The organism is Acinetobacter sp. UBA6720 (assembly GCF_002454215.1).
Taxonomy (GTDB): domain Bacteria; phylum Pseudomonadota; class Gammaproteobacteria; order Pseudomonadales; family Moraxellaceae; genus Acinetobacter.
In genome coordinates, this window is the sequence record NZ_DKIK01000177.1 from 1 (window position 1) to 53,985 (window position 53,985).

The following is a 53,985-nucleotide window of genomic DNA, read 5'->3' on the forward strand; positions in this document are numbered from 1 at the left end:
TGATACCGACACTTTTTCCAAGTTCTTGGAAGAGTTGGAAAGCATTCCTGAAGTGACCAATGCCTTTTTAGTGACAGGGCAGTCAGCAGATTTTATTGTTGAAGTTGTGGCAAGAGATATGGAAAATTACAGTGATATTTTACTCAAACGCATTGGTAAAATTGAGCATGTGGTGGCACTTCATTCAAGCTTTGTGATTAAAGAATATAATGTATTTAACTGTAGCGGTTTGTTGAGTAAGGTTTAGCGTATGCTGAGGTTCTATGCAGCTACTGAGTATCAAGCATCTTGCCATCAAAAATTTGTATACTATCAGCGACAACTTTTAGCTCTCATACCCAAAGCACAGATTGAACATATTGGTTCATCTGCCATTCCTTATGCAGTTTCTAAAGGTGATTTGGATATTTATGTGGCTGTTGATGCTGTAGATTTTGACTCAGCCATCGTTAGTATTTCCAGTTTAGGTTTTGTTGAAAAGCTTGATACTTTAAGAACGCATGAACTATGTATGTTAGAGTCGCTACAGCAGGATGATGTTGCTATTCAATTGGTTGTGAAAAACTCTCAGTGGCAAAGTTTTTTGATCTTTCGTGATCGCTTGTTGAAAAATCAGAATTTAGTCATGGCTTATAATCAATTAAAACACGACAGCCAGCATTTAAGCATGGATAAATATCGTTGCAAAAAAGCAAAATTTATTGAAAGTGTATTAAATCAGACATAAAAAATGCGCTCCCAAAGTTATGTTTGAGCGCGCATTTTGATCAAGCAAAGATTAGGCGTCTAATTCTGCCAACACCGCATCAGAGAACTCAACGTTGGTATAAACGTTTTGTACATCATCTAAATCTTCCAGCATATCAATCATTTTCATGATCTTTTTCGCTTGGTCGATATCAGAAATTTCAGCTTTTGTTGAAGGACTCATGACCACTTCAGCATTATCAGATTTTAAGCCAGCAGCAGTTAAAGCATCTTGCACATCACCAAAAGATTCAGGTGTAGTAATGACCAAGATTTCATCTTCATCCACTTCGATATCTTCAGCACCTGCTTCAAGGGCTACGTCCATGATTTGATCTTCTAAAGACACATCTTCAAAAGTGATCTCACCACGCTTTGTGAATAAGAAAGCAACTGAACCATTTGTACCTAAGTTACCATCTGTTTTTGAGAAACAGTGACGCACATCCGGTACCGTACGGTTTAAGTTGTCAGTCATGGTTTCTACAATAACTGCAACACCACCAACGCCATAACCTTCGTAAGTAATTTCTTTTAAATCGTCGTTATCTTCACCACCAACACCACGTTGGATTGCACGGTTAATGACGTCACGTGTCATATTCACAGAAAGTGCTTTTTCTACAACCGCACGGAGACGTGGGTTGCTTGCAGCATCACCACCGCCAAGCTTTGCAGCAGTTGTTAATTCACGAATAAATTTGGTAAAAAGTTTACCACGGCTAGCATCTTGTTTTGCTTTACGATGCTTAATATTGGCCCACTTGGAATGACCCGCCATGCGAAATATGCTCCTTGTAGATTGGCTTTGTGCCTATCAAATTGTGCAAATTCTACCATAAGCACTTTTTTATGCGAAAGTAGGTGTTTTTCTGAAATGAGTCAGATTAAACAAAAAATAAATAAAATTGTTTGAAATAAAGCCAGTTATTTCAAATTTAGATTGTGAAGCAATTCATTTCAAAAATGAGCCCTTAGAAAGAATTAATTTAGACCTAAAAGAGAGGGGCTATTCACATTCTTTTAGGTCATTTAGATGAGCTTATTTGGGATCATTTCTAGGTTCGGGAATTTCAATATCTAAACCAACATGTTCTTTATAAAGTGCTTTAATGAGGGCCAAATCATGATCTAACTCTGTGGGATAGATTTTTCCAAAAATACCCCCTTGTTTGGTTTGCGAATTCGCATACATGAGTACAATAGGGACATTTGCGGCTTTTGCAATATGCCAGAAGCCTGTCCGAATCGGTTTACGTGCTTCGCCTGTTTTTGCACGGGTTGCTTCTGGTGCAATCACCAAGTTGAATTTTTCATGTTGAGAAAAGTGTTCAACCATTTGCGACACGATGTCTTTATTTGACTTACGGTCAACTGCAATACCACCAATCGCCTCGAGTAGTGGCTTGATTGGCCCCTTGAATAATTCTTTTTTAATCAGGGTATGGATTTTCATATCGTAGATTTGAAAAATGGCCAGTGATAAAACAGCATCGAGCATAGAGGTATGCTCAAATCCAATGATGACTTGCTTATCTTCTAAAACATTTGGTTCCACATGGTATTTCCAGCCTGCGAGCTTAAATGCAGACTCGCCAATCAGTTTCTTTAACATGAGCATAAATATACAAGTGTTTTTTAAAGTGGCTAATGTCTGCTTGTTTGGCGTTTGAGTCAAGCCCTAACTTAATTCTGATCAGACATTAGAGGTCAGATTTTTCCATTAGTAGGCTAAATAATTATGATTAAAAGGTATGCAATAAGTCTTTATAGATATTTATTAATAGAAAATAAGTATAATTTTTTTAAAAATACTACTATTCATAATCGAAATGAAAGATTAGACTTTGGTCTAAGAAAAGAGTGTGAACTTTCATACTTTAACTTTGGTGTAACAAAGTTCAGGATTGTTAAAATGACTTATCTTTCGACTTTTTTATGGGCATTTGTCCTTTTCGGTTTGGTTGTTCTGTGGTCGGTTGTTGAATTTTTCATTGAGTCTCGTAAGAAAAAGGAAATCAGTATTTAGTGGTAATAATGTATAAATGCACTGATTTTTGATGCTAGCTATAACTAGCTTGATTGACTTAAAAATTTAATTTTCAATCATCTATAATCGTTAATAGCTCTTATTCTAAATGAGATACTTTGTTAGAGCATCATGTTTGGATGCTTAAAATTTATACTTACTAGTCATATATAGCGTGTTGGTTGTTATGTTCACAGTTATTCAATGCTTAACTTAGCCATATTTTTGTGAGTAGTGAGGCTAAGTGATTACAGTATAGGTTTCTGTAGGAGGGTATAGAAACAATGGGGCACGATCAGTCATGATGGCTTGACTCATATCATTTGAATCTATAGCTGCAAGTTTAGGCAAAGAATTTGTTACAGTTATCATAAAAAATGCCTGAAAATAAGATTTGACAGGAAAATCTAAAGCAAAGATAAATTAGGTCGTGATTCTGAGAATGATGAAGATTAGAAAGGATTGCTTAAATGAAAATTTCGAATCTTTTTTTAAATAAGCAGAAACGACTAATACTTGAATTCAAAATGTTTATATAAAAATAGCCAATAAAAAACCACCTAGGATTAATGCACCTAAGTGGTTGTTTTATATGGTGGGCCCAGACAGACTTGAACTGTCGACCAACGGATTATGAGTCCGCTGCTCTAACCAACTGAGCTATAGGCCCTATATGTGTCGAAGTAATTATTTATCAATTACTTGCGATGTGTCCAATACTATCCAATATTTTGACTTGAAGCAAGCATTTTTACCAAGTAGACGCATAGTAGACTGTAAAAATTATTGTGCTATATTGTTTGATATTGCGACAGATAGCGATTCTATATATGTCATCCAAAAGAGTAAAGCTAACAAAGTCATTTATTGATCAATTAGAGCTGACACCAGCCATCTATAGAGATTCTGAATTGATTGGCTTTGCTGTGCGCGTAAACAATAGCTATAAGACGTATATTGTTGAAAAAAAAGTACTGGGTAAATCAGTTCGGTCTACTTTGGGTCTACACGGAAACATTACACTTGTTCAAGCAAGAGAGTTGGCACGCGCCAAACTGCTTGAAATGTCACAGGGCATAAATCCAAATAATGAAAAGCGAAAGAAAATAGCAGAGGAGGATGTTAAGAATAGCATCTCAAAGTCCAAACCAACTGTAAAAATCGCTTTTGAAAATTATATCGGACTCAAAGAATTAAAACCGCGCACATTAAAAGACTATTACACAGTTCTTAATAAACACTTATCTGATTGGCATGACTCTAAATTAGACGAAGTTTCCCGAAAGATGATTCAGGATAAACATGCTGCATTGAGCAAAAGTAGTAAAGCACAAGCCAATTTGGCAATGCGTGTCTTTTCTGCAGTATACAACTTCTCAGTTGAACATTATCTCGGTGAAGATGATCAGCCAATTTTAATACCGTATAACCCCACCAAAACTTTAAGTGCAAAAAAAGTTTGGAATAAAATTAAACGTCGAAAAACATACATCAATGATGACCAGTTACCCAACTGGATTAATGCGATTGTGAATTTCAATGAAAGAGGGCAGCAGACGGATACAAACCGTGATTTTATGCTGACTTTAATTCTAACTGGCTTCCGTCGGGAAGAATGTGAATCACTACCATGGTCTAGCATAGATTTAAAGTACGGAACTATTACATCAACAGATCCTAAAAATGGCGAAGTTCACACACTACCAATGGGTGATTTCCTATTTGAGTTAATGAAACGACGTAAGCGGATGATAAAAAGCGAATGGGTTTTTCCGTCTGCCAAATCTAAGTCTGGCCATATAGTAAATTTGTCAAAAGTTCGCGACCGGGTAAATAAAATTTGTGCTGTTAAATTCACATTCCACGATCTTCGACGCACCTTTGGTTCAATCGCGGAAGGCTTAGACTATGGACATTACACAATTAAACGGCTCTTAAATCACAAAAAATCTGATGACGATGGGGATGTGACTTCTGGCTACATTCAAGTAAGTGATAAAAGATTGCGTGAAGCAATGAATGAAATTGAAGATACAGTATTGAAAGAGCATAAAGCAGTTTTAATTACAAAAATGCAAGAAGAAATAAAGCCCACATAAGTGGGCTTTTCTTAAGCTGTATGAAGCATGCGATGATTATCTACATAATCCATAACATCCTTTTTCTTATACAAAACGGTTTTTGAAGTAGGTTTTGAGAAAGGAATACCACCACCTTCACAGCGTTTTTTTTGCAACCACGGGATGGAAAAACCACAAGACAATGCCACGGCTTCAGGAGTAAATAAGCCATCGTCAGGTGAATTTCGAAAGTCTTCAACTAAAGCTTTTTTTTCATCAGCTGACAACTTATCCAATTTTGTTAAACGCGCCATCAAGTCACCTCCTTCTTTATATCAATTAACTCAAACGGCAATTTTGTGTCTAAGCCTGTGTGCTCGTCTTTAAATCCAAAATCCACAAGGATGTGATAAAGGGCAGAGGCTTGCTCCGCCGTGAATGTTTTGGTTGTGCCTGACTGGCCTATGACGAGTGGTGCAAATTCTTCAGCAAGTTCCTGGGCGATGTGTTGGAGGTTAGTCATAAGCTAGCTCCATTTTCATAAAACCAATCCAGTGTGTATTCGCACGTTTGCCACTTGGATGACCGAACCAAGGTTTTTGGTCGGTCAATGCAAGAACTTCGCGGACCTTAATTTGAGTTTCATTCCACTTAAAAATTAACATGCCGTTTGGTTTGAGTACCCGAAAGCATTCAGCAAAACCTAAGGCTAGATCACTTCGCCAATCTTGGCCAAGCTTTCCATATTTCAAAGCAAGCCAACTTTTATCGCCAGCATGAACCAAGTGAGGTGGGTCGAAAACTACAGCATGGAAGGTTTCATCTTCAAATGGCATTGCACGAAAATCCATTTCTATATCAGGTGACACCTCAAGAGAGCGACCATCACATAAAATGTGCTTTTCAGTTCGAATATCTCCGAATACGACATTTGGATTTGTACGATCGAAATGCATCATGCGTGAGCCACAACATGGATCAAGTATTTTTGCTGTCATGCTACCACCTCATTTAATTTCTTAAATTCGACAACCCACACCCATGGGTTTTTATTCCAGGCATTTTCACCGTAAATTTGTTCCCATGTATGACGAAAGTTGGTTTTAGCACCAATGGCATAGCCCATTTCAATTGCTGAAGGATGGGTTGAATAATCAAAACCTTCAGCTTTTGCATCTTCATCAGAAATGCTTTGTAATCGCTCAACACGAATACCAGTGATTTCAAGCAAGATACGAGATGCCCAACGTGGCATGTGAATTGATGGAGTCCACTTTTCACCATCACGACAATCATGAGAAGCTTTAAATAAAGGCGTGCCATTTCTTGGGCATCCACATGGAAAATCAGCATGAGGACATTCATCTGAATCATATAAGCGGAAAGTTTCACGCACCCAAAGGCAGTCACCTACATTAAATTCACTAAACGGGGTTTTGTAAGTTGCACTAGCTAACCAACCGCTAGCGCACTTTTTAAATCCTTTTGGATTGTTGTAGCACCGAAGAATTGCATTTTGTGCATCTGTATCCGTGGTTATTACTCCACTTCGAAAATACTCAACTGCATCTGGCTGTCTACGCATAACTCGACGAGTCTGAGTCTTATAACCTTCCAAAATTGCAGTGACCATTGGAGCACTAAATAGAATAGGACGCTCTTTCATGGCACCTCTCCCAAACTTTGCTGGACAGAATGCGGTAAACGCTCCTTAGCCCACCATAAAACAGCATAGTCCGAATGCTCAGTATCAAAAGCTGCCATTAAAAAATGTTCTGCTGATGGTGGAGTAGGTGCGAAGCCTTTCCATTCACCATCTGCATTAGGATCAATTTCCCCAAGATCAACAGACGTGTCGATTAAAATATCAATATTGCCGTTTGCTTGAAGCTGCTCCCATTCTTCAGGCGTGTAGCCGCGTTCTTCGTCACAGGTTGCCATTGGATCAATGGAATTAAAATCAGGATGAAACCACCAACAAAGGTCTTCAGGTAGATCGGCGCGCTTTAATTGTTTAATCATGGCTTGGCTCCTGTGCTTCGATCATTACCTTAAAAAGTTGATCATTCGGCTTGTCAAAGTATCGTTTACCTAAAACCCCAATTAGAATCTTTTCATTTCGAGTTCGCACCTCTTGGCGCACATCACTTAGCATTATTTCTTCTTCTGGATAGTCTTCACTCTCATCATCATATTGTTTGTAATCTTGATGAAGCTCATCAAATGCCATAGCAGTACAACATTCTTGGCAATAGCGATTTGTTAGCAATTGACCATCTACAGCACTTGAAATAACTCTCGAATATTTATTTGGCTCACAAATAGATAAGCAATCAGAACACAATTGTTTTGTTTGTCGTGTCTTAACGATTTTATCTGTTAAGTTATTACCATCACCAATGTCACCCTCAAATGGGTCACTTGATAAAACCCATTCCTTCCAGTTTTCATCGCCAACTACAATATTTTCACCATCATAGATAAATTCATTTATTTGAATTTCTATCAAGCCAGTTTCAAGTTTACTCATGACTTTGCTCCTGTGCTTCATCACCAAGAATGATTGAACCCTCCTCTGGTAGGTCGTAGTACCAGCAGTAATAGCCAGATCCACTGTGTCCATCTTTTATAAACTCAATGGACATTTCAGTTTCTAATTGGAATTCAAGATCTCCATCTTGACCTTTAGTTTCTGAAAACAAATCAGGCGCTCCAAACTCAAGAGCCTCTTTGAGTTGCTTACAGGAAAGGATTGTGCCTTTCGTAGATTTCGCTTCAGCCAACTCAGAAAACATATGTTCAACGATTTCAGTGAAAGAGCGTCCTTCCATGTTGTGGTCTGCACCAAATTTACAAAGCTTATGAATAGTGCTTAAGCCATGAATTTCGATTGTTTCTGGATTACTCATTATTATCCTCCTGAGCAAACATCTGCGCAAAATCCTGATTTATGGTTGAAATTGCGCAAATTATTGCTCGAAATCTTTATTAAGCTACTTCTTTAGTAGCGCTTTTAAATTGCTGTTTTTGCACTGGAAGCAAGGTTATTTGACCTTGAGTTAAATCCTCCACAAGCTTTGTGAAATAACCAATTGCATTGCCAAGAGTTGTTTCGTCAGCTTGAGCAGGTCGACGAATTAGAGTGTCAATAGCTTCAAGTAGAATTCGTTTCTCATGCACTTCCATCACACCACCTCATTAAATGGATCATGTTTTTTAAATTCTTCAAATAATTTGGCAGCTGGCCTGTTTAATCGACCGTTCTCCAAAATCATAACGCCACGTGGAAAGTTTCGATTGTTGACCTCGTGGTAAAAGGAGATAACACCAGCGCGAGCCACACCCTTATATCCAAGCTTAGCCAACCAAATTAGAAAGGCTTCGCTCATGAGTGGATGAACTAGAGTTGCTTTTTTCATAGATCCACCAGTGCTTTACGCAGGTAGGGGTCTAAATCATCTTGACGCAGCAACCAAGTCACATAACTTTGATCAAGATCTTTAATCGCCGTACCTTTATGTTTCCCAAAAGTTATGTACTTCGGTATACGGGCACTTTCCGACATGATGAAAAGTGAATTCATGTCTTTAATGCCTAGCTGCTCTACTAATGTTTTTAGAATTACACCTGTGAAATAGATGTCTGCTTTAGCGTTGTGGGCGTGTCGAAGGTGTTTTCGTGCCAGCTCCAAATCATCCATAACGTGGTAGTACATAGCGCCTAATGTGTGGGGCAGGTCGGGCCATACCATGCGACATAAAGCCAATGTGCAAATTCCTTTGACCGTGAAGTCAGGCTGGCATTTCTGAATAGCTTTAATGTCATAATCAATATTGTGGCCAATCAGGTATTGAACACCTTGAGGCATCTTGAATGTGTCAAAGCTTGGCTTTTCAGCAATATCAGTTTCAAGAATGTGGTGCGTTGCTAAAGCACCTAGAGCGATAGGCTCAGGGCATGAAAAGTACTCATCAAATACTTCCCCTTGGTTGATTACCAACACCCCTTGCTCAAAAGAGCAAGGTGCGTAAGCAATCTCAATTGGGTAGCCATTTAAGTCATGAGTTTCTGTGTCTAGGATTAATGCGCTCATTGACTGATTCCTGATTTTGCCAACAGTTCAAGTTCTTTCATTACTTTTTGGATTTGGGTTGAATCAATTTCCATAAGAGAATCTATACCCAAGTGCTCACAAGCTGTTTTTACATCCAATCCACACTGGTCTATAAATTCCTGCAATTCATCCCGTTGAGCTTCTGATATCCCATTAAATTCAGGAGGTTCTATCCATGTATCGCGCGGTATATCGAATGTGCAGCCAAGTACTTTCGCTCGAGCAAGCATCGCTTGACGCATGTTTTGGTAATAAGTGTGTTCTTTGTCCAACTTTAGGGTTTCGGTCAGGTGATTTAAGTCACTTACATAAACAGCTTCTTCGCAACTTTGTTTCCAGTTATCTAAATCCTCAAGTGCTTTATTTAATGCGATTTGAGCAGGGGTAAGCGTGTTGATATGAGCCTTCGCATCTGCAATTAAGTCTGCAAGAAAAGTAGGGTGTGATTTGAGATCAGGTACCCAAACTTCACCAGTTTCACCTCCTAGAGCTCCTGAGTTTTTCGCATGGTGTGTTGGGGATGGCTTAAAGTTAATAACTCTCGCATTTTTACCTTCACCAGTAGTTACAGTGGTCAAATAACCCATGATGTCTGCAATACGGTAAAGTTCATTACGGTTCTTACCACCAAGCTCAGGACGGTAGATGATCTGATCACCGCTTTGGTCTTCTGAGGCATGGGCAATAAAGACAACATCTTTACCAAAACTCAAAAGCGTATTGATGTACTGCTTAAACTTCATGTTTGCTAAGCCTTGGGCTTTTAACTTGAGTGCACCATCTTGCTGACGGTTATTCGCTGTTTTAAGCAAGTGTGTCTTGATGGATTCAAGCATTGCGCCCACGGTATCAATAACAACCGTATTGAAAGGTGCTAAGTCTTGTTCAGTAATGTTTTCAATATCTGACCACTGCTGAACTGGAACAACAGCTCCGCGACGAAGTTCACCAGTACGGTGTGCACCGCGGTCAAAGTCAAACGAAATTGCTTTATCTGCGGTAAAACCTAGAGATGTTTTACCAAGCCCCGGATCTGCATAGATGTAAGTAATAATCGCGCTTACGTTTAATGCTTGGTCTGCTGGAATAATAGGTATAGCCATGATGAATACTCCTTATGCCCAGAACAGTGAGCCTTTAGCTCGTTTATAAGATTTTGGATAAGAACGTGTAAGTGACTTCTGAAGACGAATAGCCATGGTTCTATCACGCTGGAAAGTGCGTTCACGTTCAAAGTTTTCGCGGATCCAAGGTTTAGCTGCATGAACCTCAAGCGTGATTAACTGCTCGGTACCATTCTTATTGACCACATAGATATGGCGACCTTTTTCAAAGTAGGTTGAATGGCCCAAACGCATACGAATGTTGCCTTCGTCATCTTGGCTTATGAACTCAGAAAACTTTTGAGTAGAAGTAGTCATTAGCCTGCCTCCACTAAACGATGTTTTTCGATATAACCTTTGATGAGGGCATTGAAGTTCTGATGGTCGATGTGGTTTGTGAAGTCGTTGTATGGATTGCCTAAGGCATCTGAAACGGTCACTTCATCAAGGCTGGTTACGTCTACAGCGGTGAATTCACTACCTGGTACGCCGTAGCTGTCAGGATATGCTTCAACTTCAAAACGTGCAGTCACTCGGAAACCATCTAAACGAATAATCGCTTCGCCGTGGTTTTCACCAGTCATACGTAATGCAAGGAGTTGATATTCAGATGGAGCTACGTTAGCAACTACAGGTTGTGCAGCCTGTGGTGCAGTTTTAAACCCACAGCTAAGCACGCTTATTGTTACAGCAGCTACACCAAGTGATATCTTGATGCTATTGAAAGGGGTTAAGGTTTTGTTCATAATTGATCTCGCAAAGTTTGCAAAAGCCCTGATCCCGTCGAAAGTGTCAGGGCTTTTTGTTGTTTACGAGATTTAGTTTAAACAATTAAACTTTCATGTCAACAATAAAGTTTGACTAATTAAACAAAATGTTCTTTTTATTGTTTGATGTATAAAACTGGCAATAAAAAAACCCGCCAAAGCGGGTCAGAATAAATATGAAATTAAGACAGACTAAATTTTCTTGCTGGCTTGAACGAGCCAACATACTTTCCAACCAAAATACAGTCTTCATTTAAGGGTATTACTTGTTCTGCCCAGCTAGGATTAAGGGGTTTTAAATAATAACCATCTGGCTCTGATATGAGTGCTTTAAAAGTTGCGGTGTTATTACATTTAACAACCACCATTTCCCCAGTTTGTATGTCTTCCAGTTGATAATCGGGATCAATACAAATTTTCTCACCTTCCTCAAAGTAAGGCGCATTACTCAAACCACGCACCTCCAGATAAAAGCTTTTCTTTCCTGCGCCAGGTACTAGAGGTAATTTTTCACATTCTGCTAAGTTATTTATTGAATCCATGTCGGTAAAGCTCCCAGCTTGTACCCACGATATTACAGGTGCGTAAGTCACTGTTACAACTTGGTTTAATTCAACATTATTATCAAAGCGACTATTAATGTCGCCCTGACCTGTCAGGATCCAAGCTGCATCAACTTTTAATTCATTGGATAACTTTACAAGACGATCACCACTAGGGATTGATCCGCCTGACAACCACAGGGAAATGGTTCCCTTACTTGCTACTTTCTTATTTATTAGATCTACCTGCTTAATTTTAAGCTCTTTCATGCGCTTATCTATTCGATCCGCTACAGATTCGATCATGACTTTTGTCCCTGTTGTTGATGTTTAGAATATTAAACATTTCGTTTGACAGAGTCTTAAACTTTATTGTTTAATACATTAAACATTAATGAGATAAGGTTTAATATTATGGGTGTTTATCAATTCACAGTTGATGACCTACGAACCCGATATGGATGCAAATCTGATACTGAGTTGGCAGGGTTGCTGGGCTGCACAAAAGGAACAGTTTCTTTATGGCGTAGCAATGGGGTGCCAGATGGTTATCAGCGTTTTTTAAATGTCGAGACCCAAACACCCATGAGTCGTAAAAAACCACCAACTACCCATTAAGGACCACTTATGAGCAAAGTATCGTCTGAACTATCTGCAAGAGCTAGAAATACCAGAGCCTTAGTAATGCAAGGCCTTGCATCAAAAAATAACGGTGAGATTGCTGAAAATCTAGGGATTGATGCAAGCACATTATCAAGAATGAAAAATGACAAGAAAAGCAATGGGTTGAGTGAGATTGAAAATGCTTGCGCTCTATTGGATGTTCTTGGATTGAAAGTAATCCCAGAAAACTATGAGTGTTATGACCGTCAATTTGTTGAATCCATTTTCTTTCTAGCACGCCTATCAATGGCTCGAGCTTCTGACATTAATGATTATCAACACAGTGATTTATCGCAACGATTATCAGAACTCGGATATTAAAAAACCACTTTCAGCAGCAACTGAAAGTGGTCGTGATTCATTAATTTGGAAACCAATGAATATGAGAACAAATTTACCACAACAAGCAATCCAAGACAATTCAAATAACGATTTCTTACAAGGGGATACGGTGGTGCTAATCGCTCCAGTGACTCTAGTGAATCGTACTTTTGATACGGATGATTTGCTTTCCGTTGAATACATAACTTCGCTGGATGGAGTTGGTATTACAGCGAATGGTGTGATCGTTATCGTTGTAGATCCAACGGAAATCCGTCACGCATCAACCTTAGAACTAAAACTAAAACGCCGTCTTACTAAAGCTGAACAAGCCTTAGCGGAGGTTCCATGATTACCAACAAGGCTATTCAAAAGAAGCCTGAGCATAAACAAGTTCAGTGGACACAATCATGGTACGAGCCAGCATTGCGCTCGTTGGGTCGATTGCTAGATGTGCGTAAAGCAAACCTACGCAAGATCAATCGTGACGAAAAGAATGCAGCGGTTCTTCGAGATGAGCTCATTGAAACTCTGGTGAATGAGCACCGAATTTCGGTGTATCAAGCTGGTGAAATTGTAGCGAGCTTGCGCAGAGCTAATAAGATTTTAATGCACGGCAGTTTTATTTATGAAATGCCAGAGGGGGACACTGCATGAGTTTATTCAGCACTGGCCATGATGTCGTGGATCAGGTTGGTAGCGTTCACCTTGAAGGCAATATCTTGCCGACCAGTTGGTTTAGCACGTTTGTTTTAGAGAGTGGAAAACCTGATTTAAACGCGATCGTTGTGCTTTCAGAAATCGTTTATTGGCATCGACCAACAGTGGTGCGAGATGAATATTCTGGCCAAGTTGTGCGCGTAAAAAAGAAGTTTAAGTCTGATCTTTTGCAGCGTTCTTACCAAAGTTTTTCTGATCAATATGGCTTCTCAAAGCAGCAAGTCAAAGAGGCTTTTGATCGTCTTGAGAAGTGTGGAGTGCTCAAACGTCATTTTCGCACAATCGAGGCTAACAATCAGAAATATAACAATGTTTTGTTTATTGAGCTGATTACCCCTGTGCTTTTTGAAATGACCACCCTCCCACTTTCAAAAGGGGGAGGCTCCCCATTTGAAAAGGTAGACCCTCCCCATTTCAAAAAGGGGACAAATACAGAGACTACTACAGAGATTACTACAGATATAAACACACAACAGGAATCGCCTAAAAATTCAGCTCAGGATGATTCATGGAAACCTGATCAAAATTTCCTAAGCACAATTTTACTTCAAACCAAATTCAGTCATCGGGTAAACGAAATTTTAACCATGCCTGATTTCCAGTTTCACTTGGGTAGTTTTAATGCGCACTGGGAAAACAAAATCCATCTCACTGAAAACCAAAAAACGAGAAAGTTCGCAGCTTGGTTGGTGCAGGAATTTGAGAAACAAGTGACCAAGGCTGAGCGTGAGGCAAAAAAACAAACACGTAAGAAATCTTCTGAAAAACCAAACAACCGCAATGTGAACGATCCTTGGGGTGAGGTTCAGAACTATGAGCCAGCAACAGGTGATGTGGATACGAGGGGGCTCCTATGAACGCAATCGCACCGCTTAATTTTGATATTCAGCAATCGACAGAGTTCTGCCAGTTGCACCAGGAACAAATGGTTTCTTACCGTGGTAAATCGTTCTGCAAGCAATGCTCAACGGAAGCGCTTAACAAAGCTCAAGCGGAACACCACAACGCCGTGAATGCGATGGTTCGTGAAAAACATTTCCAAGGCGCAAAACTTCCAACCCGCCATGCAAACAACGGGTTCAAAGAATACTTGGTGGCTAACAGTGGTCAGCAAAATGCAAAAACTCAATGCGTCACGTTTGTGAAAGATTTTATCAAGGGGATCAAGCGCAACCTAATCATGATTGGTCGCACTGGTACAGGGAAAACACACTTAGCTTGCGCCGTGGCTCGAAACATTCTTGAGACCCAAAAATATGCCCGCTATGTGACTTCTGAAGACATGGCTAATGAAATAGCGAATGCATGGACCAAGGCTGATGACAGTGAGGTAAACGCTGTTTATCGCTTCACTGAATACGATCTATTGATTCTTGATGAATATGGATTGCATGACCGCCATGAAAACCGTCTCCAGCTGGTGCACAAAGTTTTGTACTCACGTTATGACGAGGGTAAATCAACAATGCTCATTTCAAACATGACGCTTGCTGAATTACAGAAGGATTTAGGTGATCGTCTCTGGTCTCGTTTTCAACACGATGGCCTGACATTGATTGAGTGCAATTGGGCTGATCAACGCATGCAAGGCGTAGGGGGTGGGGTGTGAACTCAATGGCGAAATTGGGGTTGTTTGGAAATGCTGAAGGTCGTACCGATGTTTGGGCTACACCTCAAGATTTATTTAATAAATTAAATACAGTTTTTAAGTTTGATTTGGATGTATGTGCGCTTCCTGAGAATGCGAAATGTCACCGCTACTTCACACCTGAAATTGATGGGTTGGCGCAAGATTGGAATGGCACATGTTGGATGAACCCTCCTTATGGACGTGAAATCTCAATGTGGATTGAGAAAGCTGTGAGTACAGCTAATGCAGGACATACAGTAGTTGCACTACTTCCTGCTAGAACGGATGTGGGCTGGTGGCAAGAACATTGTATTCACCGTGAAATTCATTACATCAAAGGCAGATTGAAATTTGGTGGCTGTAAACATAATGCGCCATTTGGATGTGCTGTTGTAGTTTTTCGCCCAAGTCTTGGTGATGTGAAGTGGGAAAGCGCAGGGGGTGGGGTGTGAAAGAAGCAATCAAATGGGGTCACGATCAGCTTGCAGAGGATCTAGCAAAACATCTAGGTCAAAATTCAGATCGAATTATTTGGACAGATATGCAGCTTGGACCATCAGGATCGCCTAGACCAGATGTGTACTCTATCCCTAAGTCTTATACAAATTTCAAGCCATTGGCTTATGAGTGCAAAGTTTCGGTTTCTGACTTTAGATCAGACATCACAAAGGGTAAGTGGCAAAGTTATTTGCGTTTTGCATCGGGTGTCATTTTTGCTGTGCCAAAGGGATTGATTAGCAAAGACGATGTGCCAAAAGGTTGTGGGTTGATTGTGCGTAGCGAAAATGGATGGCGCATGGTGAAGGGTCCAACTTTACAACCTATAGCGAATGACTTACCGAAAGACTTCTGGATAAAGCTTGTAATTGATGGTGTGGACAGATCGAAAGGACACACGCGCATAAACTCGATTAATGAGTACAAGATCCGACAAAAAATTGCAAAAAAATATGGGGAAGATCTCGCTATGGCTTTGGCGCGAAAAGATCAAGCTCAACAAGCCTTAGATTATCGAACAGAAGAGCTTCGTAAAGCTATAGGTGATTTGGATGTTGTAAAGCATGCAGCTCGTCAACGAGAGTTGATTTCAGTCGAGAAGCTTGAAGTTGAAACAATGTTCAACGATTTGTGTGAGTTTTTAAACCTCCCTACAAGTTCAACCTCATGGGAGGTAAGAAGTGAACTAAAAAGACTAAAACAAAGCCTCTCCAAAGATGGTCAGATTAGCCAGACACAAAGTGCAGTGGCTAATGCAATCAGATCATTAGAAAGCCAATTGAAAGAATTAAAAACTCTTTCTCAAAGGGTTGGTAGTGAGGTAGTCGCATGAGCAGCTCACAACAAAAATTTAATTCAAAAAAATTCGCCACAGCATTTGATTGCTACGTACAGATCATAAGTTTTGCTGTGAAAAACAATCGACGTATTTGGTCTAAGGAAATTGCAAGTTTAGCTGGGGTTCATATTCGCTCAGCGCAGCGGTATCTACACCAATTAGAGGATCAAGGATACCTAGAGGGTGATGGCGAATATCCAATTGGATACTTACCAACCGATAAGGCTAAGAACATATTTGGGGTGAAATCATGAATTTAACAATCGAAAGAATGCGTGAAATTGTGGCGGGTATTCCAGAGGGTGCTTTGTACTGGTGGCCTCATCGGAATTGCTATGCGAAAGATACGAAAAGTTATGGCTTTTCTGATTCATTTATTGGTTATGAGGAAAGAACAACCACTCCAATTTTTATCAATGAAAAATGGGAGGTGTATAGAAGTACGGGTTTTCCAAATCTTGTAAGCCTTGATACTTATCGCAAAGCCATCGCTGACCATGACCGCACGGACGATGTATCCGACATTAGAAATCATATTGCACCAACAACAATAGTTACTGACCTTCATGTAAATGAAGCTCTGAAATTAAATGGATTGGGGTGATGGGATGAACGAATTCAGAGATTTAGCAGAAAAAACGGTTATTGAGCTTTTCAATATAGTGAAAGAGAAGGTTGCTGAGATCCATTCACTTAAAGCCCAACTCAACAACATGGAGCAGTGTTATATCCAGCTCAAGCAAGAACATAATGAGTTGATTGAGCATGACACTCGAGTTGATCGCAAGCAGAAAGCTGCGGAAAAAGTTGCTAAAAAATATAAGAGAAAAGTTTCATTGATTGCTGATCTTTTACGTGATTCCACTGATCAAGATATGACATTGAAAGCCATTAAAACAGTAATCGATAGGGTGGGTGAAGAATGAAAGCAGGCGACCGCGTAAAAGTAGATTTTATTGGTGAATCCGCAACGATTTATTCAGGCAAGCGCTTCACTGGATACGGTGTATTAGATCGAGTTGAAGATGGTCGGGTATTTGGGCGTTTAGATGATGGAACGCCGTTCATGTGTTTATGTACTGATGTGGAGGTGGTTGAGGGATGAGTAATAAAGACTTTCTACTTTGTCTGCTGCTTAGTGCATTTGTGTTTTTCGCAATCAAGTTTTTCTGGAAGTGGGTAAACGGCGGTTTTAATAATGGCGCTGTTTGGGAGTGGATGAATCGAGGCTTTAGTTTTGGACTGGGATTTTGCTCTGCATTGGTTGTAGTGATTTTAGTGATCAAGTTGATTTCGGGTGACTGATGACTAGCAGCTACTCCATTGCTGAATACAAAAAGATGATCGGTACGAATAAACCTAAAAGAGGATCTAAGCGCCCAAAGGTAAAAAGTGAAAAAGTACAGAGTGAGGGTGAGGTGATATTGGCCACAGCACTGAGAGCTTTAAAGATTGAGTTTGAGCAGGAGTTTAAGTTTCACCCTACACGTAAATGGCGAGCTGATTTTCATTTGAAGGGCAAAAAGATCTTGGTCGAAGTGGAAGGTGGGATCTGGAGTAATGGCAGGCATACAAGGGGAAAGGGTTATTTAGGAGATTTAGAGAAATACAACGCAGCAACAATGATGGGTTACCAGGTAATACGGTTTAGCACCGAGCAAGTGAAAAGCGGCAAAGCGATTGAGCAAATAGAGAAGATGGTAGGGGATTTGGGATGAATGCAGTTATGGCAGATAAATTTGAACAATTTGAATGGTTGACTCATGGCATTACTGCAAAGTCACCAAACTTTGAGCCACAAGCACATGGCACTGGGGAGAAACCTTTGAATTACGAAGATCGTTTAGGTGCCATTGCTACAATGGATACCCAGCTGGCGAAGTCAGTTACTTCATTAATTGTCTTTGATGGTAAGTGTGAAAGCGATTATGAATACGTACGTATGCACCTGGTAAATATCATGCTTCAAAACGCCGTGGCAGATAAGAAGCGAGAGCCTGAACAAATTACCATGAATCACTTGGCTTACTTGATTGCGCGTATGGTAATTGATTTCTCTTTAGATCCCCAGCTTGAGGCCAATTTTACCCCGCAAGGTCGATTGTATTATGCGGGTATAAGTTCAATTCAGATGCTAGCCGAGAATTACCGCAAAACATGGAAATCATATGAGGGCTTAATGTCATTGGCTATGGAGTCGGCAATTGATGAGGCATCAAAGGCGGTTGAAAAGTACAAGAAAAATACTTACAAAGAATTAAAGGCATAGTGATTCCATTATTTCGGAATCTAAGATATAGTTTCACTATACTGGTCGTATTACGGTTTACCCGAGACCAATACTTTAAAAGCTCATCACATGATGGGCTTTTTGTTGCCTTGAGAAATGTTCCGTGAAAGCAATATCAAGGCACCCAATGGCGGCTTAACTTTATTCGTAGTGGTTTAAATTTTAATGCCGCCACCCAGATATTTACTTACATCAAAGCTCGATCAAGTGGTCGGGCTTTTTTGTTGCCTTAAATATGGCAATCATATCCTGCGAGTGTGCCAGCTTGCAGAACATGCCTTGAGTAAACGCCTAGATGGTTTAGGCAATACCAGCTAGGGCTTGGCAACCCGACCTTAAAGAGAATGAAAGCAAGTGAAGTTGACCGTGCATGTAAGGTTGATGTGATTGTGAGTAGCGGTAGATCAGTTGCCGAGCTGATTAATATCGAACTATAGGCAAGGGTGTGGCAGATTACCACATCCTTTTTTTATTGCCCTGAGAAATATTAGTGTAATCACACCAAGTTAAAATGCTTGATTAGCCAGGAGTAAAATCATGCTTAGATTACTGATGTGCTTATTCGGCCTGCATGGTGCGACTGAGATCGATTACACGATTGATGACGAAGAAATCAAGGTGTGTCGTGATTGCTTGAAAGAAATTAAGTGATATTTAAGAAATTGAGTGATTTATTCATCATAGTGAAACAATGGGATTATATTCTGTGAAAAATAAAGATGAATTAAAGAATTAGTAATAAAGCGCAAATTTAACCCGCTTACTTTGGGAGAGGTAAGCGGGTTTTTTATTGAGCAATTTACATTTCCTTTTAGCCGAACGGATTACGGCACATAAAACCCCGCTCAATATGCATTATTGGCGGGTTTTTTCTTATTACTAAAATATACATAACCTATAGCTTCATTATATGGGATGTAGGTCATTAGATATAAACTGAAGCTTAGAAAATATTTGTTAAAATATTGTGCTTGTTTAAATATTTTAATGTGTTATCAATCTACCTTTACATTATATATCGAGATTTTTATGAAAATCGCGGTCATTGGTGGGGTAGCTGCAGGTAAGGTTAGGGAAATTTTAGCTGTAGGGGGAGTTGCTGACGAAATAGAGTGGCAATGTGAATACGAAAAACCAGTTGCACCAATAATATTTAGCGCTGGGTTTCAGAAAGTTATTGCCAAGCCTGGAGTGGCTGAAATAGAAAAATATAGACTTAAGATTCTAGAAAGAAATGAAGAGTTAAGGCTTTTTTATGTTCTCGAATCTATGGAAGAAGATTTAATTAACACTCAGTTAGATGAATATTGGTGCAAATCAGATATCTTGGGGCATAAGAGGAAATTTGAATCTTCAGATGTTCTGGCTTAACTCGTAATGAGTTGCTGGTGATTGATAGCATCATGATTAAGTTGAAAGATCGGGTTAAGAATATAAGAATGACCCTATACAATTAATTAACTAATACTTCATTTTTGTATAATTTCTTACATATCTATCACTGTAAATTGTGAGAAATGTATTCTTTTAGTGTTGAAAATATTTCTAGTTGTGAGAGTATAAAAAAAGAACAATAAAGGGAGATAAGTATGACTTCACAAGATGTGCTTGTAATCTCGGTTTCGGCTTTAGTCCTTACATTAACCATTTATGAGTTTGGGCAAATGTCGATGTTGTTTTAAGCAAACCACCTTCGGGTGGTTTTTTAATGGGCGCAATTTATGAACGCAGACGATTACTTCTGGAAAACCAAAAAGCGCCCACCTAAAACCAAGCCACGCTCTAAACCTTTACCAAAAGCAAAAGAAAAATACCTAGAGGCTGAAGAAGCGCTATTCCAAGAATTAGAAGAACACCTGATTGGCTATGAGCGTAAGTTTCAATTTGAATCCACTAAAAATTGGCGATTCGATTTTTATATTGTGAAGTTGAGACTTCTGATTGAAATAGCGGGTAGTCCTTGGGCCGTCGGGCGTGGTGGTTGTAAAGTGGCAAACGAATTTAATAAGTATGATCTGGCTGAAGATATGGGTTACAAGATTGAGCGTTTTGAGCCACATGCGATTGAGTCGGGTTATGCGATTAACTGGATTCTAAATGAATTAAAGAGATTAAAAGATGGAACGGATCAGACCATTCCCACCGACGGATCTAATAGATCAAGCTGAGGAAGAAGAAGCAATTCGCCTTGCGCCCGCCGTGGAATTAAAAGAATGGGTGATTAAAAACTACCTAACCCTTGGTGGCCAGCTCCACAATCCAGATCATGACCATATCTCTGAGCTACTACACGATGATGAAACCTTTTTAGCATTTGCTTGGGCATCATCTGCATGTATGGCTAAAAAGCGCATGGTATTGGGCCAATGTGAAAAAGTGATGTTTAACCAAGGTGGATGGAAGAAAGCCCGGCAAGAACAGCAGATGCGGGATTGGTTTGGTTGTGTACCTGTTTATCTCATTACCATCGATGCATCATTCTGTGAGCAAGCTTCAGATCATGATTTCTGTGCATTGATCGAGCATGAGCTTTATCACATTGGTGTAGAACGTGATCAAGACGACGAGATTATTTATAGCGACAATACTGGCTTACCAAAGCATTACTTGGTAGGCCATGACGTTGAAGAGTTCTACGGTGTGGTCAAACGTTGGGGTGCAAGCGACAGCGTTAAGCGCTTAGTCGAAATCACCAAGAATGCGCCGTTTGTATCTGATTTTAATGTGTCTGCGTGTTGTGGGAACTGTGTGATTAATTAATAAGCAAAAAGGATCATATTTTAGCTTTCTAATTATTTTCTACTCTTATAGATTTAAGAAAAGGAGAAAGCTATGGCTACCTACAAACAGATTCAAGAATTTTTAAAAAATAAGCACAACCGAGCATTTAAATCTTGCTGGATTGCACATGTTAAGAGTGATTACGGATTAACGAAAAGACAATCACCTAATCGGTATGATCCCAATAAAAGGGTTCACCCGTGTCCTGATGAATTCAGAGAAAATGTTGAGGACGCACTCAAACATTTCAAAATGACCCCCTGATTGGGGATTTTTTTTGGCTATCTTGTTGGACGTAGCATGACAAAGAGGTGATTATGGCGGCACTTAAAGAGCCTGTAAAAATCTTTATAGTACAGTCTCTTGCATGCTTTGATACCCCTCAACAAGTAGCTGATGCTGTCCAACAAAGATTTGGCATCGAAATTGATCGAAGGCAGTGTGAGGGATACGACCCAACAAAGTTCTCAGGACGTAATCTAAGCAAGAAATTAAAAGACTTGTTCACTCGCACACGCAAAGACTTCCGAGCAAATATCGAAGACATTGCGATAGCTAACAAGGCATTTCGCCTTAAAGAGCTTCAAGGTATGTATGATGATTCAGGGAAAAACAAAAGGCTTAAACAGAATTTACTGAAACAAGCCTTCCAAGAGACAGATGGCCGTGTAACAAAGCAAGAGATCACGGGCAAAGATGGCAAGCCAATCGAGACTGTAAATTCTAATATTTCGACTGAGAGATACCTTGAAGCGAGGGAGCAGGTTTTAGATGATTACTGACCCAGCACGCGAACTTGCGATTCGTATTGAGGCTCAAGAGGATTTGTATTTCTTTTCTAGATACATGTTCAAAGAACGTCGTAAGTACAAGTGGATGCACAACTGGCACCATAGAGTTGTCTGTGATGCTTTGATGCGAGTTTTCCGTGGAGAGACTAAGCGTTTAATTATTAACGTTCCGCCGCGATATTCTAAGACAGAGCTAGCTGTAATCAACTTCATGGCTTGGTGCTTTGGCAAGGTGCCTGATTGTGAGTTTATTCATATCAGCTACTCAGCAACCTTAGCGGCTAATAACGCATTCCAGACGCGAAACCTAGTTCAAGAAACTGCCTTTAAGCGTGTATTTCCTGAGTTTAAGCTAAGGGATGACAGTAAAGCTAAAGATGATTGGCGCACTCAAGCGGGCGGTGTCTGCTACGCACAGGGTACAGGCGGTACGATCACGGGTTTTGGTGCTGGTAAGATCCGAAAGGAATTTGGTGGGGCTATCATCATTGATGACCCACACAAAGCCAGCGAAGCAAGCTCAGACACGATTCGTGGCAATGTGATTGAATGGTTTCAAAACACTTTGGAATCTCGAACAAACTCACCTGATACGCCCATTATTGTCATTATGCAGCGCTTGCATGAGCAAGACCTTGCAGGTTGGCTCTTAGATGGAGGTAATGGGGAAGAGTGGGAACACTTATGCTTACCTGCAATTCAGCCTGATGGCTCAGCACTCTGGCCAGAAAAACATAGTATTGAACGATTAAGAGTCATGGAAGATGCAGCGCCGTATGTCTTCTCTGGTCAGTATCGACAATTACCATCACCACCTGCGGGTGGTTTTTTTAAGCCTGACAGAATTGAAATTGTGGATGCACTACCTGCGGAATTTATCAAAGAAGTTCGTGCTTGGGACTTAGCTGCCTCTGAAAACGAAGGTGACTGGACTGCGGGTCCAAGAATGCTGAAGACCAAGGAAAACATGATTTACATCGTCGATATGGTTCGCGGGCGCTGGGGACCTGATGGGGTAGAAAATACGATTAAGCAAACAGCTCAAATGGATGGCAAATCTGTTTCGATTCGATTACCCCAAGATCCTGGTCAAGCGGGTAAATCTCAAGCTAAAAACTTCATCACGATGCTTTCAGGTTTCAATGTTAAAGCTGAGACAGTATCAGGAGACAAGATTACCCGGGCACAGCCATTTGCAGCACAGGTCAACATCGGCAATGTGAAGATGCTCCGAGGTGATTGGAATAAAGCACTCATTGAGGAACTACGAAACTTTCCAAATGGTACGCATGATGACCAAGTGGATGGATGTAGTGATGGCTTCACGGAGCTTAATGAAGCTCGAATCGGTAAGAAACCAGCTGGTGCTGGAAGTCGTACATATCAATAGGAAAACACATGGCAAAGTCTAAAAAAGACAAAGCGTCAAAGAAGGCTTTGTCTAAAGGTGGTTTATACACTCAAGAAGCGATTTCTAACTTCTTCACACACTTTGGACGACGTCCTGATAATGACGAGGTATTACGTAAAGCAGGTATTACCCGTCATCGCTTAGTTGTATTGCTGGATGATGATGAAATTGCTCAGGCTGTAGAGACACGTATTGATGCGTTATTGGCAACTCCGTTTCGCATTGAGCCTAGCGATACACCAGAGGCAGTACATCTAAAAGCAGAGCTTGATGAATGGTACTTTGAGATTGCAGCAGGCGCTTTAAATGCTTTGTTCTTTGGATATTCAGTACAAGAGGCTGTATATGAAGTAAAACAAGAGGGATATCTAGGGTTGCAGTGGATTGGAGAAAAGCCAATGCAATGGTTTGAGCCTAAAAACGATGGACGTTTGATCTATCGTCAAGACGGTGGTGGTGCAGATCGAGAAGTCGATCAATTTTTAAAGTTCTTCCTCACTCGTCGCAAGGCAACATTTGAACAACCTTATGGCAAGGCATTACTGGCGACACTCTATTGGTTGTTCTTCTTTAAACAGAATGGATTTAAGTTCTGGGCTAAGTTCTTGGAGCGATTTGGTACACCTATCTTGCTGGGTAAATGCAAAGACACTGAAACCGATGATATGAGCCAAGCATTACTCAATGCTCATGCGCAAAGTGTGCTTTCAATTGATATTGAGGATGATGTTCAAATCTTATCAACTCAAGGATCTGGTTCAGCTAATGGTGCATTTGAGACGTTCAATAAGACCTTGGCACAGCAGATTCAAAAAGTTGTACTCGGGCAAACACTCACCAGTGGAACAGACGGCAAAGGAAGTTATGCCCTTGGCCAAGTTCACGAAAATGTTCGTGGCGATAAGCTTAAGTCTGATATTCGATTAGTTACCCCAACACTTCAAGCTGTTGTGGATGCGCTATGTGTATTGAATGACTGGAAGCCACATAAGGTGCTTCTTGGGGAAAAAACAAAGCCATTGAATAAAGAACAGGCTGAGCGAGATACGCATTTAAAGAATGCGGGAGCAAACCTTTCAGAGTCATATTTCATTCGCGAGTACAACTTGCAAGACGGTGATTTAAAGCCAGTTGAGCAAGTGGTTCCAAGTAGCCAATTCTCAGCACTCCCTCATCAAGCATTCAGCTTTAAGGCATCAGTGCAAAAGCAGTCACCTGAACAGCAAGAGGTGGATGAACTGACAGATGCTCAAGATGATCTTGAGCTATTGAATCAGGATCAGATTAAGCAATTGGTGGCTGAGTCGACGGATCCACAGGATCTAGCAAGCAATTTAATGCAACTCATCCCCATGGCATCAAAGGCTCAATTTAAAGCGAATTTAGATCAGGCTTTGTATGCCGGGGATGTATTGGGGTATGTGACAGCACAAAGCGGAAAGTAACCTATGCAACCAGTCACATTTCTTGAAGCACTACAGTATGCGCATAGTAAAAAAGTGGTTCTGCCTGATGAGTTTTACTCAATGGATCTTAAGACACGGCAGATGGCGACCACGGTTAGCTTTTTATCGAGTCTTGAACAAGCTGAGTCGGTGATTAAGTCACTTAACAAAACCTTAGCATCAGGTGGCACATTTAATGATTTTCAAAAGCTCGTAGCTGAATCTGAAATCGTTTTACCAAAGCATTACCTGGACAATGTATTTCGCACCAACATCCAAAGTGCATATGGTCATGGACGTTGGCAGCAACAGCAACGGAATAAAGACAAACGTCAGTATCTAATGTATTCGGCTATCAATGACTCGCGTGTACGTCCTGCACATTTGGCATTGAATCGAATTGTATTGCCGATAGATCACCCATTTTGGCTAACGCATTATCCTCCGCTTGCTTTCCGTTGCCGATGCACTGTCATCGCCCTCACAGAGAAACAGGCACTTAAATACGGCATCACACCAGATGATAAGTTGCCTCAGGTTGCCGAAGCGTTGGACTGGAGTTCACACCCTCTGCAATTTGGAGAGCTTGAAACATTGGTGGATCAGAAGATTTCTAAGTCATTGCTGGATAAGGAATATCTGCTTGAGCAGAAAGAAGCTATCAAAGCTGAATGGACTGCATCTAAAAAGCTCACCAGTCTGTTAGCCCCGATGGATGATAAATCGAGAGATCTATTCAACACGGTGGCCAATACAGTTATTCCTTTAGATCCATCCATTCGACCAAGCGCAATTAAGACTTTCTTAGATTATGTGCAGGGTAATGATGCAGCAATTACTAACTACCTAAATGCATCTGCGAGCTCGAAAGCGGACGATGTTTTAAAGCAGTGGCTCAGACAGGACATGCAAGCCTTAAGCTCCGTGGCGAGTAATTCAACTGCAATCGTGACAGGTGGTGTGACCTTGCAGCATGTAGTTGCTTATGAAGTTGGGCAAACAATTCAATTTAATTCGCCATTGCTGTTGGCTGAGAATGCTTCCGATGTGGTGTTGCAAATTGAGAATGCGAAAGGTCTAGGTATTGATCTTGAGAAACTAAATGCTGGTCATGGCGTATTGATGCCAATGGGTTTGTCATTTGAAGTGGTTTCGATTGAAGCGCTGAATGGCAAGATGATTTATACACTTAAAGCATTGGTGAATTAATGACTAAAAAATGTGAATCGTGTCGACGTGGTTTGGATGGTCGAAATGGTAATGGTTATTCGCCGTGTGGCTGCGAGAAAAAAGTAGTTGTGATTGGTAGCCCATCGAGAGTGAATAATCTTGTACGAGCTATGTGCTGCGTTCTATCTCGACCACCAAAGAAACCATGAGTCAAAAATTAACTGAAGCCGCCTAAAGGGCGGTTTATTTATGGAGCATGAAAAATGCCAGATGAACAAAAGCAGGATCATTATTGCTTTCGGCTTGGTGACCTAAGTGTAGATCCTGTTGAGAAAGGTAAAAAGAATCGCACCTTCTCGGGAGTGGCTTATAGCGGTGAGGTTATTACAGATCACTGGTATTGGACACGAGTGATTTTTGATTTGGATAGTATGCAGATTAAAGGTCGCATTCCAGCACTTTTAGAACACAGCTCACGCCAACGGGCAGGTGCAATCAATACTCATACGATTAGCCATCAAGAGGGTTTGGTTGTACATGGGGACTTGATGAGCAATGAGTTTGGTACTCAGGTAGCACAAGACTCAGATGATGGATTTCCGTGGCAGATGTCTGTCCGTATTGAGCCTGCTAAGACTGAAGAAGTTGCAGCTGATCAAACAGTGATTGTTAACGGAAAGACGCTTCAAGGACCTATTACGATATTCCGCGGTGGTCGTATTCGTGAAGTTTCATTTTGTGCCTTAGGTGCAGATGAAAACACGATGGCAGTAGCCGCAAGCCATAACCCTAACCAACCCACAGAGGACACAGACGTGACCGAATTAGAAAAGGCGCAAGCCGCACAGAAACAAGCTGAAAAAGAGCGTGATGATGCCCAAGCAGAACTTAAAAAGTTCAAAGCTGATAAGCGTGAAGCGGACATCAAAGCGCTTGAAACATCTTTAAATAAGCAATTTAGCGCTGAAGAAAAGACGTCTTATACCAATATGGATGACACTTCATTTGCATTCATGTCCCAGCAATTAACACAATTCTCAGCAGGTAATCAACCACCAGCTGGTCAACAACAGCAACAAATTCCATCACACCTTAATCATTTGTTTACTCACCAAGCTACAGGTGGTCAGGGTGGGCAAGGGCAAGGTGGTAATCAAGGTGCTGGTGATAAACATAAATTCACAGCTGGTGCTCAAGCATTTGCAGAACAAAAGGGGAAATAATCCATGGTTACTCACTATGTACCGCCTATCACGGTCACGTCACAACGACTGATTCTGGATAATGAAAAGTTACGTCGTGCTAATGCAAAAGTAACGACTGCCACAGCATATAAATACGGTGATTTGCTAACACTATCTGCTGCTAATGTGCTGACCCATGCTACTGACGAATCTACTTGGGATGTGATTTGTGGTCAGGATGTATCTGCTGCAGAAGCCACCATCAAGGCTGCTGATGGAATCGAAATTCCAGTGTATTACGGTGGTGTATTTAACGTTGAAGCAGTATCACTTGGTGGCACTTTACTTACGACGGCTCAATACGATGCAGCACGCGCCAAAGCAACCAAAAACAAAATCGAACTTTCTAAGGTGTAAATGACATGCCACAAGCTTTTAATATTGAAGGCACCCCACTAGAACTGCTGGATGTGGGTGAGTTAGCACTAATCCACTCAAACTATCGCCCAATGGATACTTGGCTATTAGACCAACTCTTTCCAAATCGCCCATTATTCACACGTGATGATGTACCTTTGGCTGAATTGTCAGCTGAACATGATCTAGCACCACTGGTTTCACCACAACAACCCGGTAAGCCATTTGATACCACTCAATCGGGTGAAGTACGCCATGTGAAACCGGCCTACTACAAGCCAAAAAATCAGGTTAGTCCGGCCGATACATTTGAAATCTCATTACTTGAGCGTTTACGCACCGCTGGGATTATCTCAACTGGAAATCAGCAGTTGTCTCTCCAAGAGCAGATGGTTATTTCCCAGATTGCGGTGATGAAGCGCAACCATGATGCGATTGATAACTCAGTCCTAATGATGGCGATTGATCTTCTGAAAAATGGTAAATATGTCCTTCATTCAGATGACTATGAGTACAACTTAGTTGATTATCGCCGTGATGCCTCTCTGACATATACGCCGTTGACTAAGTGGAACGAAGCGGGTGCTAAACCGGTTTTAGATATCCGCACTATGCTTGAGCGTCAATTGGCAGCTGATGGCGGTGAAGCCAAAAAAGCAATTATGTCTGGCTTGGTATGGGCTGCATTATGGAATAACGAAGAATTCAAGAAAGAATTCATCACGCCGTACGCTGGTATTTCTGTTCCTGTTACACCAAGCTTTGGTGTCAAAGAGTCAGCAACTCTCAAAGGGACATTTGATGGAATCGAGTTCTGGGTATATGACGCAACTTACCGTAACAAAGGTCAGGTGAAGCGCTTTATTCCAAAAGATTACTTCTCTTTGATTTCTGATACCAACGGCTCAGTGGCACATTGTAAGATCAAAAATATGTTGGCCAACGGTGTTGCTCAGCAATACTTTGACCGTCAATGGTACTGTGAGGATCCAAGCGGCATCATGTTGATGACAGAATCCGCTCCATTGGTCGTGCCTTCTAACAAAAATGGTGTAGTCGGTGGTACCGGCTTTATCACCCTATAAGGAGTAAGACATGCCGAAGTACATCGCAAAACAATCCATCGGGCATTTTATGCCAGGTGATGAAATCAAAGGGCTTGAAGAAAATCAACTTCAGGCCCTTTTAGCATCAGGAGCTATTGAAGAAGAAAAAGCTCCAGAACAACCGAAGGCGGATGGTACCGCTGCTCAGCTTGCAAGCCTTACTGCAGAAGTGGTAGAACTGAAAGCAAATGAGGCAATCCTTATTGAGGGTAAGGATAAAGCCGAAGCAGAAGTGGCAGAACTTCAAAAGAAAGTTGAGAGTTTGGAAAAATCACTAGCCACATCCGAAGCTGCTTTAAAGAAAGCCACTACCGAAGCCAAGAAAGCTACGGCCGATAAGTAAGGTGATCTATGTACGCGACTGAAGTTGATTTAAAAACACGGTTTGGTGCACAGGTTATTGATGATCTTAAGTTGGGGCGTGAAGGCGGTGCAGATCCTGTCGATATTGTGCAAGTAGCGTTACAGGATGCTGAGGAAGAAATTAACGGCTACATCGGTAGCCGTTATTCTTTGCCACTTGCAAGCGTACCTTCCAACTTAAAACGTATAGCGTGTGATATCGCACGTTATCGTCTTTACACTGAAGAACCTTTGGAGCATATCAGCAAGCTTTATGACGATGCGATTGCCTTCTTGAAGCGTGTCCAAGACAAGAAAGCGGATCTGCAAATCATTGATGAACAGAGTAAAGAAATTATAGACGATGCACCCAAAAACAAACCATCTACAGCACCAATAGGCACGACTTATACGGGTGGTGTCTTTGGTGACGATGTCCTTGGAAAAATGCCGAGCATTAAGTGAGGTGACGTATGCCAGGCGCATTAATTGAAATCCGTACCGATGGTGACTCAGCGATCTCAAAAGCTCTGAGTTTGTATGCTGACGTTGAAGAGCGTCAGTCCAGACTTTATGAGCGTATGGGTGCCGCCTTGGTGGAGAATATCCGCGATCGCTGGTCTCGTGGTGAGGGCTTATACGGCAAGTGGCCATTATCCGTAAGGGTGATGCGCCAAGGCGGTACCACGCTTCGCGATACATCCCGTCTAATGAACTCTATTACCAATAATACAATCAGCAATGGTTTTGAAGTGGGTACAGACGTTGAGTATGGAGCGATCCATCACTTTGGCGGTGAAATTAAACATGAGGCTCGTCAAAGCACGGTTTACTTCCGACAAAACCAAAAGACCGGTGTTGTTGGTAATCGTTTTGTTCGTCAAACACGATCTAACTTTGCTCAAGACGTAACCGTTGGTGCTTATACCGTGAAAATGCCTGCACGTGCGTGGTTGGGTTTAACGTCGGATGACGAGCAGGATTTATTAGACATTGTTGAGGATATTGTCCTAGATGAGTGATGAAAATCTATATGCGGTACGCGATGAGATCGTAGCGCGCCTCGAGCAATTCATGGATGAGTGGGGTGTAAAGAAAATCTATACCCCTAAGAATCTAGGTGTAACTACTGAACTGTCCCAAATCACCCCCAACATTCAAGTGAATTTCCGCCGTACCAAAAGTGCAGGAGTGGTAAGTAAAGGTGATGCACTTAAACTGAAAGTGGTCTGGGAAGTGACAGCTTGTTGCAAGCATGCAGCATCTCAGGTGACAGATGGTTCTAAAGCATTCGATATGGCTGGTGATCTAACCATTAAGATCATTAAAAAACTGAGTGGCTGGGAGCCTGAATCCAGTGCAGAACCACTGATTTATATGAATACCGAAGAAGACATTTCTAAAAGCTGTGTTTACTCAACTGTGGTTTTAGAGTCTGAGCTATTCATTCAAACCGAACCTGATTAAGGAATCTTATGAAAACGCAATACAAAGCCCTAAAGCCGATTGGCCCGTGGGTGAAAGGTCAAATTGTGGGTGATCTTCCACAAGAAAAAATTAAACAGCTTTTAGATGATGGTGTGATTGAAGCAATCAAACCAGAGGTAAAAGCAGAAGTTAAACCAAAATCAAAAGAGGTGCCTGCGAATGGCTAAGAAGTACATTTCATTGCGCGGTAAGTTCTCCCTTGCCCCGATTGTTGAAGGCGTTGTGGGGGCAATGCGAGAGTTGGGAAACATCCCAGACTTTACGCTGGAAATCACAGCTGACAAAATTGAGCATACCGAGTCAATGTCAGGTGATGATACGACTGATTTGGTGCTATACAACACCACTGCGGTTTCATTCAGTGGCACACTTGAGCAGGTTGATGCTGATAACCTGGCATATATCCTGTCGGGTAAAAACGTAGCTGTAGCGACCAAAACCGTAGCTGACCATGATTTAGGTGCGGTCACCAAAGGGCAAAAGATCAAGCTTGATGGGTTTAATCTGACTGTACCAACCGTGACTGATGGAGCATCAACACCAGTTCCTATTGAATCAACGAAATATAAGCTAGATGCGGTTTATGGGACGATTGAGTTTCTTGATGATTTGCCGAAAGTTGTTATTGGCTATACCACTGGCGCCGTGACACACACTACGATCGCATCTGATTTCGGTGCTGAATATGCATTGTTCTTTGAAGGCATTGATAAGATCAGCAAAGACAAAGTGTTCTTAGCCCTGCACCGTACAGTGAAAACACCTGATTCAAGCTTTGGCCTAATTCATGAAGAATTTGGTTCTTACGAAATCAGCGGTGATGCTTTGGGTGATCTGACCAAAGACAAAGATGGCGCTCTTGGCTTATACGGTTACTACACTCAAATTCCAAAAGCAGCATAAACACATACAGGCACTTAAATAGGATGCAATAAGCATCTTTTTTTGTGCCTGTACTTTTTGAGATTTCATCATGAATGATTTTTTTATAGCTTCAAACCGACCTGTCAAAGTTGGTGAGCTATCGGTGCACCAGCTGCAGATGCATAACTTTGATGAGTGGTCGGGTGCGGCGCAGGTCCTTAAAGACTTTTTGAATAATCATCCAGATGGAACCACACAAATGATCTTTGATGCTCATTCGTTTGAATCGACTCAATTGATAGCCCATTGTTTGCAATACAGTATTGAACAGGTCATCGATCTATTCAAGAAAGAGGGTGAACTCAATATCTTGTTATTGGATGCTGTGATTAAGGTGAATGATGCATTCTTCACCGAGCCAAAACCTAAACATCGGGACGATGTGGATCCGCGTAAAAAGAGTAGTTGGTTTGATGTATTTCAGCTTCTCGTATCCAATGGCCACTCACATGAAAGCATCATGCAAATGAGTTACGGTTCATTCCGACACTATCTTAAAGCGGCTCAAAAAGCTGAGCGTATGAAGATGCGTAATTTAGCGATTGCAACTCGGGCGCAGAACGCTATCAATAAGAAGTTCAATGAATTTATTAAGAGCCTTGAGAAAGAACAGTAATTTTCACATTGTGATGTGAAATTGAGCACGTTATGATTTACCCACTAATAACGAGGGTAAATTCATGAAAAAATTATTAATTACTGCCGCTTTGATGTCTGTTTTTACATTAGCAAATGCGAATTTAGCAGGGGCAAGCATTAACGGTAAACAAGTTCGCAAGGGTCAAAGCTATGGTGAAGTGGTTGCAGCTGCAGGCCAGCCAACATCGCATTATGACTACGTTAAAAACGTGAGTGGTAAAGACGTTTCAGTGCGTGAACTAAGCTATGTAGGTGGCAGCAAAACTTTCACTGTTGTAATTGAAGATGGCAAAGTTACTACTATTCGCAGTGGGCGTTGAGGGCTAAATGGCAAATAAATGCATTGGCTGTAATAACTGTGGTCATACAGGCTGGTCAAGAGATCGTGGTAACTTCATAATCACGATAGTTTTGGCATTCTTTTTTCTTCTTCCTGCTGTTGTTTACGAAATCTGGCGCAGAACAGGATTGGGTGTTTGTGAGAATTGCGGGAGCAACCTAGTCAAACCATCACACTCATGCACAAGCAATAAGCCCTCCGATGTTGGAGATTTAATAATTCTGGGTGTGCTAGGGGTTGTTGGTGCTGTGGTAGTGATGTTTTTATACGCTTTAGCGGATATTGCTATTAATTCTTATAAGAACAGGAATGCACCACCACAGGAAATCACACAGCAAGATTATGAAGCTAGCTGCATGTTGAATGGTATTGAATATTATCAATCAATTAAACAGCACCCTATTACAAATAATGGTGAGTTGGTTTTGGATAAAGTTCAAGCAGCTTGCAAGGGCTCCAAAGATGGAAAATATAAAGCACCCTAGGGTGCTTTTTTATTGACGCTCAGCATGTTTTGCAAAGTATTTTCATCAATCATTATGGCTTTAATTATTCGATCAATTGCTTCCTCAAATGAAGGTTTTTCTCTATCAGCTTGTTCAGCCAAAATACCTGCAATGACAGCTAAAAGCATTCTCTTATATGGGTCAGATGCAACTAATCCAGATGTAAAACTTTCCTCTAGGCGAGCAACAATATCCGCATTCATTGAGCGATTATGTTGTTTGGCTGATTCTTGAATTTTATCACGCAATTCCTCTGACCAGCGCAACTTATATTGTGGGTCGGTTTGGTTAGCACTCATATAAAACATTGACCGAAAAAAAATTATATTAATGTACCTATGAGGTGTTGACAATGGGCGCTAGGAGGTACATTATAATTTATGTCGCTAGGAGGTACTTATCTATGAAGCAGCAAAAAGGCCAGCAGTTAAAAATAAGGTTTTTTAATGATGCTGATCATGAAAAACTGAAAGAAATTGCTGAGAGGCAGGATCGCTCACTCACATATCTTGTGAATCAGGCGATCAAAGAATTTTTAAAGCAACAAGAGAGTGCGAAAGCATGAAATCAATAGGCAACAAAAAAGCCCCTGAATCTTGGCGGAGTCGGAGCTTAATTGATGTCAACAACTATGAGGTAAGTCAACATGACTACTATACAACAAAATCTATTAAACCCAAACAACCAACCTTTAGTTATTGGTGAATTTTCAATTCGTCAAGATAATGAAGGGCGTTATTGCATTAATGACTTGCATAAAGCTGGTGGTGGATTAGAGAAACACAAACCTTCTAATTTTTTACGAAACGAACAGACCAAAGATTTAATTCAGGAAATTGAGCAAAATATTATGATGCTCAAATCTGAGAATCATAATTCTGGTGCAATTAATGTAATTCGTGGGAGAGGGAAAGACCAAGGTACATATGTGGTAGAGGATTTAGTCTATTCATACGCAATGTGGATTTCCGCAAAATTTCATTTGATGGTGATCCGTGCTTATAGATCACAAGTAATGGAATGGATGGTTGGTGGTAAGCAGACCATTTCACCAGAGCAATGCGGAATTTTATACAACATTGTCCATACACGTGCAGGTGACAATAAAAACACGATTGTTCAAATGTGGAGTCGTTTAAAGAACCACTTTAAATATTCTGCAAGTTACCGAGAACTCCGTGCTATTCATTTTGAAGATGCTAAGCACTATTTGGAAGTAATGGATTTAAAGGGTAAGGCAGAAGCTAAAACTAAAGAGCCTGAGGTTAAAGCATTACCATACCCACCAGAGGTTTTAATGGTGGCGCAGCAGATTGAGCAAGAATACAAGAATGGTGTTTATACATCATGGTTTGTGCGAGCAAGTAATGGGGTTTTGTCTGCCATGCCTTTACCGCATGGATGGTATCCATTCAATGTAAAAGAATTCACAAAGCATTTTGATGGTGTTTTAAACATTCTTTATGGGTCAGACACACTGAGTCAAGGGCGCTTCTTCCTACAGGAAGAAAGAAATATTTAAGTAAACACAAACCACTCTTCAGAGTGGTTTTTTTATGCCTACCACATGTGAAATCCTACAAAAATGGAAATTCCAGCCAAATTTAGCCTCGCTATATATTGATACAGATATTAATACTAGTGAATGAGAGTTCTTAGGAATATCGAGAAATGCCGTTTTTCAACCAGTTCAAACTAAGCCTTACAGCAATGTAGGGCTTTTTTAATGCCTGTAATTTATCTCACCACATTTTATGACGCTTGGGTGAGATGGATTTATCAATTAAGCGTCAGGAGAACACTATGTTAAATGTTATGACCACTCAAGAAATTGTAATCGTAGAAGATGCTAAAGCTTTAACCACCTCACTGCATATAGCTGATGGCTCTAAAGCAAACCATAAAGCGGTAATGCAATTGATAAAGACCCACATACATCATTTTAATAGGTTTGGAAGGGTAGCATTTGAAATGCGACCCTTTGAAACAGAAGGTGGTGTACAAACTCGACGTATAGCATTACTGAATGAACAGCAAGCAACGTTCTTGATGACCTTGATGCGAAATACTGAGCATGTCGTTGAGTTTAAGTGCGCCCTAGTGCATGCATTTTTTCAAACCAAAGACTACCTAAATGCGCAAATGCAAGCTCACACCAGTATTCACAATAAATTAAGCCTTCAATTGGACTTAGAGAAAGCTGATGCAAGTCTTGCTGGGCATATTTTAGGGAGTTACAGGAAAAAGCGTGATGTGCTTACTGGAGCTATAAAAGAGGTTGAGCGGCTTATGCAACTATGCCTTCCTTTTGATGAATAGGAATAAAAACCAGTAGATGCCCACGTATGTGGGCTTTTTTATATCTAAAAATTAAGGGCAAGTCATGTCAAAAAATCTAACTTTTAAACTCATCATGGATGGTGATAGCAAGGGGCTTGTTGCTGCCGCTAAGCAATCCGAAAGTGTTACCAAAAAGGTTTTTGAAACCATTGAAAGTGAAGCTGAGCGATTAAAGCAAACAAGCGCTGAAACCGCAAAAGAGATTGGTAAAATCATACCAACAGACTTATCAAAGAAAGCTGAACAAGTAAAAGGTGAGTTGGGCGAACTTGGTAGTGAACTACAGGATGTGGCAAATACAGCCAAAAACACGGGCGTAGAAATTGGGAGCATCATTCCAAAAAATGCCAGTGAGCGTGCAGCAACTTTAATTAAATCGCTTAATGAAGCTACGGAAATTATTAAAAGTACCGGTACTAGTGTATTGGGTACCTCAGATAGTTTTGAAAAGTTTAGTGTCGACTCCGTACGATCGTTAAATCTTCTTAAAGCAAACTTAGCTACTGCAAAAACTAAACTCGAAGAGTTTTCAAAGACTAAAGCCACACCCGAAGATGTTCGAATTGCTCAACAACAGATCGACTTGTTAGAAAAAGAGGTCAAACAAGCTGATCAGGCATTTAGCACATTCAAATCAGAACTAAGCCTTATTACACCTGAATTAAGCAAGCTGGATGCTGAATTAGGTCAAACAAATGCAGAACTCCAAAAAAATGAGGCGCTTGTTAAGCAAGTTAGTGGGGAGATTCAAGGCTTAAAAACTGGCTATACAGCATTAACTAGTGCAATGGCTACACTTGGAATTGGCATGTCCTTAATGGATATTGGCCGAACTGCTGATGAATTTAAGGTTTTAGAAGCAAGGATTGATCTTGCAACCTCTAAAAGTGGGAACTTCGCAGAAGCTTTTGAAGGTGTAAAAAATATTGCAATTGAAACTCGCTCCAATCTCACTGCTACTGCAGAGTTATTTACACGGGTTAAAAGTGCAACCGACCAGCTGGGTTATTCGCAGGAACGAGCTTTAGGAATAACGGATTTAGTTAATAAATCACTGATTGTTGGTGGTGGTCTTGCAGCATCCAATGAGGCTGCTATTTATCAATTTAACCAAGCCTTACAATCAGGAGTTCTTCGTGGTGAAGAATTCAACAGCGTCATGGAGCAAGCTCCACGTTTGGCGAGAGCTCTTGCTGATGGCTTAGGTGTGAATATTGGTAAGCTACGTGCCATGGCAAATGAGGGCAAACTTACATCTGATGTACTCATCAAAGCACTTGAAAGCCAATCAAAAACACTGAATGAAGAATTTGGTAGAATGCCTGTCACTATCGGGCAAGCAATAGTAAACCTAAAAAATGCATGGGTGTTATATATAGGGGAAGCGGATGCGGCAACAGGAGCAAGTGAAAAAGTTGCAAATGCAATTAAGTTCGTATCAGAAAACCTCGATCAAATTGTCTCAACACTCACACTGGCCGCTCAGGCATTTATAGCCTATAAAGCACTAAATATTGCTAACGTATTTCTTGATAAGGCTGCAGGTGTAAAGGCGGCTCAAGTTGCTATTATCCAGGAAACCGCATCAGTAGTTGCTAATACACTAGCCCAGATTGCTAACGCAGTAGCCACTCGAGCAGCTACCGTAGCCAAACAGGGTGTAGCGGTTGCTGGGGCTCAAGCGGCATCAGGTGTGACAGCTATAACTACAGCAACTGGGGGGGCTAGTGGCGGGATCATGGCTTTGATTGGTCGACTAGGGGCTCTTGGTGTTGCAGTAACAGCTATTGGTGTATTGATACCAACAGTGTTTATGCCAGTTGGTACAGCTATTGGTGAGGGGGTTGCTAAGGGAGTTGAAAAGGCAACTATTGCTTTTGATAACCTAGAGAAATCTGCTAGTGGTGTAAAGCTGAAATACACGGACACTATTTCAGCATCCGAAAAACTTGAGTTTCAGCTAGCGAATGAAGAGGCGCGAACAAAAGCTGTAGCGGAGGTAAAAAAATCCTTTGCTGATGCCGCGGACAAGGCGCGTGATAAAACCTACCAACTCACAGCAGAGTCAAAGAAGCTTGTAATAGAGTTCGATGAGCTAATCAAGAAAGGAGCACCAACCAAAGAGGCCCTAGATAAAATTTCTGGTGCTATGAAATTTGATTCAACCAAGGGAATCAATGATGCTGTAACGACTCTTAACCTTCTTCGAGAACAAGGAAAAATTACTGCTGAACAGATGCAGGCTGAATTAGCAAAGGCATTGAGTGGTAAGGATCTTATTGTCTTCCAAACCAATGCCAAAGCTGCCTTTGCTGGTACTGCACAAGAAGCTGCAAAATCTGCCGCAGTCACAGAAGCGGTAACGAAAGCTGCATTAGGGCGAACAGGTTTAGAAACTCAGCAACTCAAAGGCTCGTTTTCAAGCACTTTCCAATCTGCGAGCAATGACGTTAAAATAGTTATTGATAACTTGGATACCTATAAGGCTCAGGGTGTTGATACTGGGCTGGCGTTGAGCGCAAATCTCAACAATGCAATAGACACAGCTCAGACGGGTGCTGAGCTTGATTATGCTAAAGGCAAACTTGTTGAATATGGAAAGCAGGGCTTAATTACCGGTGAGCAGGTAGCACTTGGTTTAAGCAAAATTGAACAAAAAGTTGGTCAACTTCCTGAAATTCTAAACCCAGCTCAGGCTGCATTCAATGCCATGGGGGTTAAAACCCAAGAACAGTTGGATTCAGCTGCACAATCGGCTCAGGCTAATTTTGATGTGATTAGCAAAAGTGGCCAAGCGACTGCAGATGGTATTCAGCAAGCTTACAAGTTGATGCTTGATTCAACCATAGCGACTGGTGATAAGGCCAAGATTGCTGTTGCTCAGGCAAAAGCGGCAAGTCTTGGACTACAAGTCCAACTAGACGCCACAGGCAAAGCCACGGTTACCAAACTTGGAGAGATCCAGCAAGCAGCAATCGAGACTCAGCGTAGTGTGAGTCAAGTGAGCCAATCTACCATACAAGACCAGCCTGAAATAAGCCCTGAACAACAAGCCACAAACGATCATTGGGATGATTTCAAAGCCAAGATGAAAGCGCGTACAGATGCAATGAATGCAAAATCACAAGCACGTGGTTCGAGTGGTGGTAATGCTTCATTGCTGTCAAATGGTAGTGATTCAACTCAGCAAATTTCCGCCGTGCCTGATGCTCCACTTATTGCAAGCGGTTTTGATTTTCAACCAATGGAAGGTATGGAGACAAAGCAAAGTGTGGAAATCAAAATTGATATGGGAACTGGGCAGACAGCGACAGTATCAGCAGCACCCGATCAAGCCACAGCTCTTGAGGAAATGATGCGAGAACTCGAAGCAATTAAAGGAAGATCGTAATGCAATTAATGCGTAAAACAACATCGGAAACCATCCAAATCGAGGATGGTTTTTTTTGGTCTGATGAAAACTGGTCTGAGATCGAGCAGAACCAAGAATATGCAATCAGTGGAGCCTTGATTATCCAAGAGGGGCGCAAGCAAGCAGGGCGACCAATCACATTGCAGCCAGCGAATAAAACCAAAGGTTGGATCAAGCTGCGTGATCTGAACACGCTTCGTGCGTGGCAAAACCTGCAAGAGCAATTCACGCTTCAGTTTGAGTGGCCACATGATCAACGAGAGTTCAATGTGATTTGGAATCATAAAGACGGTGCGCTGGAAAGCTCTACAGTCAAAGGCACTCCAGCAACATCACTTGATACTTATTTTAACGTCACCATGCGATTCATTGAGGTAAGCGATGACAATTGAAACCAATAATTTAAAGCTCCTTGAGTCAGAACGCATTCGCACAGATGCTGAGGATGGTGGAGGGAAATACTCAGGCCGTGAAATTGTCGACGGTGAAAGTAATAACCTGTTCAATGATATTTCAGAACTTGATCGCACCACGGGTCGTACTTCTATCCAAAAGATTTATGCTGCAGTCGATACAGCGGATACCGATGCATTGATGGGTGCGACGGTATTTATCTCGCAGAATGCGCAAGATCCCAATGTGTCCGCCGTGTTATTCAGTACAGACAGCTGGACTGATGAGCGTAAAGAAGCGCAGAACCGCATTGAAAACTATAATGCCAAAGGCGCACAGATTGCAGGTACACCGTTAGACACACACTGGAAAGGTATGAAGTCACTTCAGGTGGCTATGTTTACCCAGGAAACAGAGTTAGCGATCGGAAAGTCGATTGTGCTGATCTCAAATGAAGGTAAAACCTTAGAGATTGAGCAATACCTACGTATCACTGAGGTATCGACACGTACTGCAATCATGATTGTGGATGGTAAGCAGGTTGAATACAAGATTGCCACTTATGGCCTCAGTGATGCATTGAAAGCCGATTTTGTGGGTCTGTCGGCGAAGCAATGGTATAGCGGTGAAAAGAGCACCACCATCATTCGTGACACCATTGTTGCAGATACGGGTAAGTACTACTCCAGTGCCAATCTCAAAGAAGCTGCACATGTCGGTGATTATTCTGTGGTTGCAGAGGATGTCTATACGCAGTTGGTTCCCTCAGCGCAGACTGAAACCCCGATGGTGAATATCAATGCTGCGGGTGATTCTGTGGCCCTGGTGAAAGCTAAAGATGATGTGTTAACTAAGGCGTTTAGCAATGTCACCATCAATACGGTGCTCGGGTTATATCTCGGCTCATCCATCATGCCGAAATCGGTGGAATTCACGTTGTTTGGTTCCGCGATTACTGACGTAGGGGGTGAACTTAAAAATGCTGCTGGTACTTCAATCGGCACAATCAACTATCAAAACGGTTCGATTGTGTGGAATGCCAATGCTGGAACCGGTACAACCAATCTAACGATTAGTTTCCTGCCAGCGGCTGCGGTGACAGCTCCCGTTGAATCCGAGCTAATTTATGTGAATCAGGAGAACATCGGTTTTAACTGGATCCGCAACTTGGTCCCGTTACCATCTCCGGGTAGTCTGCAAGTGTCGTACTTGGTTCAGAACCAAGTCTATACGCTTCGAGACAATGGCGCAGGGCAATTAAAAGGCTCTGACTCTTCATTTGGATCGGGAAGTATTGATTATGATACAGGCACCATGGCACTTACCACGGGTGAACTTGCCGATGTCGGCAGCGCAATCCTGATGACGTGGAGCAATATGATCACGGCTCAAGAGAGATCAGGATTAACCATTAATAAAGCCTATATCGAGATCCCTGTAAATGATTCGATTGTGGCGGGAACATTGACTGTAGGTTGGTTGCTGAATGGTATTGCTAAAACCGCAACCGATAATGGACAAGGCCAATTTACTGGTGATGCAACTGGCACCATTGATTATGCGGACGGTGTGGCCAAGTTAATGCCAACTTTGTTGCCGAATGGTGGTACTACATTCAATGTATCAGGCCAGAAAGGTGCCAAGTCCGTTGTTAGCCTCACGGCAATACCTTCTGGTGGATCAATTACAGTTGAACTGGATAATGGCTCAGCAGCCCTGATCCCCAAGTCTGTGAAAGTGCGAGTTCCTGTGAAGTACATGAGTTACACAGGGGAGGTTGAACTGCATGATATGCCAGTTGATGCTACTACTGGACGCCTATTTAATGGTGAAGGTCAGCAACAAGGCACCATTAACTATGCATCGCGCACGATGAATATTACCCCCAGCACTACACTTGAGACGATCGAGCGCGAGAAAATCGTGCAACCTTATTATGGTCAGTACAACACCAGTGCAGAGGCGATTGCAGCAGGCATGCTTGGAGCAACAATCAAGTATAAAAATACACCGGAGAGCTACACCCTGAGTCTGAATGAAGTTGCAACTGCAGTAACGGTGAGCGTGTCTTATCGAGACAGTTCCAGCGCTGCGACTTGGTCGGATACAGTAATCGGCTCTATCTTAAAAACGGATTTAACTGAAGGCTTTGCTGAGCAGATTCTTGCCAGCTCGGTTCGCTTTACCTTAGCCAGCTCAACTTATGTGGATAAACTTGGATCGCTTTACCGCAATCCATCAGTGACTACGGGTGCGGGAACAGTGGCAGGTCAGATCCATTATGGTAATGGCGCTGTAGAGCTATCTGCATGGGATGTAGGTGGGGCGAATAATCCGACCTTAGAGACTTTGGTGACGCAACTAGAAAGCGTGCAGACCAACCAAGTTTCCTACCGTGCACCGATGATTCCAATTCGAGCGCAGTCCTTAACTTTGTCTGCAACCAAGGTAGAAGGTGGGGTATTGAATATCACCCCTGATGGTTCGGGTACCATTGATACCGTAGACTGTGATGGTTTCTTTAACTTTGATCAAGGCTATGGCCAGTTTGTGTTTCGTGAAAAAGTAGTTATCACAACAGCAAATCGTGCTGAAATTATGGCGCAAGATTGGTATGTGGCTGAGCTGGAATATAGCAAGGATGGCAAACAGTGGATTCACAAGCCCATCATGGTCTTGCCTGAAACTATCAAATACAGCGCAGTGGGTTATAGCTATATCCCGATTGATGCTGAATTACTGGGTTTGTCTGCAGTGCGTTTGCCGATTGATGGTCGAGTCCCCATTTTCCGTTCGGGTGAAATTGGGATTGTGAGTGCAAGTAAATCGCAGGAATTGCCAGATTATGTGGCAGGCCAGACCTATCCATTGAATGATGCGCGGATCAGTTGGTGCGAACTTGATGATGTTGATGGCATCAAAATTCCATTTGATATGTACACAGTGGACTATGACTACGGCAAAGTGACTTTAAACGGTGATTTTGCTTTAGGTAATCTGACTGGACCACTCACAGCCAAGTACCGCTATCAGGATATGGGGTTAGTTCGTGATGTCAAAATCAATGGTCAAGTCACTTTTACCAAGCCATTGACACATAACTATGATCCAGCCAATACGATTGTAGGCTCTGTGTTGGTAATTGGTGATATGCAAGCGCGTTACACTCGAAAGTTTGTGCAGTCAACTTGGGATAATCTTTGGAAAGATGAGGCGGTTGGTGCTGCCATATCGGCCAATTACAACGACACACTGTATCCAATCAAAGTCACAAATAAAGGCAATATTCAGGAGCGCTGGGCAATTGTATTCACGGGGAATACCTCATTCCGAATTATCGGTGAATATTCTGGGCAAATTGGAACAGGTGTGACGAATGAGGATTGTTTACCAATGAATCCAGTCACCAGTGCACCGTACTTCACCATCAAAAAGGAGGGTTGGGGTAGTGGTTGGGCGAGCGGAAACACCTTGCGTTTTAATACGATCGCAACCAATCATCCGATCTGGGTGATTCGTACGGTGAAGCAATCAGAACCAACCGTACTATCCGACTCATTTCAAATCATGCTGCGTGGTGACATTGATCGGGTTGCTTAATCTTTAATTCTAATATGACCGCTTCGGCGGTCTTTTTATGGGTGACGAACAATGGTTGCAAATACAGATATTAAATATTTTGCGCATACAAATAATGCGCCACAACTGCAAAATACCTATGGTTCAATGATTGGTGTTTTGGATTCATGCTTAGTGAATGGGATTGGTTTAGGGGCTATTTCGTCTTTAACCACAGTTGGCACAATTGTTACAGCGGTATTTGGTACTGCTCACAACCTCATGCAATACCAGGTGCTGAAAATCGCCGGTGCGAATCAAGCTGAATACAACGGCGAGCATCGGATTTTAACAGTGCCAACTGCAACGAGTGTGACTTTTCAGCTTGAAAGCGCACCAAGCGTAAAAACAGCCACTGGGTCAATGACTGCATCACTACCTCCACTGGGTTGGGAAAAGCCGTTCAATAGTGTGAATGATGCGGGAGGTGGGAAAGCAGCCTACCGAACTAAGAATACGTTGCTACTTAGTCGACCGTTTTTACGTGTGGTAGATGAGTTGGATCCTGCATATTCGGCTGCTTATGCCAAATATGCCAAAGTAGGCATTGTTGAGGATATGACTGATATCAATACAATGCTTGCAGTGCAAGCTCCGTTTGACCCTGCAAACCCAACTAAAAATTGGACAGGCACTGACAGCGGTGTGAATGCAAAAAATGGCTGGGCAAAATGGTTTTATAGTTTTTACTCGAATACCGATGGTACTTCTTTATCAGATCCAAATGCCAGTGACGTTTATTCACCGCAAAATGGGGCGCGGGCATATTACGTTATCGGAAATACTGATTCATTTATTTTAGCTGTGAGAACAGGTTTGTCAGAAAATCACGGCTACAGTATTTATGGTTTTGGGAAATATCAGAGTTTTTTTGATGGGGATGCATTTAATGATTACTTAGCAGCACACATTTACAATCAGACTGTAAATTGGGTAACCAATGAAAGAGCAAGCTACGCTGGTTTATCAAATAGTAGAATTTCAGATTGTTTATGTCTCAGTCGAAATCTCGCAAATTCAGCAGTAAACAGCTATGGAGTTGCATCAGTAGATAGACTATCAACATCCGGGCAGTCCAATGTTGCACAATCTGCCGCCAATCTTGGGCAGTTGATTTATTGCCCCGTTAATATTTGGACAGAAAATGTATTTAGAGGGCGGCTCCCATTTATTCGATGGGTCTACCAAGCCCTGCCAGCACCTAATCACTCAAAATTTATTGATGCAAATGAAATCTATCTTGCACTTAATACGGAATTTGGAAGCAGGGAAAAGGGGCAGGTTTTTTTGAAAATAGGAGATTTGTAATGCAAATTTCTCAAGATATCAAAATAAGATTTTGGAATAAAGTTGAAGGCAGCTTAGATGGTCTTTCAACACTTAGTATTAAAGGCGTCGTGAAAAAGAAGGGTGTTGTGGTCACAAATCCTTGCCTGATCTTTTTATTTGATAGAAATAACATGAATACGATCGCTAGGACGTTTAGTGGTCCAGATGGAACATACCAGTTCAGCGGATTGGTCACTGGCTTTAAATATGCTGTTGCAGTAAAAGACCCGATGAATCAATACAACGCAGTCATTCAAGACCATGTGGTGCCAAAATGATTACACCATCTCTGAAAGCTGGACTTGCACAACTGCGAGCGCTGGCTGATTTTATTGACTTGGGAAGCGGAAATGCTTCTTTTGTTTATTATGAATCTGCAAAACCTGAAAGTGTTTCAAGTCCAGCGGACGACTCTACAAAACTTGCAACACTGACACTACCCAAACCCTGCTTTAAGCGCATGAATGAAGACAGCATAGAGCTTAAACCAACCAATGACGTCCTTGCACTTAAGACCGGCACAGTGGTGTGGGTGAGATTATTGAATGCAAATGGTGATGCTGTTGCTGATTTTGCCATGGGGACAGATATTATTTTGAATAGTTACGATATTGTGATGGGCGCTACACAGCGACTTGATTCTATCATTTTAAAACCAGTGATTTAGGTGTTTTATGAGCGACAATTACGAACATGATAAGCCGTATTCGCTCACAGCATCTTATCTTGATATTGTTGAGCCAAGTGCGTTAACTGCGCCATTCGACCTTCATGTTGTTTACGATCCTGATTTGGTTGCAAACTACCTAAGAGCAACACTGAATACTGGGTTTATCGTAGAAATCTCAGGCCTAAATCTTCAACCTGTAGACAATAGTGGTTATGTTGATGCTTATATAAATTGTGGGCTTAATTCACTATCAACCGGCTTCCAAGATATTAATCATCAGTTGGGCGTTGAGCGTGGGTTTGGAAGTCAATTTAACAAGGGTAAATCCCTGCTGAGTGTTAGAAGAATATCGTTCCAGAAGTCAATTTTAAGAGTCTCAAATGAGGCTCTTTTTTTTGATCAGGGTTTAGTAATCGGTCATGGTAATGATATTGGCTTTGAACGAGGTTTAACTTTATCCGAATCAATTCATTCAGCTTTTGACCAAGGTGTAAAGCTCAGTCGAAACCAAAGGGTCTTTTGGCAAGAAAATATCAAGATTCGCATTGCACGTGATTTGTATTTTGATGAGCCAATCAAGCTTCGATTGAATCGTGAATTGGCACATCAAGAGATGATCCGAAAGCGGCGCAATATCTCGTTTTCACACCAAGTCGCGCATGTCTTTGAAAAGCGCTTTAGCTTTGATTGGGATAAAGGCTTAGAGCTGGTCACGCAGGACGAAATTCCATGGGATAAAGCCAAATCCACTCATTATCGCAAGCATCCGATTGAACCATGGCCAGAGCCTGAAATTCCTGAATATCAGGGTACAGGTGATCTGAATTTTGTATGCCTCTGCCATGAGATAGATTCGCACAATGTTGAACTCAACTTCGGTGCAGATGATTGCATACCTGGCATACCGAATCGTAATTGGTGGTACATATTGAATAGTTTATCTGTGACTCGCTTAGACAATGGCGAGGAAATAAATGTGCTGGATGGAAATTACAGTACAGATCGAAGTTGCTGGTGTTGGTCCTATAGTTTGACCGTACCTGCATCTGAGATAGGCAAGCTTGAGCCGATTAATGGCCAACCTGTGATTCTCAAAATCAGTGTGAATGGCAACGAGCATCAAATGCTACTTGAGAACCGCCGACGTTCTCGCAAATTTGCTCAAGATACCTATACCTTAATTGGTCGCAGTCAAACGGCATTACTGGCAGCACCGACAGCGCCTTTACGCTCATTCTTACAAGAGAACGATCGAACCTCAGTCCAGTTATGCCAAGCAGAGTTTGATCGTGTGTTTAGCGATACGGTGTTGAACTGGGAACTGATAGATGCACTGGGCTGGATCGTTGAGCGTGAATGTCTGAGTTATTCCAATTTGGCGCCGATTGATGCCATCAAAATAGTGGTTGAAAGTGGCGGTGGGTTTATTTATAGCGAAAAGGGCAGCAATACCCTGACCATTAAGCCACTGTATAAAAAGACCTTCTGGGATGTGTTGTCGATTGCTGAATATGATCGCTTATTGCCTGAATCTGCAGTAGTGAGCCAGTCGACTGATTATCAGATCTATCCTGATTACAACGGCATCACGCTGACCAATGATCGAAAGGCACTGGTCGCTCAAGTGAAACGCACTGGAACCAGTGCCGATACCTTACTTCAGCCTGAAAACAACCCATTGTTTAACCATGTCAGTATGGGCGCTTATGGCAAAGCTAAACTTGCCAAAGCGGGGGTGGTCGAAACCCATACTTACAGCATGCCGATTTCGCCTGAAGTGGGTGAATGTGTGCCAGGAGAAGTGCTTGCCTTTAATGCGGAATGGTGGGGCATTGTAGATAGTGTCAGTGTCTCGTTCAGTCATGCATTGGTCAATCAGACCGTGAAAGTGGAGCGTGTCAATCGTGAGTAATGCATTACAGCGTTTAATTGATTTACTGCCTACAGCTGCAGAGTTCGTAGGAACTATTACCAGTGTGGACCATCCCAATTACAAAGTGTTGGTGGTGGGTGGATCAGGCTTAAATTTAGTGACTAGCTCAACACGTTATAACTTGGGGGCAACCGTATTTGTATCCGATGGTGAAATCAAACGACTCGCACCACTCGGTGATGTGGTTCAAATTGAGGTATAGAGATGGCAGGTATAAGACTTGAGTTTGCTCAATTTGGGCACTTTGATTATTTCAATATTTATAGAAACCCTATTTCAACAGCTATAGACAGCTTAGGGCAGCCGATTGGTACGTCATCAACGATGTACTATGAAGACTTTAATACGGAACCCAATCTTGATTATTTTTATCGTGTGGGTGTTGTAAACGGGCAGACAGAGATAATTAGTGACGAGGTTTATCTAACCACAACAGATCCAAATTATCTTTCAAAACCTAAAAACCTTATAGCTGAATATATGGATCTCTATAGACCAGAACAACTAACAGCGGAGTTTGATAATGTCTAGAATTACTCTTAATTGGACCTGTGATATTGGCTACGAGTCTTTTGAGATTTATGCCAGCTCAACTGCATTTACATCTTCAACTCTGCCGAGTGTTTGGGCGAGTGGGATTACAAGTTTAAGCTATATTCTTGAAAACCCGCCCGGTGATCCGACATACATAATGATTGCATCTGTTAAAGGTGCCGTTAAAAGATTTTCACAGTTAATGACTGTTAGTTTAAAAAGGGATTTTGATCCAGAACTATCATTGTCGGTGCTTCCAGTTGCATTTTATAAGTTAAACGAGTTAAGCGGTGATTTTCATGACAGCTCTGGGAATGGCAGACATCTCACAGCAAGCGCGAATGTCTTGCGTAATCAAGATTCTATTGAGTCAACTAAAAATCCGAGTTCTGCGACAAATCATACAAATTCAACACAGCGGTGGATTGGTAAGAGAACTGGTACTGTTTCACTCGGAACTAATTTAACATTTATGGCATGGTTGAATATTCCAGATTCAGGTACACCATTGTGGGGAGAATTTTTTAAATTAGGTGAAGCATCTAAAGGTTTTTCATTGGGATTTAATAATGGTACTCAAGCTGGTGATGCTTCAGCACAGGATAGAGCTGGTAGATTTATCTTAATCGGTCAAAATGCAGTTAATTTCAGACCAACTACTTATGCATTTAGTAATGCAGCGCAAAAAGTGCATGTTGCTGTACGATTCAAGTCGCAAAATACATCGTCTTCTGAGGGAAGTTTTAATGTTTACGTCAATGGTGTAAAAGTCTATACACAATCTTCAATAGGTCCAGTTAACACACCTTTGACAGATACGATGAGTGTCGGGTTTGGGGAAAAACAGATAGGGTTTAAGTTGCTTATGAGTCGAGTAGCAATATATAACGCAGCCTTAACTGATGCTGAAATATTAAGTTGCGCACAGATATCACCGATTCAACATGCTTAATGCTTGATTAATTACTAGCACCTACCAAGGTGCTTTTTTATTGCCAAAAAATTAGGGAGAAATAAATGGAACCAGTGTCCACAAGTGGTTTTGCTGCGTTTTTAAAGTTCTACGGTGCAGCGATCATGGTCACTTTAGCGATAGCACTTGTTGCAACAGTTGTCATCATGATGCGTTTGCCACGCTCACCACAAGAGTGGGCAGTGGGTTTGATTTGTACGGTTGTATCAAGTCTGACTGGTGGAGCTTTCATTATCGTGAAATGGGGGTTGCATGAGTGGGTAACAGATATTTGGGGAATGATTGCCCTAGGTGGATTCTTCTTTGTATGTGGCTTACCAGGCTGGGCTGTAGTGCGGTGGACATTTAACTTCATCAATAAACAGGAAGGGAAGACCATTATTGAAGTAGTTAAAGAGCTTAAAGAAGCCAGAGAAGATTTGAAGAAATAACGTACCAAATGATATGCCGCCTTAGGGCGGTTTTTTTAATACTCGAAGGAAAGTGAAATGAAACAGATTTTCGATTTTTTAAGAAAGATCAGCGGTGGAACACTTACTCAAAAACAAGTTGATGCCGCCAACAAAGTGATTGCGACAGCTACAGTTGCAACAGTGGCTGATATGTTGGGCCTTGCGATCGACCAAATGGTGGTTAGTCTTTTTGGTGTGGATCTTATCTGTGGCTTTGAGGGAAAGCGGCTTGCTGCCTATGACGATGGAGTGGGGGTATGGACGATTGGATTCGGTACCACTGTTTATCCCAACGGCATTAAAGTCAAGAAAGGTGATACCTGCACCGAAGCACAGGCTAAGGCATACATGGCGCATGATTTAAAGAAATTTGAATCTGCTGTAAATAATGCGGTGGAGGTGACACTGAACCAAAATCAATTTGATGCCTTAGTTTCACTTGCCTACAACATTGGGACGGGTGCTTTTAGCAAATCAACATTAGTTAAAAAGCTGAATGCCAATGATATTCGTGGTGCTGCGGATCAGTTCGATGTATGGGTGAACGCGGGTGGAAAACGTATGCAAGGGCTTGTTAATCGTCGAAGTAAAGAAAAGGCTTTATTTCTATCATGATCAAAACTTTAATGCTGTGCATCCTGCTATCAGGCTGCACAGCCCATTCGATTTCGACAAAGGTGCATGTCACTGTTTGTGTGCAGTGTGTGAATTGAGAGGTCTCGTCAAATGAAAATTCTATTTGGAAAACTTGCTGATAACAACCAGATCAATGATTGCTTAAAAAAAGAGATGATATTGTACTTTAAGTACAGGTTTTATTGTTAATGTGAAAAAATCACTTTTACTACACCCGAAAAGTAGTTATGATAATTTTATTATTCTGTATGTGTGTGAAATTTTATGCTAGTAGAATTTTCTGTTGAGAACCTACTCTCTTTTAAAGATAGGTCTTCATTTTCAATGGTAGCTGGCAAAGAAAGATTAAAAAAAAATCATGTTAATGAACCTTTTAATAAAATATCTACTTTGAAATTAGCTACTTTATTTGGTGCTAATGCGTCGGGTAAGTCTAATATTATTAAAGCTATTGATTTGGGTAAACGTCTAGTTACTAAAGAAGCAGACCTTACCACTAAAATGGCTAATAAATTCCGTTTAGTTGAGCATATAAATCCAATAAGTACCCTTGAGTACAAAATTCACCATAAGGATAATATGTACATCTATGGTTTTTCCTTTGATACGGTGAAATTTACAGAGGAATGGCTATATTTATTAAAGTCAAAAGATGGAAAAGCAGAGCAAATTTTTGACCGTAAATTTGAGGATATCAAATCCAATATTGAATTGGGTAGCATGTTTGATAATGAAAGTCTAATGACTAAAAACTTATTTGAATCATATAAAGAAGATTCGCTTTTAATTAGCTTGGTTGATCAATTTAACTTTACAAATGAGTCTTCTGGCTTAGTTCACATGAAGAATATTTACGATTGGTTTAGCAATGCGCTTACAATCATTTATCCAACTTCTAAAGCAACAGAAGGCATTCAACATGAGTTAAATAGAAACTCAGACTTTAGAGATGTTTTTGCAAAATTCTTAAATGCCTTAGATACAGGAATTGATAAAATTGTCTTTAAAGAAATCAAAAAAGAGAATTTACCATTCCCTGATCAATTTTTAGATAAAGTTATTGCGTCTTTATTAAAAAAAGGTAGTGAAAAAAATACAGCATCTATTAGTGATAAGATGAAAGGAGAGCTTGTTCTAGTTAATAAAGAAAATGATGAAATAAAATTCTTCAAATTAGTTACTCAAAGAAAAGTTGATGGAATAGAAAAATATATTGATTTTGATACTTCAGATGAAGAATCTGATGGTACAAAAAGACTATTTGATTTAATACCTATTATTTTATCAACAATGCAAGGCGGTAACGTGGTCATAGTAGATGAAATCGAAAGAAGTTTACATCCTAATTTAGTACATGCATTGATTAAATTTTATATTAATATTTCTGAAAATAATTATAGTCAATTGATTTTAGCAACACATGAATCCGCTTTACTAGATCAAGAACTTTTAAGACGCGATGAAGTATGGTTTATTTCAAAAGCTAAAAATGGAGCTTCAAATTTACATTCTCTTTCTGAATATAATCAGAGGTTTGATAAGGAATTAAGAAAAAGTTATCTTAATGGTCGATTTGATGGCATTCCAAATCTTTCAGAAATAGGAAGTAATGTTAAATGAGTCGTAGTTTTGAGCCAATCATTCGAACTGAAAAATATAAAGAGCCAAATAAGTTTTTTTATATTGCTTGTGAGGGGCAAGTTACTGAAGTTCAGTACTTCCAGCAGCTGAATGATGTGGGTGAGTTATGTAAGTTTATTCACTATGAAAGACCTTCTGAGGAAAAAAATAATAGTTCACCAAAGAATGTATTTAGGACATTAAAGAAGAATGTTAAAAAAGAAGGATTGAATCCGAAAATTGACGAATGTTGGATTATTGTTGATAGGGATCAATGGGGTAGGAATTTAGAAGAAGCTGTACAGGAGTGCTTAAGCCATAATTATAAGTTTTCAGTTTCTTCATCTTGTTTAGAAGTATGGTTTATTATGCACCTCGTACAAGTTGAATCATTAATTCAACCCATAAAAGATTCCCTTTTGAATAATCCTATTTTTTATATCAGAAAGAAAAGAAAAAAGATCAAAGTACAATTTTGCGAAAGTTACTTGGACTTTCTATTTAAAACCTATCTAGGGGAAGGTTTGGCTTATGATAAAACAAAGGCACTTCCATCGGAGTTCTTTAGTAAAGAGAAAATCGCATTTGCAATAAAACAAGCCAAGTTAATTGAACAAAGTATAAGTGACCCAAATTATCGCTATCCCACAGAGCATGTTGGATCTCAACTTTATCAACTACTTGAAAGCTTTTTAAAATTTAATGAGGATCACGCGAAATAGCCTCTATTTTAAACATTTAAATTACGCAAAGCATTTGAAGGTATACAAGAAACCGTGATTTTAACTCTTTCATGGTTTCTTTTTTAGTCTTTAACTTTTTACTTACATAAGGGGTTATTAAAGTTTATTTTTATTAACTATAAAATATCGCTACCCACAGTCAACATACCTTCCCAACTAAAATAATCTCTCGTCAAACTCCCGCGACTCATCGACCAGCCACGGTTCGGCAATTTGCATGGACCAATCGCAAGCTTCTTATCCCCAAACCTTCCCTTAACACCTTCCATTGCAAGCTGCAGCTTCTCATTTCGTTCTATAGATTCAACATCGCTGAGCAGGTCAGGAATGTAAGCCGCTTTATTCTCGATACACGTTAAAATCACACCACACTTTTTAAACTCAATACCTTCTTGAAACAGTTCATTCATTTGTTTCATCACAGCTTTATTCATGACTGCAGCAGAGTCGGTAGGCTCAGCAAAACCCACACTGATTGATTTCTTATAAAAGGGTTTGTTCTTATCAAATGGATTAGACTCAGCAAAAGCAATCACGCAGCCACATAAGCTTTTATCTTCACGTAGACGTTTAACAGCTGACTGCAGGTAATCACTCATTGCCTCAGACAAAGATTCTTTATCCGTTACACGTTGACCAAATGACCTTGATGAGATGATTTGTTTTTTAGCGGGTGGGGCATGTTCAATCTCGATGCAAGAAATACCTTGCAGCTCAGCTACCGTTTTAGCCATAACAATCGAAAAGAGTCTTTTCATATTTCGTGGTTCGGTTCGGGTGAGATCCTGAACGGTATGTACACCCATAGTATGCAGTTTTTTACTGTGCTGTCGACCGACTCCCCAAACCTCAGATACATCAATCAAACTAAAAAAGTAATCCTTGTGCTTTGGGTCCATTGATACCAAATTACAGACACCAGAAAAGCGTTTGGCTTTCTTGGCCATATGGTTGGCAATCTTGGCTTCAGTCTTACTTCGACCAATTCCAACCGATACAGGCAAGCCGATCCATTTTGCAATTCGTTCGCGCATGTCTTGCGCGTATTCCGTTAAATCGAATTTATACTCATATGCGGTTAGATCTAAAAAGCATTCATCAATCGAATAGATCTCATGCTCTCCTGGTGCAACATATTCAGCAAGGATGCTGTGAAAGCGCTTAGACATTTCAGCATAAACTTTATAGTTACTCGAAAGCACTTCGACATTATGCTTTTCAACAATGTCTTTAATTTGGAATAGGGGAACACCCATTTTAATACCAAGATCTTTAGCTTCCTGTGAACGTGCAACTGCACAGCCGTCATTGTTTGAAAGCACAATGACCGGTCTGTTATTCAACTTTGGATTGAACACACGCTCACAACTGACGTAACAATTGTTCACGTCAATTAAGGCATAGATCTTGTTTTCGCTTCTCATCTGAAGCTCTTAAGAACACGGGTGACGACACCCCAAATAATGAACTCTTGTCCTTCACTAAAATGAATGTCGTCGTAATCTGGATTTTCAGCTTTTAGCCAACACACACCAGCATCTTCACACATGAGACGCTTTACGGTGAACTCATTGTCGACCAGTGCAATCACGATGTCCCAATGCTTTGCCTCAAGACTACGATCGACAATCAACTCGTCACCAATATCGATACCAATATTGATGAGAGAAAGTGAATTAACACGCACAATAAACGTGGCTGCTGGATTCTTAATCAGGTGTTCATTGAGGTCTAAAGTCTTATCAACATGATCTTGGGCGGGGGAAGGGAAACCCGCTTGAACGCGCTCTGTGGCTAAAGGAATAGCCATGTGTGTGACAGGGTCAACTTGTCGGATATGATCAATTTCAGGATCAGCTTTAGCCTTCTTGAGAAAGGCTTTGATTTCCAAAACAGAAGAGTTTGGCACACGAATAAGCGTGGTTAGCTCTGAACGCTTTCGCCCCGCACCCGGTCTCACACCACCATGATTTTTAATATCGCTCATAACCAAACTTGATTTCTGTAACAGATTTCAAGATTGTAGATTTTGGTTAAAATAAATTCAAATTTAAAAGCTGTGGATAATCAATGCACCTTCAAAATTAATGGGAAAAATTTAATTTATTTGAAGTCTACTCAGGTCTACTCCCAAGTAGACTGATAGTAGACCGCAGAATTATTGAGTAGTGTTGTAATAGATTGGGTAATATTGCAAAGTGTCGTATAAGGCAATGAATATAGGGGTTTTAGGGAAATACAGATTGTGTAATATTGCGTGAGATTGCATTATTTTTATTAGATTATAGAATTATGAGTCCGCTGCTCTAACCAACTGAGCTATAGGCCCTAATATCTTGAATTTGTTATATATCAACAAGTTCAAGCGAAATGAATACTAGCGAAGATTTTTTAAAAAAACAAGCTTTTTCATACTTGGTTGTACAGTATCCCAACAATTAGAAGATTTGAATATTAATACGTAAG

The 53,985-nt window shown here is 41.0% G+C and carries 73 protein-coding genes and 1 tRNA gene; 54 read left to right on the plus strand and 20 right to left on the minus strand.

Translation table 11 applies throughout. The features are described 5' to 3' along the window. Both B4F08_RS14700 and B4F08_RS14705 read left to right on the plus strand, forming a co-directional pair. Positions 1 to 247 (plus strand): Lrp/AsnC ligand binding domain-containing protein (locus B4F08_RS14700; RefSeq protein ID WP_291375036.1); only part of this gene is annotated, 247 nt, incomplete at its 5' end. Between the two features lie 6 nt (positions 248 to 253). Beyond that, positions 254 to 727 (plus strand): GrpB family protein, encoded by a 474-nt coding sequence (locus B4F08_RS14705; protein WP_395579315.1) that lies wholly within the window; start codon positions 254 to 256, stop codon positions 725 to 727. 51 nt (positions 728 to 778) lie between these two features. Here B4F08_RS14705 and B4F08_RS14710 read toward each other — a convergent pair whose 3' ends face one another. From B4F08_RS14710 to B4F08_RS14720, 3 genes are all read right to left on the minus strand, one after another. Beyond that, positions 779 to 1,528, minus strand: coding sequence for a YebC/PmpR family DNA-binding transcriptional regulator (locus B4F08_RS14710; protein ID WP_086209318.1), 750 nt, complete (start codon positions 1,526 to 1,528; stop codon positions 779 to 781). 261 nt (positions 1,529 to 1,789) lie between these two features. Continuing rightward, positions 1,790 to 2,362: a 1-acyl-sn-glycerol-3-phosphate acyltransferase gene (locus B4F08_RS14715; protein WP_086209592.1), complete on the minus strand. Its 573-nt coding sequence runs from the start codon at positions 2,360 to 2,362 to the stop codon at positions 1,790 to 1,792. Between the two features lie 1,007 nt (positions 2,363 to 3,369). After that, positions 3,370 to 3,446: transfer RNA gene (locus tag B4F08_RS14720), tRNA-Ile, on the minus strand. A 160-nt stretch (positions 3,447 to 3,606) separates the two neighbouring features. Between B4F08_RS14720 and B4F08_RS14725 the strand changes: the two genes are divergently transcribed. Beyond that, on the plus strand, positions 3,607 to 4,875 hold the full coding sequence (locus B4F08_RS14725; protein ID WP_086209316.1) for an integrase family protein: 1,269 nt from the start codon (positions 3,607 to 3,609) through the stop codon (positions 4,873 to 4,875). 11 nt (positions 4,876 to 4,886) lie between these two features. Here the strand turns inward: B4F08_RS14725 and B4F08_RS14730 are convergent, their stop codons facing one another. The 14 genes from B4F08_RS14730 to B4F08_RS14795 form a co-directional block, all read right to left on the minus strand. Continuing rightward, the gene (locus B4F08_RS14730) at positions 4,887 to 5,150 is read right to left on the minus strand and encodes a DNA-binding protein (RefSeq protein WP_086209315.1); all 264 of its coding nucleotides are present in this window, start codon (positions 5,148 to 5,150) and stop codon (positions 4,887 to 4,889) included. Then, entirely contained in the window at positions 5,150 to 5,359 is a 210-nt protein-coding gene (locus tag B4F08_RS14735) for a hypothetical protein (RefSeq protein ID WP_291375040.1), read from the minus strand. The genes B4F08_RS14730 and B4F08_RS14735 overlap by 1 nt, the downstream gene beginning before the upstream one ends. Next, a complete protein-coding gene (locus B4F08_RS14740; protein WP_291375041.1) occupies positions 5,352 to 5,834 on the minus strand; it encodes a class I SAM-dependent methyltransferase in 483 nt (160 codons plus the stop codon). The genes B4F08_RS14735 and B4F08_RS14740 overlap by 8 nt, the downstream gene beginning before the upstream one ends. Further along, the gene (locus B4F08_RS14745; RefSeq protein ID WP_291375043.1) at positions 5,831 to 6,502 is read right to left on the minus strand and encodes a hypothetical protein; all 672 of its coding nucleotides are present in this window, start codon (positions 6,500 to 6,502) and stop codon (positions 5,831 to 5,833) included. Before B4F08_RS14745 ends, B4F08_RS14740 begins: the two co-directional genes overlap by 4 nt. Next, positions 6,499 to 6,858 carry a hypothetical protein gene (locus B4F08_RS14750; protein WP_291375044.1) on the minus strand — a complete coding sequence of 120 codons (360 nt, stop codon included), beginning with the start codon at positions 6,856 to 6,858 and terminating at the stop codon, positions 6,499 to 6,501. The genes B4F08_RS14745 and B4F08_RS14750 overlap by 4 nt, the downstream gene beginning before the upstream one ends. Further along, positions 6,851 to 7,366: a hypothetical protein gene (locus B4F08_RS14755; RefSeq protein ID WP_291375046.1), complete on the minus strand. Its 516-nt coding sequence runs from the start codon at positions 7,364 to 7,366 to the stop codon at positions 6,851 to 6,853. Before B4F08_RS14755 ends, B4F08_RS14750 begins: the two co-directional genes overlap by 8 nt. Further along, positions 7,359 to 7,745 (minus strand): hypothetical protein, encoded by a 387-nt coding sequence (locus tag B4F08_RS14760; protein WP_291375047.1) that lies wholly within the window; start codon positions 7,743 to 7,745, stop codon positions 7,359 to 7,361. Before B4F08_RS14760 ends, B4F08_RS14755 begins: the two co-directional genes overlap by 8 nt. Positions 7,746 to 7,824: 79 nt before the next feature. After that, entirely contained in the window at positions 7,825 to 8,022 is a 198-nt protein-coding gene (locus tag B4F08_RS14765) for a hypothetical protein (protein WP_291375048.1), read from the minus strand. Continuing rightward, entirely contained in the window at positions 8,022 to 8,255 is a 234-nt protein-coding gene (locus B4F08_RS14770) for a hypothetical protein (protein ID WP_291375049.1), read from the minus strand. Before B4F08_RS14770 ends, B4F08_RS14765 begins: the two co-directional genes overlap by 1 nt. Continuing rightward, positions 8,252 to 8,929, minus strand: a complete 678-nt coding sequence (locus tag B4F08_RS14775; protein WP_291375051.1) for a 3'-5' exonuclease — start codon at positions 8,927 to 8,929, stop codon at positions 8,252 to 8,254. Before B4F08_RS14775 ends, B4F08_RS14770 begins: the two co-directional genes overlap by 4 nt. Next, positions 8,926 to 10,053, minus strand: coding sequence for an ATP-binding protein (locus B4F08_RS14780; protein WP_291375053.1), 1,128 nt, complete (start codon positions 10,051 to 10,053; stop codon positions 8,926 to 8,928). Before B4F08_RS14780 ends, B4F08_RS14775 begins: the two co-directional genes overlap by 4 nt. A 12-nt stretch (positions 10,054 to 10,065) precedes the next feature. Then, entirely contained in the window at positions 10,066 to 10,371 is a 306-nt protein-coding gene (locus tag B4F08_RS14785; RefSeq protein ID WP_291375054.1) for a hypothetical protein, read from the minus strand. Continuing rightward, a complete protein-coding gene (locus tag B4F08_RS14790; protein WP_291375056.1) occupies positions 10,371 to 10,799 on the minus strand; it encodes a hypothetical protein in 429 nt (142 codons plus the stop codon). The genes B4F08_RS14785 and B4F08_RS14790 overlap by 1 nt, the downstream gene beginning before the upstream one ends. Positions 10,800 to 11,002: 203 nt before the next feature. Continuing rightward, a complete protein-coding gene (locus B4F08_RS14795) occupies positions 11,003 to 11,668 on the minus strand; it encodes a S24 family peptidase (protein WP_291375057.1) in 666 nt (221 codons plus the stop codon). 108 nt (positions 11,669 to 11,776) lie between these two features. On the opposite strand from B4F08_RS14795, the gene B4F08_RS14800 reads away from it, so the two are divergent. The 34 genes from B4F08_RS14800 (at position 11,777) to B4F08_RS14965 (ending at position 32,845) form a co-directional block, all read left to right on the plus strand. Then, positions 11,777 to 11,980, plus strand: coding sequence for a helix-turn-helix domain-containing protein (locus B4F08_RS14800; protein WP_291375059.1), 204 nt, complete (start codon positions 11,777 to 11,779; stop codon positions 11,978 to 11,980). A 9-nt stretch (positions 11,981 to 11,989) separates the two neighbouring features. After that, on the plus strand, positions 11,990 to 12,346 hold the full coding sequence (locus tag B4F08_RS14805; protein ID WP_291375061.1) for a hypothetical protein: 357 nt from the start codon (positions 11,990 to 11,992) through the stop codon (positions 12,344 to 12,346). Positions 12,347 to 12,401: 55 nt separating this feature from the next. Continuing rightward, entirely contained in the window at positions 12,402 to 12,698 is a 297-nt protein-coding gene (locus B4F08_RS14810; protein WP_414632483.1) for a hypothetical protein, read from the plus strand. Continuing rightward, positions 12,695 to 13,003, plus strand: a complete 309-nt coding sequence (locus tag B4F08_RS14815) for a hypothetical protein (RefSeq protein WP_291375062.1) — start codon at positions 12,695 to 12,697, stop codon at positions 13,001 to 13,003. The genes B4F08_RS14810 and B4F08_RS14815 overlap by 4 nt, the downstream gene beginning before the upstream one ends. After that, positions 13,000 to 13,923: a hypothetical protein gene (locus tag B4F08_RS14820; protein ID WP_349680404.1), complete on the plus strand. Its 924-nt coding sequence runs from the start codon at positions 13,000 to 13,002 to the stop codon at positions 13,921 to 13,923. Before B4F08_RS14815 ends, B4F08_RS14820 begins: the two co-directional genes overlap by 4 nt. After that, positions 13,920 to 14,675: an ATP-binding protein gene (locus tag B4F08_RS14825; protein ID WP_291375064.1), complete on the plus strand. Its 756-nt coding sequence runs from the start codon at positions 13,920 to 13,922 to the stop codon at positions 14,673 to 14,675. Before B4F08_RS14820 ends, B4F08_RS14825 begins: the two co-directional genes overlap by 4 nt. Next, complete coding sequence (locus B4F08_RS14830) at positions 14,672 to 15,148, plus strand: DNA N-6-adenine-methyltransferase (RefSeq protein ID WP_291375065.1); 477 nt, start codon at positions 14,672 to 14,674, stop codon at positions 15,146 to 15,148. The genes B4F08_RS14825 and B4F08_RS14830 overlap by 4 nt, the downstream gene beginning before the upstream one ends. Then, positions 15,145 to 16,026, plus strand: a complete 882-nt coding sequence (locus B4F08_RS14835) for an MmcB family DNA repair protein (protein WP_291375066.1) — start codon at positions 15,145 to 15,147, stop codon at positions 16,024 to 16,026. The genes B4F08_RS14830 and B4F08_RS14835 overlap by 4 nt, the downstream gene beginning before the upstream one ends. Continuing rightward, entirely contained in the window at positions 16,023 to 16,286 is a 264-nt protein-coding gene (locus B4F08_RS14840; RefSeq protein WP_291375068.1) for a helix-turn-helix domain-containing protein, read from the plus strand. The genes B4F08_RS14835 and B4F08_RS14840 overlap by 4 nt, the downstream gene beginning before the upstream one ends. Further along, a complete protein-coding gene (locus tag B4F08_RS14845) occupies positions 16,283 to 16,636 on the plus strand; it encodes a hypothetical protein (protein ID WP_291375069.1) in 354 nt (117 codons plus the stop codon). The genes B4F08_RS14840 and B4F08_RS14845 overlap by 4 nt, the downstream gene beginning before the upstream one ends. Beyond that, the gene (locus B4F08_RS14850; protein WP_291375071.1) at positions 16,623 to 16,958 is read left to right on the plus strand and encodes a hypothetical protein; all 336 of its coding nucleotides are present in this window, start codon (positions 16,623 to 16,625) and stop codon (positions 16,956 to 16,958) included. Before B4F08_RS14845 ends, B4F08_RS14850 begins: the two co-directional genes overlap by 14 nt. Continuing rightward, positions 16,955 to 17,137: a hypothetical protein gene (locus B4F08_RS14855; RefSeq protein WP_291375073.1), complete on the plus strand. Its 183-nt coding sequence runs from the start codon at positions 16,955 to 16,957 to the stop codon at positions 17,135 to 17,137. Before B4F08_RS14850 ends, B4F08_RS14855 begins: the two co-directional genes overlap by 4 nt. Next, positions 17,134 to 17,337, plus strand: coding sequence for a hypothetical protein (locus tag B4F08_RS14860; protein WP_291375075.1), 204 nt, complete (start codon positions 17,134 to 17,136; stop codon positions 17,335 to 17,337). The genes B4F08_RS14855 and B4F08_RS14860 overlap by 4 nt, the downstream gene beginning before the upstream one ends. Beyond that, a complete protein-coding gene (locus tag B4F08_RS14865; RefSeq protein WP_291375077.1) occupies positions 17,337 to 17,750 on the plus strand; it encodes a DUF559 domain-containing protein in 414 nt (137 codons plus the stop codon). The genes B4F08_RS14860 and B4F08_RS14865 overlap by 1 nt, the downstream gene beginning before the upstream one ends. Then, positions 17,747 to 18,301, plus strand: coding sequence for a hypothetical protein (locus B4F08_RS14870; RefSeq protein WP_291375079.1), 555 nt, complete (start codon positions 17,747 to 17,749; stop codon positions 18,299 to 18,301). The genes B4F08_RS14865 and B4F08_RS14870 overlap by 4 nt, the downstream gene beginning before the upstream one ends. Positions 18,302 to 19,351: 1,050 nt before the next feature. After that, positions 19,352 to 19,693: a hypothetical protein gene (locus B4F08_RS14875; protein WP_004693401.1), complete on the plus strand. Its 342-nt coding sequence runs from the start codon at positions 19,352 to 19,354 to the stop codon at positions 19,691 to 19,693. 350 nt (positions 19,694 to 20,043) lie between these two features. Next, the gene (locus tag B4F08_RS14880) at positions 20,044 to 20,490 is read left to right on the plus strand and encodes a hypothetical protein (protein WP_291375083.1); all 447 of its coding nucleotides are present in this window, start codon (positions 20,044 to 20,046) and stop codon (positions 20,488 to 20,490) included. Then, positions 20,441 to 21,082, plus strand: a complete 642-nt coding sequence (locus tag B4F08_RS14885; protein WP_291375085.1) for a putative metallopeptidase — start codon at positions 20,441 to 20,443, stop codon at positions 21,080 to 21,082. Before B4F08_RS14880 ends, B4F08_RS14885 begins: the two co-directional genes overlap by 50 nt. A 338-nt stretch (positions 21,083 to 21,420) precedes the next feature. Next, complete coding sequence (locus tag B4F08_RS14890; RefSeq protein ID WP_291375087.1) at positions 21,421 to 21,885, plus strand: DUF2280 domain-containing protein; 465 nt, start codon at positions 21,421 to 21,423, stop codon at positions 21,883 to 21,885. Then, positions 21,875 to 23,284, plus strand: coding sequence for a phage terminase large subunit (terL, locus tag B4F08_RS14895; RefSeq protein ID WP_291375089.1), 1,410 nt, complete (start codon positions 21,875 to 21,877; stop codon positions 23,282 to 23,284). Before B4F08_RS14890 ends, terL begins: the two co-directional genes overlap by 11 nt. Before the next feature lie 8 nt (positions 23,285 to 23,292). Next, positions 23,293 to 24,750: a phage portal protein family protein gene (locus B4F08_RS14900; RefSeq protein WP_291375091.1), complete on the plus strand. Its 1,458-nt coding sequence runs from the start codon at positions 23,293 to 23,295 to the stop codon at positions 24,748 to 24,750. A 3-nt stretch (positions 24,751 to 24,753) separates the two neighbouring features. After that, positions 24,754 to 25,959 carry a phage minor head protein gene (locus B4F08_RS14905; RefSeq protein ID WP_291375092.1) on the plus strand — a complete coding sequence of 402 codons (1,206 nt, stop codon included), beginning with the start codon at positions 24,754 to 24,756 and terminating at the stop codon, positions 25,957 to 25,959. Between the two features lie 224 nt (positions 25,960 to 26,183). Further along, positions 26,184 to 27,143, plus strand: a complete 960-nt coding sequence (locus B4F08_RS14910; protein WP_291375094.1) for a hypothetical protein — start codon at positions 26,184 to 26,186, stop codon at positions 27,141 to 27,143. A gap of 3 nt (positions 27,144 to 27,146) precedes the next feature. Further along, positions 27,147 to 27,521, plus strand: coding sequence for a hypothetical protein (locus tag B4F08_RS14915; protein WP_291375096.1), 375 nt, complete (start codon positions 27,147 to 27,149; stop codon positions 27,519 to 27,521). Positions 27,522 to 27,526: 5 nt separating this feature from the next. After that, complete coding sequence (locus B4F08_RS14920) at positions 27,527 to 28,606, plus strand: major capsid protein (protein WP_159151737.1); 1,080 nt, start codon at positions 27,527 to 27,529, stop codon at positions 28,604 to 28,606. Between the two features lie 10 nt (positions 28,607 to 28,616). After that, positions 28,617 to 28,970 carry a hypothetical protein gene (locus tag B4F08_RS14925; RefSeq protein WP_291375099.1) on the plus strand — a complete coding sequence of 118 codons (354 nt, stop codon included), beginning with the start codon at positions 28,617 to 28,619 and terminating at the stop codon, positions 28,968 to 28,970. A gap of 8 nt (positions 28,971 to 28,978) precedes the next feature. After that, on the plus strand, positions 28,979 to 29,434 hold the full coding sequence (locus tag B4F08_RS14930; protein WP_291375100.1) for a gp436 family protein: 456 nt from the start codon (positions 28,979 to 28,981) through the stop codon (positions 29,432 to 29,434). Between the two features lie 8 nt (positions 29,435 to 29,442). Next, positions 29,443 to 29,991, plus strand: a complete 549-nt coding sequence (locus B4F08_RS14935) for a phage virion morphogenesis protein (RefSeq protein WP_291375102.1) — start codon at positions 29,443 to 29,445, stop codon at positions 29,989 to 29,991. Then, the gene (locus B4F08_RS14940) at positions 29,984 to 30,436 is read left to right on the plus strand and encodes a phage tail terminator protein (RefSeq protein WP_086207663.1); all 453 of its coding nucleotides are present in this window, start codon (positions 29,984 to 29,986) and stop codon (positions 30,434 to 30,436) included. Before B4F08_RS14935 ends, B4F08_RS14940 begins: the two co-directional genes overlap by 8 nt. 8 nt (positions 30,437 to 30,444) lie before the next feature. Further along, the gene (locus tag B4F08_RS14945; protein WP_291375103.1) at positions 30,445 to 30,624 is read left to right on the plus strand and encodes a hypothetical protein; all 180 of its coding nucleotides are present in this window, start codon (positions 30,445 to 30,447) and stop codon (positions 30,622 to 30,624) included. Beyond that, positions 30,617 to 31,360, plus strand: a complete 744-nt coding sequence (locus tag B4F08_RS14950; RefSeq protein ID WP_291375104.1) for a hypothetical protein — start codon at positions 30,617 to 30,619, stop codon at positions 31,358 to 31,360. The genes B4F08_RS14945 and B4F08_RS14950 overlap by 8 nt, the downstream gene beginning before the upstream one ends. 70 nt (positions 31,361 to 31,430) lie before the next feature. After that, complete coding sequence (locus tag B4F08_RS14955) at positions 31,431 to 31,997, plus strand: hypothetical protein (protein ID WP_291375105.1); 567 nt, start codon at positions 31,431 to 31,433, stop codon at positions 31,995 to 31,997. Between the two features lie 64 nt (positions 31,998 to 32,061). Beyond that, positions 32,062 to 32,340 (plus strand): hypothetical protein, encoded by a 279-nt coding sequence (locus tag B4F08_RS14960; protein ID WP_291375106.1) that lies wholly within the window; start codon positions 32,062 to 32,064, stop codon positions 32,338 to 32,340. A gap of 7 nt (positions 32,341 to 32,347) precedes the next feature. Further along, a complete protein-coding gene (locus tag B4F08_RS14965; RefSeq protein WP_291375108.1) occupies positions 32,348 to 32,845 on the plus strand; it encodes a Pmp3 family protein in 498 nt (165 codons plus the stop codon). Here B4F08_RS14965 and B4F08_RS14970 read toward each other — a convergent pair. Continuing rightward, a complete protein-coding gene (locus B4F08_RS14970) occupies positions 32,842 to 33,114 on the minus strand; it encodes an Arc family DNA-binding protein (RefSeq protein WP_414632484.1) in 273 nt (90 codons plus the stop codon). The two genes, B4F08_RS14965 and B4F08_RS14970, sit on opposite strands and share 4 nt — an antisense overlap. A 155-nt stretch (positions 33,115 to 33,269) precedes the next feature. Here B4F08_RS14970 and B4F08_RS14975 point away from each other — a divergent pair, with 155 nt between their 5' ends. The 17 genes from B4F08_RS14975 to B4F08_RS15055 all read left to right on the plus strand — a co-directional run bounded on the left by B4F08_RS14975 (position 33,270) and on the right by B4F08_RS15055 (position 51,498). Continuing rightward, complete coding sequence (locus B4F08_RS14975) at positions 33,270 to 33,431, plus strand: hypothetical protein (protein WP_291375110.1); 162 nt, start codon at positions 33,270 to 33,272, stop codon at positions 33,429 to 33,431. An 81-nt stretch (positions 33,432 to 33,512) separates the two neighbouring features. Continuing rightward, the gene (locus B4F08_RS14980; RefSeq protein WP_291375111.1) at positions 33,513 to 34,388 is read left to right on the plus strand and encodes a KilA-N domain-containing protein; all 876 of its coding nucleotides are present in this window, start codon (positions 33,513 to 33,515) and stop codon (positions 34,386 to 34,388) included. A 248-nt stretch (positions 34,389 to 34,636) separates the two neighbouring features. Then, a complete protein-coding gene (locus B4F08_RS14985; protein WP_291375112.1) occupies positions 34,637 to 35,185 on the plus strand; it encodes a Rha family transcriptional regulator in 549 nt (182 codons plus the stop codon). A 64-nt stretch (positions 35,186 to 35,249) separates the two neighbouring features. Continuing rightward, positions 35,250 to 38,597, plus strand: coding sequence for a tape measure protein (locus B4F08_RS14990; protein ID WP_291375113.1), 3,348 nt, complete (start codon positions 35,250 to 35,252; stop codon positions 38,595 to 38,597). Then, positions 38,597 to 39,010 (plus strand): hypothetical protein, encoded by a 414-nt coding sequence (locus B4F08_RS14995; protein WP_291375114.1) that lies wholly within the window; start codon positions 38,597 to 38,599, stop codon positions 39,008 to 39,010. The genes B4F08_RS14990 and B4F08_RS14995 overlap by 1 nt, the downstream gene beginning before the upstream one ends. Continuing rightward, positions 39,000 to 42,611, plus strand: a complete 3,612-nt coding sequence (locus B4F08_RS15000) for a hypothetical protein (protein WP_291375115.1) — start codon at positions 39,000 to 39,002, stop codon at positions 42,609 to 42,611. The genes B4F08_RS14995 and B4F08_RS15000 overlap by 11 nt, the downstream gene beginning before the upstream one ends. 51 nt (positions 42,612 to 42,662) lie before the next feature. Next, a complete protein-coding gene (locus B4F08_RS15005) occupies positions 42,663 to 43,937 on the plus strand; it encodes a hypothetical protein (RefSeq protein ID WP_291375116.1) in 1,275 nt (424 codons plus the stop codon). Further along, positions 43,937 to 44,236 carry a hypothetical protein gene (locus tag B4F08_RS15010; RefSeq protein WP_291375117.1) on the plus strand — a complete coding sequence of 100 codons (300 nt, stop codon included), beginning with the start codon at positions 43,937 to 43,939 and terminating at the stop codon, positions 44,234 to 44,236. Before B4F08_RS15005 ends, B4F08_RS15010 begins: the two co-directional genes overlap by 1 nt. Continuing rightward, positions 44,233 to 44,625, plus strand: coding sequence for a hypothetical protein (locus B4F08_RS15015; RefSeq protein ID WP_291375118.1), 393 nt, complete (start codon positions 44,233 to 44,235; stop codon positions 44,623 to 44,625). Before B4F08_RS15010 ends, B4F08_RS15015 begins: the two co-directional genes overlap by 4 nt. A gap of 7 nt (positions 44,626 to 44,632) precedes the next feature. After that, positions 44,633 to 46,540 carry a hypothetical protein gene (locus tag B4F08_RS15020; RefSeq protein ID WP_291375119.1) on the plus strand — a complete coding sequence of 636 codons (1,908 nt, stop codon included), beginning with the start codon at positions 44,633 to 44,635 and terminating at the stop codon, positions 46,538 to 46,540. Continuing rightward, positions 46,533 to 46,763: a hypothetical protein gene (locus B4F08_RS15025; RefSeq protein ID WP_291375120.1), complete on the plus strand. Its 231-nt coding sequence runs from the start codon at positions 46,533 to 46,535 to the stop codon at positions 46,761 to 46,763. The genes B4F08_RS15020 and B4F08_RS15025 overlap by 8 nt, the downstream gene beginning before the upstream one ends. Before the next feature lie 2 nt (positions 46,764 to 46,765). Further along, positions 46,766 to 47,092: a hypothetical protein gene (locus B4F08_RS15030; protein WP_291375121.1), complete on the plus strand. Its 327-nt coding sequence runs from the start codon at positions 46,766 to 46,768 to the stop codon at positions 47,090 to 47,092. Continuing rightward, positions 47,085 to 48,047, plus strand: coding sequence for a LamG-like jellyroll fold domain-containing protein (locus B4F08_RS15035; RefSeq protein ID WP_291375122.1), 963 nt, complete (start codon positions 47,085 to 47,087; stop codon positions 48,045 to 48,047). The genes B4F08_RS15030 and B4F08_RS15035 overlap by 8 nt, the downstream gene beginning before the upstream one ends. A 65-nt stretch (positions 48,048 to 48,112) precedes the next feature. Then, positions 48,113 to 48,499 (plus strand): hypothetical protein, encoded by a 387-nt coding sequence (locus tag B4F08_RS15040; RefSeq protein ID WP_004980415.1) that lies wholly within the window; start codon positions 48,113 to 48,115, stop codon positions 48,497 to 48,499. Between the two features lie 57 nt (positions 48,500 to 48,556). Then, positions 48,557 to 49,135, plus strand: a complete 579-nt coding sequence (locus B4F08_RS15045) for a lysozyme (RefSeq protein ID WP_291375124.1) — start codon at positions 48,557 to 48,559, stop codon at positions 49,133 to 49,135. Between the two features lie 285 nt (positions 49,136 to 49,420). Next, positions 49,421 to 50,776: an AAA family ATPase gene (locus tag B4F08_RS15050; protein ID WP_291375126.1), complete on the plus strand. Its 1,356-nt coding sequence runs from the start codon at positions 49,421 to 49,423 to the stop codon at positions 50,774 to 50,776. Continuing rightward, positions 50,773 to 51,498, plus strand: coding sequence for an RloB family protein (locus tag B4F08_RS15055; RefSeq protein ID WP_291375128.1), 726 nt, complete (start codon positions 50,773 to 50,775; stop codon positions 51,496 to 51,498). The genes B4F08_RS15050 and B4F08_RS15055 overlap by 4 nt, the downstream gene beginning before the upstream one ends. A 137-nt stretch (positions 51,499 to 51,635) precedes the next feature. Here B4F08_RS15055 and B4F08_RS15060 read toward each other — a convergent pair whose 3' ends face one another. Further along, a complete protein-coding gene (locus tag B4F08_RS15060) occupies positions 51,636 to 52,943 on the minus strand; it encodes a Y-family DNA polymerase (protein ID WP_291375130.1) in 1,308 nt (435 codons plus the stop codon). Then, positions 52,940 to 53,506 carry a LexA family protein gene (locus tag B4F08_RS15065; protein WP_291375132.1) on the minus strand — a complete coding sequence of 189 codons (567 nt, stop codon included), beginning with the start codon at positions 53,504 to 53,506 and terminating at the stop codon, positions 52,940 to 52,942. The genes B4F08_RS15060 and B4F08_RS15065 overlap by 4 nt, the downstream gene beginning before the upstream one ends. Positions 53,507 to 53,985 lie beyond the last annotated feature (479 nt).

Bases quoted from the DNA above. Each gene is read 5' to 3' on its own strand.
- B4F08_RS14710 (WP_086209318.1), bottom strand. From the start codon at position 1,528: ATGGCGGGTCATTCCAAGTGGGCCAATATTAAGCATCGTAAAGCAAAA.
- B4F08_RS14715 (WP_086209592.1), bottom strand. From the start codon at position 2,362: ATGTTAAAGAAACTGATTGGCGAGTCTGCATTTAAGCTCGCAGGCTGG.
- B4F08_RS14725 (WP_086209316.1), top strand. From the start codon at position 3,607: ATGTCATCCAAAAGAGTAAAGCTAACAAAGTCATTTATTGATCAATTA.
- B4F08_RS14730 (WP_086209315.1), bottom strand. From the start codon at position 5,150: ATGGCGCGTTTAACAAAATTGGATAAGTTGTCAGCTGATGAAAAAAAA.
- B4F08_RS14735 (WP_291375040.1), bottom strand. From the start codon at position 5,359: ATGACTAACCTCCAACACATCGCCCAGGAACTTGCTGAAGAATTTGCA.
- B4F08_RS14740 (WP_291375041.1), bottom strand. From the start codon at position 5,834: ATGACAGCAAAAATACTTGATCCATGTTGTGGCTCACGCATGATGCAT.
- B4F08_RS14745 (WP_291375043.1), bottom strand. From the start codon at position 6,502: ATGAAAGAGCGTCCTATTCTATTTAGTGCTCCAATGGTCACTGCAATT.
- B4F08_RS14750 (WP_291375044.1), bottom strand. From the start codon at position 6,858: ATGATTAAACAATTAAAGCGCGCCGATCTACCTGAAGACCTTTGTTGG.
- B4F08_RS14755 (WP_291375046.1), bottom strand. From the start codon at position 7,366: ATGAGTAAACTTGAAACTGGCTTGATAGAAATTCAAATAAATGAATTT.
- B4F08_RS14760 (WP_291375047.1), bottom strand. From the start codon at position 7,745: ATGAGTAATCCAGAAACAATCGAAATTCATGGCTTAAGCACTATTCAT.
- B4F08_RS14765 (WP_291375048.1), bottom strand. From the start codon at position 8,022: ATGGAAGTGCATGAGAAACGAATTCTACTTGAAGCTATTGACACTCTA.
- B4F08_RS14770 (WP_291375049.1), bottom strand. From the start codon at position 8,255: ATGAAAAAAGCAACTCTAGTTCATCCACTCATGAGCGAAGCCTTTCTA.
- B4F08_RS14775 (WP_291375051.1), bottom strand. From the start codon at position 8,929: ATGAGCGCATTAATCCTAGACACAGAAACTCATGACTTAAATGGCTAC.
- B4F08_RS14780 (WP_291375053.1), bottom strand. From the start codon at position 10,053: ATGGCTATACCTATTATTCCAGCAGACCAAGCATTAAACGTAAGCGCG.
- B4F08_RS14785 (WP_291375054.1), bottom strand. From the start codon at position 10,371: ATGACTACTTCTACTCAAAAGTTTTCTGAGTTCATAAGCCAAGATGAC.
- B4F08_RS14790 (WP_291375056.1), bottom strand. From the start codon at position 10,799: ATGAACAAAACCTTAACCCCTTTCAATAGCATCAAGATATCACTTGGT.
- B4F08_RS14795 (WP_291375057.1), bottom strand. From the start codon at position 11,668: ATGATCGAATCTGTAGCGGATCGAATAGATAAGCGCATGAAAGAGCTT.
- B4F08_RS14800 (WP_291375059.1), top strand. From the start codon at position 11,777: ATGGGTGTTTATCAATTCACAGTTGATGACCTACGAACCCGATATGGA.
- B4F08_RS14805 (WP_291375061.1), top strand. From the start codon at position 11,990: ATGAGCAAAGTATCGTCTGAACTATCTGCAAGAGCTAGAAATACCAGA.
- B4F08_RS14810 (WP_414632483.1), top strand. From the start codon at position 12,402: ATGAATATGAGAACAAATTTACCACAACAAGCAATCCAAGACAATTCA.
- B4F08_RS14815 (WP_291375062.1), top strand. From the start codon at position 12,695: ATGATTACCAACAAGGCTATTCAAAAGAAGCCTGAGCATAAACAAGTT.
- B4F08_RS14820 (WP_349680404.1), top strand. From the start codon at position 13,000: ATGAGTTTATTCAGCACTGGCCATGATGTCGTGGATCAGGTTGGTAGC.
- B4F08_RS14825 (WP_291375064.1), top strand. From the start codon at position 13,920: ATGAACGCAATCGCACCGCTTAATTTTGATATTCAGCAATCGACAGAG.
- B4F08_RS14840 (WP_291375068.1), top strand. From the start codon at position 16,023: ATGAGCAGCTCACAACAAAAATTTAATTCAAAAAAATTCGCCACAGCA.
- B4F08_RS14845 (WP_291375069.1), top strand. From the start codon at position 16,283: ATGAATTTAACAATCGAAAGAATGCGTGAAATTGTGGCGGGTATTCCA.
- B4F08_RS14850 (WP_291375071.1), top strand. From the start codon at position 16,623: ATGGATTGGGGTGATGGGATGAACGAATTCAGAGATTTAGCAGAAAAA.
- B4F08_RS14855 (WP_291375073.1), top strand. From the start codon at position 16,955: ATGAAAGCAGGCGACCGCGTAAAAGTAGATTTTATTGGTGAATCCGCA.
- B4F08_RS14860 (WP_291375075.1), top strand. From the start codon at position 17,134: ATGAGTAATAAAGACTTTCTACTTTGTCTGCTGCTTAGTGCATTTGTG.
- B4F08_RS14865 (WP_291375077.1), top strand. From the start codon at position 17,337: ATGACTAGCAGCTACTCCATTGCTGAATACAAAAAGATGATCGGTACG.
- B4F08_RS14870 (WP_291375079.1), top strand. From the start codon at position 17,747: ATGAATGCAGTTATGGCAGATAAATTTGAACAATTTGAATGGTTGACT.
- B4F08_RS14875 (WP_004693401.1), top strand. From the start codon at position 19,352: ATGAAAATCGCGGTCATTGGTGGGGTAGCTGCAGGTAAGGTTAGGGAA.
- B4F08_RS14880 (WP_291375083.1), top strand. From the start codon at position 20,044: ATGAACGCAGACGATTACTTCTGGAAAACCAAAAAGCGCCCACCTAAA.
- B4F08_RS14885 (WP_291375085.1), top strand. From the start codon at position 20,441: ATGGAACGGATCAGACCATTCCCACCGACGGATCTAATAGATCAAGCT.
- B4F08_RS14890 (WP_291375087.1), top strand. From the start codon at position 21,421: ATGGCGGCACTTAAAGAGCCTGTAAAAATCTTTATAGTACAGTCTCTT.
- terL (WP_291375089.1), top strand. From the start codon at position 21,875: ATGATTACTGACCCAGCACGCGAACTTGCGATTCGTATTGAGGCTCAA.
- B4F08_RS14900 (WP_291375091.1), top strand. From the start codon at position 23,293: ATGGCAAAGTCTAAAAAAGACAAAGCGTCAAAGAAGGCTTTGTCTAAA.
- B4F08_RS14905 (WP_291375092.1), top strand. From the start codon at position 24,754: ATGCAACCAGTCACATTTCTTGAAGCACTACAGTATGCGCATAGTAAA.
- B4F08_RS14910 (WP_291375094.1), top strand. From the start codon at position 26,184: ATGCCAGATGAACAAAAGCAGGATCATTATTGCTTTCGGCTTGGTGAC.
- B4F08_RS14915 (WP_291375096.1), top strand. From the start codon at position 27,147: ATGGTTACTCACTATGTACCGCCTATCACGGTCACGTCACAACGACTG.
- B4F08_RS14920 (WP_159151737.1), top strand. From the start codon at position 27,527: ATGCCACAAGCTTTTAATATTGAAGGCACCCCACTAGAACTGCTGGAT.
- B4F08_RS14925 (WP_291375099.1), top strand. From the start codon at position 28,617: ATGCCGAAGTACATCGCAAAACAATCCATCGGGCATTTTATGCCAGGT.
- B4F08_RS14930 (WP_291375100.1), top strand. From the start codon at position 28,979: ATGTACGCGACTGAAGTTGATTTAAAAACACGGTTTGGTGCACAGGTT.
- B4F08_RS14935 (WP_291375102.1), top strand. From the start codon at position 29,443: ATGCCAGGCGCATTAATTGAAATCCGTACCGATGGTGACTCAGCGATC.
- B4F08_RS14940 (WP_086207663.1), top strand. From the start codon at position 29,984: ATGAGTGATGAAAATCTATATGCGGTACGCGATGAGATCGTAGCGCGC.
- B4F08_RS14945 (WP_291375103.1), top strand. From the start codon at position 30,445: ATGAAAACGCAATACAAAGCCCTAAAGCCGATTGGCCCGTGGGTGAAA.
- B4F08_RS14950 (WP_291375104.1), top strand. From the start codon at position 30,617: ATGGCTAAGAAGTACATTTCATTGCGCGGTAAGTTCTCCCTTGCCCCG.
- B4F08_RS14955 (WP_291375105.1), top strand. From the start codon at position 31,431: ATGAATGATTTTTTTATAGCTTCAAACCGACCTGTCAAAGTTGGTGAG.
- B4F08_RS14960 (WP_291375106.1), top strand. From the start codon at position 32,062: ATGAAAAAATTATTAATTACTGCCGCTTTGATGTCTGTTTTTACATTA.
- B4F08_RS14965 (WP_291375108.1), top strand. From the start codon at position 32,348: ATGGCAAATAAATGCATTGGCTGTAATAACTGTGGTCATACAGGCTGG.
- B4F08_RS14975 (WP_291375110.1), top strand. From the start codon at position 33,270: ATGAAGCAGCAAAAAGGCCAGCAGTTAAAAATAAGGTTTTTTAATGAT.
- B4F08_RS14980 (WP_291375111.1), top strand. From the start codon at position 33,513: ATGACTACTATACAACAAAATCTATTAAACCCAAACAACCAACCTTTA.
- B4F08_RS14985 (WP_291375112.1), top strand. From the start codon at position 34,637: ATGGATTTATCAATTAAGCGTCAGGAGAACACTATGTTAAATGTTATG.
- B4F08_RS14990 (WP_291375113.1), top strand. From the start codon at position 35,250: ATGTCAAAAAATCTAACTTTTAAACTCATCATGGATGGTGATAGCAAG.
- B4F08_RS14995 (WP_291375114.1), top strand. From the start codon at position 38,597: ATGCAATTAATGCGTAAAACAACATCGGAAACCATCCAAATCGAGGAT.
- B4F08_RS15000 (WP_291375115.1), top strand. From the start codon at position 39,000: ATGACAATTGAAACCAATAATTTAAAGCTCCTTGAGTCAGAACGCATT.
- B4F08_RS15005 (WP_291375116.1), top strand. From the start codon at position 42,663: ATGGTTGCAAATACAGATATTAAATATTTTGCGCATACAAATAATGCG.
- B4F08_RS15010 (WP_291375117.1), top strand. From the start codon at position 43,937: ATGCAAATTTCTCAAGATATCAAAATAAGATTTTGGAATAAAGTTGAA.
- B4F08_RS15015 (WP_291375118.1), top strand. From the start codon at position 44,233: ATGATTACACCATCTCTGAAAGCTGGACTTGCACAACTGCGAGCGCTG.
- B4F08_RS15020 (WP_291375119.1), top strand. From the start codon at position 44,633: ATGAGCGACAATTACGAACATGATAAGCCGTATTCGCTCACAGCATCT.
- B4F08_RS15030 (WP_291375121.1), top strand. From the start codon at position 46,766: ATGGCAGGTATAAGACTTGAGTTTGCTCAATTTGGGCACTTTGATTAT.
- B4F08_RS15035 (WP_291375122.1), top strand. From the start codon at position 47,085: ATGTCTAGAATTACTCTTAATTGGACCTGTGATATTGGCTACGAGTCT.
- B4F08_RS15040 (WP_004980415.1), top strand. From the start codon at position 48,113: ATGGAACCAGTGTCCACAAGTGGTTTTGCTGCGTTTTTAAAGTTCTAC.
- B4F08_RS15045 (WP_291375124.1), top strand. From the start codon at position 48,557: ATGAAACAGATTTTCGATTTTTTAAGAAAGATCAGCGGTGGAACACTT.
- B4F08_RS15050 (WP_291375126.1), top strand. From the start codon at position 49,421: ATGCTAGTAGAATTTTCTGTTGAGAACCTACTCTCTTTTAAAGATAGG.
- B4F08_RS15055 (WP_291375128.1), top strand. From the start codon at position 50,773: ATGAGTCGTAGTTTTGAGCCAATCATTCGAACTGAAAAATATAAAGAG.
- B4F08_RS15060 (WP_291375130.1), bottom strand. From the start codon at position 52,943: ATGAGAAGCGAAAACAAGATCTATGCCTTAATTGACGTGAACAATTGT.
- B4F08_RS15065 (WP_291375132.1), bottom strand. From the start codon at position 53,506: ATGAGCGATATTAAAAATCATGGTGGTGTGAGACCGGGTGCGGGGCGA.